Genomic DNA, 40,732 nt, shown 5'->3' with positions numbered 1-40,732 from the left:
TGTAGCCTGGCTCGTTTCAGTACGTCATAAATCGTTGGGCGGCTGACGTGGAAGTGTTCTGCCAGCTGAACTACCTTCCACAACCGGGTTTGATAAAGCCGCCAAATTTCCTGACGATCCAATAATGTTAAGCAAGTGCGTTTGTGTATCTTCATCTACAGTATTCTCCTGAATACTGTAAACAACGCTAGGAATTCTTACAAATAATGCCAGAAAACGATTGGCAAAAACTTGATAGAGCGGAATTTCACTGAGTGGTGAACCTAGATAACCGATGCCGACCAATAGTGTGCAGATGACTGCAATGATGAGGGTGAAGCGTTTCTCGGGAGATCTTAAAGAAATCAGTACAACAATCACATACAGAATACCGTTGGCAATACCGAGCGGAGTAGCAAGATCGATCAATAAAATGAATAGGGCAACCACTCCGCATTCCAGATAAACATTCAATTCAGTTGAATGAATGTTGTCCGATTGTTTTTCATCGCAGCGATTAAGATCAGGCATTTAAGTATCTCAACCCAAGAATGTAATCATATTCTTGGGTTGCATAGTAAGCTAGAAATTAACCCTTATCAATACCAGTATTAATTCTTCGATTCATCCATCAATTTAGCCGCCTCTTTCAATAAAAATTCTCTGAAAGCATTGGCAACACTCGATAAGCGCTTATTTTTCCTATTGACGACATGCCAGTAGCGGATAATCGGAAAGCCTTGCACTTCAAGGATTTTTAAGCGGCCGGTCTCCAGCTCCAATTCTGCGGTATGCTGCGACATGATACCCAAGCCCATACCCGCCTGAACCGCTTGTTTGATCGCTTCCGTGGTATCCGTTTCCATCCCTTTATTAATGTTGATTTTATGCGCGGCAAAAAAACGCTCCATCGCACTGCGTGTTCCCGAACCCGATTCACGCACGAGAAAAGTCTCATTCGCTAAGCGCTTAACCGGAATATTGTGCTCCTGGCATAAGGGATGATTAGGCGGAGCTACAACTACCAGTGGATTCTCCATGAAAGATTCGCTATCGATATCGAGATTCTCGGGCGGTTGCCCCATGATCGCAAGGTCGATCAAATTATCGGTCAATTGCTTTAGCACGGTTTCCCGGTTGGAAACGTTCAAACTCACAGTTACACCGCGAAAGCGCTGACAGAACTTGGCCAATAAATGCGGCGCGAAATAATTGGCGGTAGTTACCACCGAGATATTCAACTTGCCGCGCTCCATGCCTTTTAATTCGTCCAGCGCCACTTCCATGTCAGCCAATTGCTGCGAAATTGCTCGGCTGTATTGATACAGCTCGCGCCCTGCCTCGGTCAGATAAATCCGTTTACCCAAATGCTCAAAAAGTGGCAAACTAATGTTGTCTTCCAGTTGCTTAATTTGCATGGAAACAGCAGGTTGAGTCAAATGCAATTCCTCGGCAGCACGCGAATAACTCAAATGCCGGGCTACCGATTCAAATACCTTTAGTTGTCGCAAAGTGAGATGCAGCATATATATGTCAGCTCAGTAAGTTTATTATAAGTATAACCTTATTATAAACATCAAAATTACTGATTTGTTCTTATGGATAAATAGCGCTATAGTGCGTTCCATAGATTTGAGTAGTCATGTTTGTTGTTTGTAACGCAATCTCCTCTCGTTTCTGTCTGTACTGTTGGCCGGAGTTGAGTGGAATTTAACTGGAGAAAAATTATGGCCGTAAAAATATATAACGCTGGTGTAAAAGAATACCGACAAACTTACTGGACCCCTGATTACACGCCATCGGATACCGATCTTTTGGCTTGTTTCAAAATTACACCACAACCTGGCGTGCCACGTGAAGAAGTCGCTGCGGCAGTAGCAGCAGAATCTTCCACAGGTACCTGGACCACAGTATGGACCGATCTGTTGACCGATCTGGATTACTACAAAGGACGTGCTTATAAAATTGAAGACGTACCTGGCGATGACACCTGCTTCTATGCTTTCGTAGCTTACCCAATCGATCTTTTCGAAGAAGGCTCTGTAGTCAACGTATTGACCTCGCTGGTTGGTAACGTGTTTGGCTTTAAAGCGTTACGCGCACTGCGCCTGGAAGATGTCCGTTTCCCGATTGCTTACGTTAAAACATGCGGCGGACCTCCAGCAGGTATTCAAGTGGAACGCGATCGTTTGAACAAATATGGCCGTGCGCTATTAGGTTGCACCATTAAACCTAAGCTGGGTCTGTCTGCTAAAAATTATGGCCGTGCCGTATACGAATGTCTGCGTGGCGGTCTGGATCTGACCAAGGACGATGAAAACGTTAACAGCCAACCGTTCATGCGCTGGCGCGATCGTTTCGAATTCGTGGTAGAAGCTTGCCAAAAAGCCGAACGCGAAACCGGAGAACGTAAAGGTCACTACCTGAACGTGACAGCACCAACCCCAGAAGAAATGTACAAACGTGCAGAGTTCGCTAAAGAATTGGGCGCGCCGATCATTATGCATGACTACTTGACCGGTGGTTTAACAGCCAATACGGGGCTGGCCAACTGGTGCCGCAACAACGGTATGTTGTTGCACATCCATCGTGCAATGCACGCTGTGCTCGACCGCAACCCGCACCATGGTATTCATTTCCGCGTTTTAACCAAAGTACTGCGTTTATCGGGTGGCGATCACCTGCACTCCGGTACCGTGGTTGGTAAATTGGAAGGCGATCGTGCAGCAACATTGGGCTGGATCGATACCATGCGCGATGAATTCATCAAAGAAGACCGCAGCCGCGGCTTGTTCTTCGACCAAGACTGGGGCTCCATGCCAGGCGTATTCCCAGTAGCTTCCGGCGGTATTCACGTTTGGCACATGCCAGCACTGGTTTCAATCTTCGGTGATGATGCCTGCTTGCAATTCGGTGGTGGTACCTTAGGTCACCCATGGGGTAATGCTGCTGGCGCTGCTGCTAACCGTGTGGCATTGGAAGCTTGCGTTGAAGCGCGTAACCAAGGTATTGAAATCGAGAAAGAAGGCAAAGCGATCTTGACCAAGGCAGCGAAAAGCAGTCCAGAACTGAAAATCGCCATGGAAACATGGAAAGAGATCAAGTTCGAGTTTGATACCGTTGATAAACTGGACATCGCACACAAGTAAGCAATACATGGCCAAAGGAGAAAGGCTGATAATTAAGCACTGCTTTTCTCCTTCATCTCACTAAAGTTAAGGAAAAATAATGAGCGAAGTAATCGATTACAAATCACGTGTTAGTGACCCAGCAAGCCGTAAATTTGAAACATTTTCCTATCTGCCTGCAATGGCTGACAAGGATATCAAGAAACAAGTGGAATATTTAATCAGCAAAGGCTGGAACCCAGCGATCGAACATACCGAACCTGAGTATGTTATGGATTCCTACTGGTATATGTGGAAACTGCCTATGTTTGGTGAAACTGATGTAGAACGCGTACTGGCAGAAGCTGCTGCGTGTCATAAAGCGAATCCAAACAATCATGTCCGTTTGATTGGTTACAACAATTTTAACCAGTCTCAAGGCACTGCCATGGTGATATACCGCGGCAAGACTGTTTAAGTAATAACGGGGTTCGAACCCGCAAGACCCCCTTCACCCTTAATTAGGGCAGGGGGTTTTTTTTCACCGGAATTTGGATTGCAATTACTCGAGGGCATCTCGATAAAGACTGTTTCTATAGGAGTCTGTCATGAGCACTATCATTGATCAATATCGCATCAAAAAAGAACCTTATTACCATTCCGTCGCGGATGAAGTGAAACTCTATGAAGCCGCCTATTCGGTACGCATGCCGATGATGCTAAAAGGCCCGACCGGCTGCGGCAAAACGCGCTTTGTCGAATACATGGCATGGAAACTGAAAAAGCCGCTGATCACCGTTGCTTGTAACGAAGACATGACCGCATCCGATCTGGTCGGCCGTTTTCTGCTGGATGCCAATGGTACGCGCTGGCAAGACGGTCCGCTCGCCGTTGCGGCACGATATGGCGCCATCTGCTATCTTGACGAAGTTGTGGAAGCTCGCCAAGACACCACCGTCGTGATTCACCCCCTGACCGATAATCGTCGCGTATTACCGCTTGAGAAAAAAGGCGAATTGATTCAAGCGCACGAGGATTTTCAGATCGTGATTTCATACAACCCCGGCTACCAAAGTTTGATGAAAGATTTGAAGCAATCGACCAAACAACGGTTTGGCGCGCTTGATTTCAACTACCCAAGTCATGACATCGAAAGCGAAATCGTTGCGCACGAATCCGGTGTAACCGTCGACATCGCCGAAAAACTGGTATCCATCGCGGAACGTGCGCGTAACCTCAAAGGACACGGACTGGATGAAGGGATTTCAACACGGATGCTGATTTATGCCGGTAGCCTGATCGCTAAAAAAGTCGACGCGCATGCAGCTTGCCGCGTAGCTCTGGTGCGTCCGATCACTGACGATCCGGATATGCGCGATGCGCTGGATGCGGCTGTCAGCACGTTTTTTAATTAAAAGCGGCTGTTCGCAAATAAGTTGATTGTTCTGAAACGTAAATAGGTGCTGCCATGAGTATCAATCTGGACGATTACAAAGAATTGCTCGAGGATCTGGAGCCAGAATCGATTGAGTTGCTCAATCATGCTTGGCCTGAAGCGGCTAAAACTTTTTCAGCGCGTGGATTGGATAACTATCTGAAAGGTGCATCCGCAATTCGCGGATTAGGGCGCGGGCGCAGTTTAGTGGATTGCTGGATCGACGAAACACCATTAGTCGCTAAAGAAATCGGTGAAGATATTATCGGTGATCTGGCGACTACTGTCCTTTCCCTTGCCTCAAGAACTTCTGCCTCTGTTATCGAGCTGGTGTTAGCCACTGCCCCGACTGCCGCCAAACGTTTGGGCGATACACAGTTGTTCCAGAATTACTTGCAATTCCTGAATACTTTGATCGCCCAGGCACCGCGTGGTATGCGTCCCATGCTCAGCAAACTGGACATTCTATTCGGCCAGCTGACCCTCGGCGGCCTGCGCCGCTGGGCCATGTGGGGCGCGCACGCGCATCGCACCGATTACGAAGAGCAAATTCGTTATTTCGGATTGGAATCGAAGGAATCGCTCGCGGTATTGCAAAAAGAACGTAAAGGCACGCTGTTCGTTGATGTGCAACGGCGTATCAATATGTATCTACGCGCCTTGTGGGCACGTGATTTCTTTATGAAGCCGACTTCCGGCGACTTTGAAACCCGTGAAGGCTACAAACCGTTCATCGAGCACTATTTCATCCATCTGCCCGATGCTTACGATGCGTTCGGCGATGTTTCGGCGACCGAAGTCTACCGCGCCGCTGCCGCGCATGCCGCCGCGCATTTGGTCGAAACCAAACAACCGATTTCCGCGGAAAGTTTGAACCCGCTGCAAATGGCGGTGATTTCCGTCATTGAAGACGCACGCATCGAAGAATTATCGATTCGCCGTTTTCCCGGATTACGTCACACCTGGTCGGTGCTGCACAGCGCCACGCCGGATATGAATGCGTCAATGGGTGATTACCTCAACCGTCTGGCACGCGCCCTGCTCGATCCGGATTATAAGGACAAGGACCCGTGGATCGTGGAAGGACGCAAGCTGTTTAAAGCCGCGAAAGACCAGCTTGATAGCCACAAGACGTCTTGGGATATCGGTGTACAGCTCGCGCACAGTTTCATGGACAAAAAAATTCCGTACAACCCGCGCACCGACGTGCTCACCGCGCCATACCGCGACGACAACCGCTATTTCTGGGAATTCGAGGAATTCGACTTCAACAAATCGTTGTCCGCCGGATACGATGCGCCGAAACAAGTGCGGAAATACGTCAACGTGATGGAATTCGCCAACGAACTCGACGTGGAAACCGCCGGTGATGACGCAGAGGAAATCTGGGTCATGGGCACTGAATTCTTTCCGTATGAAGACATGGGCGTCTCGTACAACGATATGGAAGGCAAGGAACCGGTGTCGGCGCCCTATCACTATTCCGAATGGGATTATCAGATTCAATTGGAACGTCCGGATTGGGCGACGGTGCAGGAAAAACGCGCAAAACTGGGTGATATGCAATGCATCGACGATATTGCCAACCAATACAAGCGCGAAATCGCTCGCATGAAATTCCTGCTCGATGCGATGCAACCGCAAGGCACGCGCCGCATTCGTAAGCTCGAAGATGGTGATGAAATCGACATCAACGCGGCGATCCGCTCAATGATCGACATTCGTATGGGCATGCAACCCGATCCGCGCATCATGATGCGTTCGGTGCGCAAAGTGCGCGATATCTCAGTGCTGGTATTGCTCGATTTATCCGAATCGACCAACGACAAAGTCGCTGGTCATGACTACTCCGTGCTCGACCTGACGCGCCAAGCGACGGTATTGCTCGCCAACGCCATCAATAAAATCGGCGACCCGTTTGCCATCCACGGCTTCTGTTCCGACGGACGGCACGACGTCGAGTATTTCCGCTTCAAGGATTTCGACCAGCCCTACGACGAAACTCCCAAAGCGCGGCTCGCAGGCATGACAGGACAACTTTCAACCCGTATGGGTGCTGCGATGCGCCATGCGACGCATTACCTGAAACTGCAAAAATCGGCGAAAAAACTGCTGCTGGTCATCACCGACGGCGAACCGGCGGATGTCGACGTACGCGACCCGCAATACCTTCGTCACGACACCAAGAAAGCGGTGGAAGAAGCCGGCCGCTCCGGCATCCTCACCTACTGCATGAGCCTCGATCCGCGTGCGGATCAATACGTGTCGCGCATTTTCGGCGAACGCAATTATCTGGTGGTGGATCATGTGGAGCGGTTGCCGGAGAAACTGCCAGTGTTATATGCGGGGCTGACGCGTTAAGGAATTTAAAGGTTTTAAACAATTATGCAGTGCATTGATGGTACGATTAGAAATATTTAAATCGCCCGTATTGGCATTTTAAATTAAAAATAATAACGTACATAAAAAGTGAGATAACAATGAAAAATAATAAAATTTATCCATCCGTCCTATTTGCATTAATACTCTCCACAGGTATATCAGAAACCATTGCAGCACCTGAAGAGATACCCGGATCAAACTTAACGGTCGATTTCGCAGAATCAGTGCTTTCCGGCGCCGGCCGCTTGATTCGTGCGACTAATATTCCGGTGCAATCCGCGGGAACCACCGTTTACTACGATGTGGAGATGGATTTCAGCACGTTAGCTGACGGCTCGTTCGGGGCAAAACTAATTTCTGCAACACCATCAACCGGCCCTGTCGCTCCGACTTCCGTCAGCACAATGAATTTCTTGCCAGGTACATATGCTGGTATTGTGTCAGGCGCACCAGCCGCAGCACTTCCATGCTTTTTCTCGCTAGAAGCCCCATCGATCGGAGCAGATGGCCGCCGCACTTACATATTGACCATTACGTCCAGCGGAACCGGCTGTCCGGCGGGTGTCACTTCATACAGCTGGCAAACTGGCCCTGCAGCTAACAACAGTATCATCAGTTCAGGTTTTTCAAAAGAAGGTAGCGGTTTTGAAACACGCACCTCCCTGACCTATGCATACGGTACGGAAATAAGCTCAGCAGGAGCGACTGTCAGAGCACAGCAAATAGGCAGCACGCTGACAATTGAACAAGTGAATACCTCCGCATCAACTTTTTCCGGAGCCAAAAAACTTACCCTGATCAAGCAATAATAATCAACTATAAACCTACGGTAGAGTGCGCCGACGCCAGAAGGCGCACCAATCCGCTCTAATGATTTTTTTACATGCGGCATCAACAATCAACGCCATCGAAACAGCACCCGGATTCGGTGTGTCGATACTTTTCCGCATGCGCGCACTATTTTTGGGGTGAGATTTTTGGTGGCTTCAGCCGATCATAAAATTACAAAAATTGGCGAAAAACTGCTGCTGGTGATTACCGCAGGTAAACCGGCAGATGTCGACGTGCGCGATCCGCAATACCTTCGTCACGACACCAAGAAAGCGGTGGAAGAAGCTGGTCGCTCCGGCATCCTGACTTACTGCATGAGCCTCGATCCGCGCGCCGATCAATACGTGTCAAGGATATTCGGCGAACGCAACTATCTGGTCGTGGATCATGTGGAACGGCCGCCGGAGAAATTGCCGGTGTTGTATGCGGGATTGACGAGGTAGGGAGATTATGGAGGATTGCAGTCGTTTTATCGGGAACGGCAAATGTCAGGCTTCCTTTGTTAGTCCAATTTATAAACTGCGGGCGAGTGATCAAGCAATTGAAAGGATAAATGAAAACGTCAATTGTAAAGCCTGATCCTCCTGGTTCGATCGGTCCATTTGTATTATGTCAAGATGTGACCCCAGGATTCTTTGTATGGCACCTCAGGCCGTTATCTTTGCAACGGAACCCACAGCCCGGATTCTTGATCATTTTTCCAACAGCCATATCTTGTAAGCCAAGAAGATATTTGATCAAAATCCGAAAGAGTGAGTTTCCATCGATATTTGTCTTCTATTTCTCTAGCACCCGAAGTAAAGAAAGTAGTTGTTGCAATCATCGCTCTCGATGCTCTATCGTTGTTTTCAGCAACCCAAAGCAGCCGCTGCACTAAATCTGGGCCAATTTTTCGTGAAGAAGAATATCTTTTGCAATCTACAACTGTAAGAATTTCGCCAACCGGTAGCTTAAAGACTGCCAGTATATCTCGGCCTCCATCTCTTGTTCGTGGCGTAACATGGACGGAGTAGCCCATATCTTCAAGGATTGAAGCTACTATTTCTTCAAATTTATAAGGGTCAATTTCATATAAGAGCTTAGGGTGTCTTGAGAGAAACGCAATCAGTTCCGCATTGATGTCGCTTGTTGCAATTGCGAGTTGCTTCTTTCTAAATACTGGCGACCTTTAGTGTTAATTGTATATTCGTGAACCCATAAACCCTCGCCTGGGTCCCAGGAATCGCGATCAACATAGCCTTTCTCAACTAAAGAATCTGGGGCTTGACTTCCTTCTTCACACCAGCACTCGGAGTTCGCTACTTCTACCAGAAGTTCTTCCTCCCAATTGCTGAGAGCATCATCACCAGGCATTACCTTGTACTCGCTTATTTGTTATTGGCCGTTGTATTGTACTTGAATTCTTTATTTAAAAAAACACAACAGAAGCAAGAGGTGGCATCTTGACATCACTCCTTGCAAAGAGAAAAAGCAAGATTGTGAGATGAGCACGGTAGGATGTGCCGCCGCCAGAAGGCGCATCAATCTTGTCCAATGGTGTCCATCCGAGATTCAATCAGCACGGTAAGATGCGCCGACAACAGAAGGCGCATCAATTACCAGGAACTCCAATATCCCCATCAGGCCGCCTGCAATAAAAACTCCACCTTAATCGCTTCATACGGAAATTCAATCGCGCCGCTTTCGGTACGATTAAGCAATCCCGCTTCCAGCAATGCCGTCACGTCACCGTGCACGCCTTTAACGTCGCGCGCCACCCGCCGCGCGGCTTCGCGAATGGATATGGGGCCCGCGCCGCAAAGCGCTTTCAGGAGTTCCCAGCGTTTCGCGGTCAACACTTTCCACAATAATTCGGGCGACGCGAAGCTGATATGATCTGTTTCCTGTGCTTGATCCAAATGCCAGGCACGCGAGAAACCGGTCATTGCTTCCTTCGGATTGCGTACATCAAGAACAACTGTTTTCATGATTCCACCTCTCAATATCTTGTTGAAAATCGGCCAGCAATTGCTCCGGAGTTGTAAATTCGTATTTGATTTCCTGATTGTCCCGATGACAGTGATCGCCTTTTCCAGCTTCATTGTCATAGCGCAGCACGCACCTCCCATTTACCACGTAGGCAAGCCGATACTTGAACGAATGTTTGGATTCCATTACCGGTTGTGCAAGCCGCCAAAGTACAAGCTCGGCAAATTGATTCTCGGAAAACACAATGCGCTGTCGCAATAGCTCGATAGGCTTCATGTTGGGAATTATGACAACACACACAGATGTTGTCAATCAATCCAACACAGAAGCAAGAATTTGGTATAACAAATTATAGGCAATGCTTTCTAACGATTTTATCCGCCGCACGAATAATCAACGCCATCGAAACAGCACCCGGATCCGGCGTGCCGATACTTTTTTCCGCATGCGGGCGGGCGCGGCCGATTCGCGGCATTAGATTCCGGGTGGCTTGCGCGGCTTCATCGGCAATATGAGCGGCCATTGTCCAGGCAGCTGCAACCGTTAGATTCTGGGCTGCACCGGCAGCCAATGCTTGTGCGAATGGATGCAGCACGTCGACCAGCGTCTTGTCGCCGGGTTGCGCCTTGCCTAGGTTGCTTACCGCATCGAGTGCTGCGGCCACGCCGATTGCAACTGTTGCAGCATCCGGTTTTGCTTCGTCCCTCAGTGCATTGCCTAAATTGCGTAGAATCACACCCCACAACGCTCCCGATGTGCCCCCTGCCCGGTCGGACCAAGCATCTCCGGCTGCTGTCAGCACGGTGCCTGCACCGGCTTGGGCATCCAATGCCGCTCTGGCTGCTTCAACAGCCGCGGTAAGTCCGCGCTGCATGCCGATGCCGTGATCGCCGTCTCCCGCAATAGCATCCAAACGGCCGAGCACTTCCTGTTGCAGTTCAATCGCATCCCGGGCCGCTTCAAGTGCGGCTAACACTACTTTTGCAGCAGCTTGTGAATCAGCCGATCCGATTTTCAACGGTTGCTTATCATGGGAAGGCTGAACGGCTACTGCGATATTTTCTTCGGATTGAACGGCCGGTGCGATATTGCCACGGTGAAACGCGGGTGTATCCGCTGCCGCAATCCAGGTCTGTTCGAGTTCATCGTTAAGCCAGTACAACGTCAGTGAAACGCCTGCCATGTCGAAGCTGGTAATCAATTCATCCACCACGGGTTCGACAATGATCAGTCCGTCCTGGGTTAGCAACTGGTCAATTTTGCGGTAAATAACAAATAGTTCTTCGTACTTCACTGCACCTAGACCGTTCAGGATCACGCCCACACGTGTACCGGAAAGACTACCAATCGACAACGGAATTTCGGCGAGCAATTTCTCCACCAGCATTTCCGCCAATCCATCAGCAGAAGGCGCATCGACGCGATACAAACCGGGCTCGCCGTGAATGCCCATGCCGACCTCAATTTTCCCATCGGCAACTTCAAACAGAGGTTTATTAGCACCTGGCAAAGTACAACCGGAAAAGGCGACACCCAGCGAACGCACACGATCTTTGGCTTCTGTAGCAATACGAACCACTTCATCAAGCGGCTTGCCCACATCGGCGGCAACAGCGGCGGCTTTGAATACCGGCAAAGTACCGGCAATACCTCGGCGCTTATGCTGCTCAACAACTGCAGCCGATGCGATGTCATCAGTCACCACCACCGAGCGCACATCGATACCTTGCGCGCGGAGCTGTGCTTGCGCTTGCTCGAAGTTGAGTACGTCACCGGCGTAATTGGCATAGCAAAACAAAATTCCACCGCCCACATCTACCGCTTGTGCAATTTGACAGATTTGCTGTGCCGATGGTGCGGCAAAAACATTACCCAACGCGGCACCGTGTGCTAATCCTTGACCGACAAACCCGCCAAAAGCGGGATAATGACCCGATCCGCCGCCAATAACCACAACCGCTTGGCCAGGTTTGGCTTTGTAGCGGCGAATTACGCCGCCATTGACACGTTGTATTGTATTCCGGTGTGCGGCGGCAAATCCTTCGACCAGTTCGTCGGCAAACTGCGTGGGATTATTGAATAAATAAGTCATTTATGTCGTGCCATTTTCATTAGAAATGATCCTGGCAAATCATAAAACGCAAAACAATTACTCAGGAATAAAAATGGAAGATGCAGTGATAATAGCTTCTATTATTGACGAGAAAGACTACTGATTGAGCGTAGTGACAAAATCCAGAACTTCTTGAACGTGACCGGGCACTTTCACACCGCGCCACTCTTTTCTTAATATGCCTTGCACATCGATCACAAACGTACTGCGTTCGATGCCGAGAACTTGCTTGCCGTACATATTTTTCATTTTCATGACGCCAAACAGGTTGCAGACTATTTCGTTTTCGTCACTCAGTAGTTCAAAGGGAAACTGCATTTTTGCCTTGAAACACTGGTGTGATTTGAGATTGTCACGTGAAACACCTACAACGATGCAATTTTCCTTCGTAAACTCAGGTAGGTGATCACGAAAATCCTGGCCTTCCAGGGTACATCCGGGCGTATCATCTTTGGGATAGAAATAAATAATCAGATGCTTACCCACATTAGCTGATAATGAGAATGTCGCATTATCAGTCGAGGGTAAGGAAAAATCTTCAACCGGATGATTGATTGCGAGCATTTTTTATGGCACCTGTTTATTGATCACGATCGCTATATTATTGTGACCGAGCTTGACCGGTTCGCTAAATCCTTGCAAATCCCCGCTGGCAGTGAAAGCCTGGCCGGATTTCGAGACTCTAGCTTCGATCACGACTTCCGGAAAGCTCGACATTTTCATGGTTGGTGTCATCGCCATATCATCCGTCAGCGTGAACGTGGCCGGAAGATCGCTTGCTTTCAACCGCAAAATGGCCAGTGGCATTTTCGGCCCTGATTTGGCTCGAGCATAAATAAACAAAGTGTCATTTGCCGAGACTTTCGCTGCCATATCACTACTAATCGTTACCTGACCGGACACTGAAAGCGATGTTGCCGCAGGGGAATCCGAACTCGCAGTTTTTTCCACAGATTGTGGATTGGCTTCTTGTTTCGATTCTACAACTTTAACTGGTTGTTCCGGCGCAGCGGGTTTGCCACCTGAAGCGAGTAATTTAGCTTCAGCGATACTTTCCTTCACTGATTGGGCTAATGGAGAATCCGCAGGAATTCCTTCTAGTAATTTTTCCCAGTACTCCGCGGCTTGCGCATATCTTTCTTGTTCAAATTCAGCTGTACCCGCTAAAGCCAGTGCTTTAGGATATTTCGGATCAATGCGTAATGCTTCATGAATCAACTCGGCCGGTTTTCCCGATAAATTGCCTTGATTTTTCATGGCCAAAACATCAGCGTAGTCACTCAGTATCTGTGGACTGTCGGGTATCAGCTCCACCAACTTAGCATAGGTATTGCCAGCTTCTGCATACCGCCCCATGATCGCATAGGTGCGACCGAGCATAATCCAACCTTCGATGTCTTCCGGATTGTTATTCAATCGCGTAATCAAATTCTCCAATACAGATGAGAAATTATCATGACCTGCCGGAGCGCCTCCGCCATCCCGATTCATTTGCTGGGTTGCATTGGCAAGTTGCGCTTGCGGCAACAAACCACGCGTATCACCGATCACAAGATACAAACTGATAGCCGCCAATGGCAGCGTCAATGCAATAAAAGTCGACAGCACGATATTGCGGATTTTCTTATTTTTCCCTATTACCAATTTATTGCGCTCAGTCACATCCTGCAGCATCCGCTGCTGTAGTTCCTGTTTACTTCTGTCGTACTGTTCCCGGCTGAGAATATCGTTTTCCAAGTCACGATCAAGTTCTGCAATTTGATCGCGGTACACGGTAATGTTAACAGCATCGTGCTCCAAATTTTTAAGCTGATTGTCCCTGCTCCGCAATAATGTTGGAATAATGAACAACAGAGCGGCAACAATAAAAATCCCAGAAATAATCCAAAAAGCCGTCATACGTTTTTACCTTTTTTATCTTCATTCAGTAATGCTTCCGCTTCTTCAAGCTGGGCTTGTGAAAGCGACACATCTTCTATCTGTAAACGCCGGCGTCTTAAATACACAATCAGTGAACCCAATCCAAGCACAAATAAAATGACCGGACCAAACCATAGCAAGAATGTGGTGGGTTTGATGGGGGGATCATAAAGAACAAAATCTCCGTACCGATCTACCAGAAACTGGATAATTTCCGGATCGGTTTTATTTGCTTTTATCTGCTCACGAATTTCACGTCTGATATCGTTAGAAAAATCCGCGCGGGAATCCGCAATGGTCTCATTTTGACAAACCAAGCAACGCAAATTTTCCGTCAGCAGCAGCATCCTTTTTTCGACTTCGGGATTTTCCGCGACAGGCACTGCTTCTTTCGACCACCCGGTTAATGGAATAAGCAGAAATAGAACTAAAACAAACGCTGCAGCTTTCATTACACCATTAAATTGACGTACCATGACAAAACCAACCTTTATTTATGTGATTCGTACAGTCTGCTTATGCTTGTTGCTGCAGTTCTTTGATGAGTGGAATAATGGTTTTTTCAAGTGAATCCACCGTGACTGGTCCGATCTGTTTATGTCGTATGATACCTTTTTTATCAATCACATAAGTCTCAGGAACACCATAAACACCATAATCGATCCCAACCTTGCCGTCAGAATCGACGATACTAATAGCGTAAGGATCACCATAGCGTTTTAACCATTGCAAGGCAGTATTACGTTCATCTTTGTAATTGAGGCCATAGATAGGAACAATCCCTGTTCTTGCCAGCTGTACTAACAGAGGATGTTCATCACGACACGCAACACACCAAGATGCCCATACATTCAACATCCAAACCTTACCCAGATTTTCATCCGACGACATTATCTGATCAGGTTGATGCAAATGATTTAACTGAAACTTCGGTGCTGGCTTGTCTATCAACGGCGAAGGCACTTGCCGTGGATTCAATGTCAAACCGACCAGCAAGAATGCTGCCAGCACCATGAAAGCAAATAGTGGAAGTAAATAGCGCATCATACTTTGGTTGTTTCCGTTGCTAATTCAACTTTATTCACGGATGGGGCAACAGCCACTGGAGATTCCACCACTGCACTTTCAGGCTCTTTTTCTTCATCAACTTTGGCAGCGCCTTTTTTGGTGATTTTCAGGCGATAACGACGATCAGTGATTGAGGTAATACCACCGATAGCCATTAATAGACACCCTAACCAAATCCAATCGACAAAAGGCTTATGATAAACCCGAACCACCCAGGCGCCATTAGTTAACGGCTCACCTAAAGCCACATAAAGATCGCGCAAAAAGCCGGTATCGATCGCTGCTTCGGTCATTGCCATACCGGATGCGTTATAAGTACGCTTTTCCGGATACATATTACGAACAAATTGCTCATCCTTAATGACAGCAATATCACCGATCACTGCTTTATAGTTAGGCCCTACATCATTACGGGTGCCGTTAAACTGAAAAGTATAGCCGCCGACCGTAACTTTACTGCCAATCTCCATACGCACATCTTTCTCGGTTTCGTAACCATTCACCAAAGTAACACCAATAATGAATACAGCCACACCAATATGTGCACAGTGCATACCGTAATAACTTCTTGATTGTCTGGCTAACTTGGTGAATAAATTGCCTTCACCGCTATTACTAACGCGGTGTTTCAAATTCACAAATGCACATACTATGATCCAGAAGGCCAGTAATAAACCGAAGCTAATCATCGGTTTCCATTCACCCATATAATATGGCGCGATCAAAGCAGAAACCACACTTACGGCAAACGCCCAGCGCAAACGGATTGCCAATGTCGGCAAGCTCATTTGTTTCCAGCGCGAAATAGGGCCAACACCGATCAGAAAAATTGCCGGGGTCATCACAGGCACAAAAATCGCCTCAAAATAAGGAGGACCTACCGATAATTTACCCAGCCCTAATGCATCGATAATCAATGGATAAAGTGTTCCCAGCAAAACACTTGCCGCTGCGACCAGTAACAGGATGTTGTTAGCCAGCAGCATGGATTCACGCGAGAGTAAATCGAACTTTCCACCTAAGCCAACTTTCGGTGCCCGCCATGCAAACAATACCAGCGAGCTGCTGATGACGATAAACAAGAAAGCCAGAATAAATACCCCGCGTGAAGGATCTGTCGCGAAGGCATGAACCGAAGTTAAAACTCCTGATCGTACCAGGAATGTTCCTAATAAACTTAAAGCAAATGCGGAAATCGCCAGTAAAACAGTCCAGCTTTTGAAACTACCGCGTTTCTCGGTAACCGCCAGTGAGTGAACCAGAGCTGTACCAACCAGCCACGGCATAAATGACGCATTTTCGACCGGATCCCAGAACCACCAGCCGCCCCAACCCAATTCATAATAAGCCCACCAGCTACCAAGCATGATTCCACATGTCAGAAACACCCATGCGACAATCGTCCAAGGTCGCGACCAACGCGCCCAAGTTGCATCCAACCTTCCGCTTAACAATGCCGCGATAGCAAAAGCAAAAGCGACAGAAAATCCTACATATCCCATATACAGCATCGGTGGATGTATCACCATACCGGCGTCCTGCAGCAGCGGATTTAAATCGCTCCCTTCAAAGGCGGCAGGTAACAAGCGATCAAATGGGTTAGAGGTAAACAACATAAACACCAGAAAACCGATGCTTACTAACCCTAAAACCCCGAGAACCCGGGCAACGATATCATCCGGTAATTGCTTACTAAAGACGCTGACCGCAACTGACCAGCCCGCCAGCATCAAAACCCATAATAATAAAGAACCTTCATGCGAACCCCAAGTCGCTGCCAAGCGGAAATGAAAAGGCAGTTCCGTATTTGAGTTCTTCGCCACATTCATGACTGAGAAATCACTGCTGATGAAGGAGTAAGCCAAGCATACGAATGCAATCAGCACAAATACGAATTGCCCTTGTACCACCGGCCTAGCAAGTGCAATCCACGAGGGAATACCGCGTGCCGCGCCGATAATCGGCAACGTTCCTTGGATAGAGGCTAATAATAAGGCAAGAATTAAAGAAAAATTACCAATTTCTGGGATCATGATTTTTTCTTACAAATGAATGGTTATTAAGAATTTGGAAATGATGCGCTCAGGCTAAATGAGAAAAAAACGGGAAAAATTCTATTGTATCAAGGATGCCTTTTGTGCTTTGGCAGCTTGCTCCAGAGCCTCGGCTGCTTCAGGCGGCATATAGTTTTCATCGTGCTTTGCCAGCACTTCATCCGCCACAAAAATGCCATCCGAGGATATTTTCCCTTGCGCTACGACACCCTTACCTTCTTTGAATAAATCAGGCAGTATGCCGGTATACACAACCGGTATTGCTTGGGCGGTATCCGTTACTGAAAAACGAACCGTTGTCGTGCTGTCATCACGTTTAACACTACCTTCTTCAACCAATCCGCCTATCCGGAAACTTTTTCCAATCGGCGCTTCTTTTGCAACAACTTGAGATGGACTGAAGAAGAAAACCAGATTACTTTGAAATGCATTTAATACGAGTACGGCGGCCACCCCTAATGCTGCAACGCCGGATACTATAACTACAAGTTTTTTATGACGTGGTTTCATTTTTTATCTCTTCTTTATTGATGCCGTAAATGAGACTGTATTGTTTTTCCAAAGTTCGGTGGCGTCTCGAAATTAATAAAATCTCACCCACGATACAAATAAGTGTCACAGCATATGAACCCCACACATAGAGTCCATAGCCTCCCATTGAGAAAAACTCCGACCAGCTTGACCAAATCATCGTATAGCTCCGTTCTTGTGTAACTCAGCCACCCATGCGGTATGACTCTCGCGTTCCAGAATAATCACACGCGTACGCTTCAATATCACTGCAATGGAATACATCCAGCTTGCAAACACCATGATGAGCATGCCTGTCAGCATGGTACTCGCCATCGCGGGCGCTTGATTGACACTGACGGATGCGCCTTGATGCAAAGTATTCCACCATTGCACTGAGAAATAAATAATCGGGACATTAACCACGCCAACCAAGGCAATGATTGCACCCGCTTTATCTGCGCGGCGCGGGTCGTCAATGGCTGCTTGCAGTGACATAAAACCGATATAGAGAAAAAACAGAATTAATTCGGAAGTTAACCGGGCATCCCATACCCACCAGGTTCCCCACATCGGTTTACCCCACAATGCACCTGTCCAAAGTGCTATAAAGGTAAACATCGCACCAGTTGGAGCTATGGCTGTTGCAAACATGGAGGAAAGCCGGGTATTAAACGCTAAACCAATGCCCGCCCAGAACGCCATTACGACATAGAGAAACATCGACATCCATGCTGCGGGAACATGAATGAAAATAATCCGATAAGCTTCACCTTGCTGGAAATCCGTAGGAGCCACAAAAAAACCGACATAAAGTCCCGCGCCTAATAGTGCTACTGCAGCAAAAACGAATATCGGAATCATTTTCCCCGCCAGTGAATAAAAACTGGCTGGAGAAGAATATTTGAACCAATTAATAGCCATATTTAAATTTTATAATTCTTCATGTTAAATTTCAGTTCTGATTCAGCCCTAAATTTTTAGCCGCCAATTCTATACCAAATCGATACTAAAATGACAAAATCCAGAATTGACTTTCCAGAAGTGATTCCGACAGATTGAGTAGCTTCACAAAAAGATTTATGCAGGTAATGCAAAAACTTACTGAAATTATCTTCTGAAAGTTAAATCAACTTCAATATTGCCAGCGCTTGTCTACTCCAGTGAAACGCGTAAAGCCGAAGCAGCTGCCCAAGGTGCGAAAACACCAGATACTAAAAGAAATGCACCGATCAAGGACAAGTGTGCATCAAATTCCATTCCGGACATATTCGCTTCCACTGCGCCCGCGCCAAAAATCAGCACCGGAATATATAGTGGCAGTACCAGTAAAGAAACCAATACACCACCACCGCGCAGCCCTAAAGTCAGTGCCGCACCAATAGCGCCTATTAAACTCAACACTGGGGTACCCAGTAATAAAGCTGCTGTTAAAACCAGTAACGCTTCCCCCGACAAATCATATTGAATACCCAGAACTGGCGCCATCAATACCAACGGCACACCGGTTACCAGCCAATGCGCTGAAGCCTTTCCCAGCACTAAAAGTGATAACGACTGCGGCGACAGCAGCATTTGCTCCAACGTGCCATCCAAATAATCATTAGAAAACATCCGGCCTAGCGACAACATGGAAGCCAATAATGCCGCAACCCATACCACACCCGGTGCCATGGTACGGAGCATATTCATTTCCGGTCCGACGCTGAGTGGAAACAAGCTCACCACGATAATGAAAAAAAACAGCGTAGTCAGCACATCGGCTTGACGCCGCACCGCCAGCAAAAGATCACGTTTAATTATCCACATAAACATATCAGGCCAGATGCAACTGCGTAGTTGATATTGCTGTAATATCAATTTCTTGGTGTGTCGTCATCACCACCATGCCACCTTCCCGCAAATGTTGCTCGAGCAACTCCTGAATCAATTTAACTGCTGCCACATCCAATGCAACTAAGGGTTCATCCAGAATCCACAAAGAGGTTTTACATACTAGCAAACGAGCCAGCGCAACACGGCGCCGTTGGCCTTGTGATAACACCTTGACCGGCAATCCTTCCCTGCCCTGTAAACCAATATAACCAAGTGCTTCTTTCGCTTGATCAATACCGATGTCAAAACCCGCTAATGCACTTGAAATGCGCAAATTCTCAATCACCGTTAAATCATCTTTCGTGCCACTCAAATGCCCGATATAAGTCATCGCGCCATAATACTCACCATCCAGCGCGCGAATCGAGGCGCCATTCCAGCGAATCTCACCGGCGGCGGGATTGGACAACCCGCACAGCATGCGTAATAAACTGGTCTTGCCACTGCCATTTGGGCCGCGCACTTGCATTAAGCCACCCGCTTCAAGTGAAAAATTGACATCTCTAAAAAGCTCGCGATCACCGCGAACACATGCGAGATTGATACCTTGTAGCATTATTTTATCGATCGATGGAATAGACCGCTGATTATAACGCATTGAGGATGCCTATGGCACCGTAGATCATTCAGTGCGGTATTCTGCGAATCTTAATAACTTTATCAAATACATCAAACCTGACTGGTAAAATTTCAATCAGAATTCTTCATTTCTAATATACTTTATTGAATCAGAGATCCGGGAATTACAACTAAGGAGAGTGATTTGTTTTTTACGCGCGATGATCGCAAAATCAGCATCATAGGTGGCTTATTATTACTGGGGCTCACGCTGACGACGGGCATTACCGTGTACACCGCCATGCGGCAGGAGATCGAGTCGGTACTGGGTAGAGGATTGGCTGTTGCCTTGCAAGGGAAGTCATTTTTGCTGGAATCTCAAATTGAAAAAGCTTTGGCGGATGCTCGCGCGCTGTCGCTGCGCCCTTTTATTGTTCAATCGATGCAACAACTCGCCGTCGAACCTGGCAATCTCAATGCATTACATGATCTCATGCGAAATGTTAACTCGCTACCCGAAGCGGGTTTCTCCGCGGCCATCGTTCGTGATATACGAGGTAAAACGCTGTCACAAGTGGGTGAGCTCTCCAAAAATAAAGAAGCGCTCCGGTTAAACAAAGACACACTCCTCATGTGGGACAAGCAATTTTTTCTTCACACCACGAATGATGTACTCGATCAAGACAAACAACGCATTGGCAGTATTACTACGCAAGTCAAATTACCGCAACTCACGAGCCGATTTATTGGGCTAAGATCTATCGGAGAAACCGGTGAGTTCGTTTTGTGCGCAAAACCGGAAGAAGGAAAGTATGAAATGGCTTGTCTGATTAGCCAGATTAACGGCGTCCAATTCAAGCATCTACTTCCGAATGAAAGTGCACCATCCAAATTTCTGACGATTTACAGGAAAAGTGGGGTTGCCGCCACCAAGGATTATCGTCAAGTACCCGTCATAGAAACCTTTGCTTCTTTGGATTCCATTGGTCTTAACATGATTCTCAAGTTGGATGAGGAAGAATTATTTAAACCGGTTACTGAAAAGCTGCAAGATATCAGTATTTATCTTGCAGCACTAATTATTGCTGAAATATTGTTACTAAATTGGTTTGTACGAAAACTCATCAAATCGGAAAAAGAAGCACGAAAAGCTAAAGAAACAGCCGAGCAATTTTCCATTGAATTAAGCCGCAAAGAAAGTGAATTGCGGGAACGCTTAAAGGAAATTACTTGCCTTTATGAAATTCGCCGCAGTATCGGACTGGAGTTATCAGTAGAAGCAGTTTGCCAGAATATTATTAAGTTTTTAATTCCCGCAATGCAACATCCGGAACATACATCGATTACGATTGAATTGGATGGAAAACGTATTTCTTCCTCGCTTCAGGCTGAGGATTCCACACATGAATTAGCATCGGATATTTGTATTAATGGTGAGAATCATGGTCAATTAAGTGTTTATTATCCTGAAAACAGACCTTTCTTAGTCATAGAAGAACAACGACTTATTAATGCAATTACGAGTGATTTAGCGCTATGGCTTGAACGAAAGCAAGTTGACGAGCTATTGCACGCACGCCTTAAAGAAATCACATGCTTGTATGAAATCCGCCGCAGCATGGGAACGGAACTTTCGTTGGAAGATGTTTGCTTCAGTATATTCAAATACCTAATACCCGCTTTACAGTATCCGGAAATTGCTACTGCGATTATCGATGTCAATGGCAAAAATTTTACTTCTCTCAATGAGGATTCCAATCAAATTGACCAGCTTCACTCCATTAAAAAAATAGATACTAACGATTCTAACTTTGAACCTCATCATCAAATAGACGGGAATAAATCTGCTTTGCAATCAAAAATCTGTGTTAATGGAAAAGAATGCGGGCATTTAATTATCTTTTACTCTGAAAACAAGCCATTTCGTTTACCGGAAGAACAGAAGCTTGTTAATGCGATTGCCAATGATTTAGGAAGCTGGCTTGAACTCAGACGGTTAGAGCAAGCATTGGTATCCGTAGCTGAAGAGCAGGCTCATACAATCGGGCAGGAATTACACGATAATGTGGGGCAACAAATCGCTGCGATTGGTTATCAGGCCAGAGTACTCGAAAAGAAAATTTCCGCTTCGACGATCGGAAATGAAAATTTGACTACATTGGCAGCCTCGATCGCTTCCCAAACACAAACTGCTGTAATTCATATCAAGCAGCTTGCGCAGGGATTACTCCCATTCGAATTGGAAGCCAATGGCTTGATTCAAGCGTTACAAACTTTAGCCACCAGAATCTCAACAACGTATAATATCGACTGTAATTTCTCGTGGAATAACATTAGTATAATCAATGACAATAGCGTAGCACTCAATTTGTACCGGATTACGCAGGAAGCTGTGAATAATGCCATCCGGCATGGTAAAGCGCAGCATATAACCATTACCTTAACATCCGATGAAAAAACGCTCCGCTTATCAATCTGTGATGATGGATGTGGTTTTACTGGAATTGATATAAATCATCCGTCAACACCAGGAATGGGCATTAAAATTATGCAATACCGTGCAAAGCAATTAGGCGCGAAGATGGAAATTCTGGCCCGCAAAGAAGGCGGTACAGAAGTTCGTTTAAAAACACAATTAACTAAAAATATCGACAATGAAAGCAAAAGTAATGCTCGTTGATGATCACGCCATGTTACGGCATGGCCTTGCGATGCTCATCAATATGGAACCGGATATGGAAGTATTTGCTGAAGCGGGTGATGGCGCTGAAGCAATGGAAATACTCAAGAAAAATAATTCGATTGATATTATTTTACTGGATGTAACGCTCAAAACAGTATCGGGGCTTGAAGTCATCAAAAGCATCCATGCGGCGGTTCCGGATTTACCGGTGCTTTTTATCTCCATGCATGATGAATCGGTTTATGCTGAACGCGCACTTCGCTCCGGCGCACTGGGTTATGTCATGAAACACGAACCTGGTGAAGTACTGCTTGAAGCAATCCGTGAGGTTCTAAAAGGCAATGTTTATCTCAGCAAGCAGATGCACAAAAAGCTTTTGAAACGAATGGTCATGAAAAGCTCCGAGCCTGAACATCTGATTAATACATTGACGTCCAGCGAACTTGAAGTTTTGCACTTAATCGGGCAAGGGCATAATAGTCACGAAATTTCCCAGATGCTGTGCCGCAGCATTAAAACCATTGACACGCACCGCTTTAATATCCGGTCAAAATTAAACCTGAAAGATGGTGCCGATTTGATTCGCTACGCTACACGCTGGATCTCTCAGCAACAATAACAATTCGAATGCGATAAGGCATTTCCGAGAAGAAGTTTGATCGGTATAAAATACCAATCATCCTCAAAAAAACTCCGGTTAAAAATAAATCATGCGATGAGAACTCTGTTTGATCTTTCTGTTACAAACTTCACTGAAAAAATTCATAAATAAAACCAATACAATCAGTGATTTAATTCCAATATTAATCGTATGGTTCAAAAAATACCCCGCTGATTACAGCGGGGTTTTCAATTTTCTCAAAGCTGAAGCTTGATGTTTCTTGAAGGGTGACAATTCATTTTTTGAGAATTTCTAGTGCATATCTCAAAATAGAATAATGAAAAACAACTGCAGTAATTTAAATATAGAACCCAATTCAACACGCCCATGACCTCCAGGATCATTGTGACATTCTTGAGACAAATTTTTCTTAAGAATGCTTGGGTTAAGCGGTCTATTTACAATAAATAGGGATTGTAAATATTTAAAGATGAGGCAGATATATTGTTTAAATCAAAATAATTAATAAAGTAAGAAACTTAATTTCTGTTCAAAGACGTTTCATATCCATTGACGTATTTCTTTTTGCTTGCTGATTTACCAAATTTTAAAGCGATCAGGATATAAGCGACAAAAAACGCCAATCCCAATTGACCATCGGTGATAATCCAGTTAAAGACATACTGGGTTAGTTCAAACATCGATAACAAACTAGCACCTATAGCGATAATTGCAATAGTAAATATCTGTTTTGTTGACATGATAATTTCCTTGATATTAAAAATAATTGTTTATAAAAATTTTGCGCTTATATTATCGACTCTCGTTAGACACGCTACTGATTACTCTTAAATAAACAGATTTAATTTCCTGTTTTATTTTGAGCGCACCAATAATATTGAAGAGTCAACTTTAGCGACCAATTGCTCGGCAACGGAACCCACATAGAAACGTTCCAGTCCGCGGCGGTTGGATGTTCCCACTACGATCAAATCCGCTTTCCAGTCATAAACAGCGGCAGCAATAGCATCAGCGATACCATTTAATCCATATTCAGCCTCGGCATTGAGGAGCCGAGTTTCGACACTCAAAACATTCGTATCGGATTTAGCCTTCTCAAGAATTTCATTACCCCGGTTTTTATCAACTTCATTTTCACTACCGATGCAATGAACAATGCATAAAGCTGCGTTGTAAGTGTTAGCAATGTTTATTGCTTCCGCTAACGCTTGCTGAGCTATCTCGCTACCGTCGACTGCCACCATTATTCTTTTGTACATACACTATTCTCTTAATGAATTCCTGCTGGTTTTTTAAAAAGTAGTAATACTTTCAGTCCTTAAACACCATCGGATTACGACAAATTATGCGACGGCAATTTGTCTTGCAGATTATTGCTGTGCATTTTTTTCAAATAAACAAAATATTGTTTAATTACAGATACTAATAATTTTTTGAACATGACAAATTCTCCTCAATGTATTTCAATACGTTTTTACGGTAATGCTTTGATTCTTCTACTTGTAAATCACTAACAGTTTACGAATAGCCATACCATTTAACATGCTTACTGCAAATTGCTATTATCTTTTCTCAGGTTATCGAAATAACGTTTTACAACTGATTTTCCTGCCATATTCTCGTGTTTGGTATAAACCAAATAGTGCACTACACCATGGATCACCATTGCAACCAGCAGGCCTTCAAAAATACCTACTTTATAAACTAAGCCAGCTGTCAAGAACGCCAATATCAGCGCATAAGGACCATAATGAGTAACGTGTACCAAGCCTGCAATCATCTTATAACCGGTAAACAACATAATGGCCGCCAAGGCAAATTTTGGCAAATAATCAAGATAATGTGTGTTAAACGTAAAGAAGCAAACCACGGAACCAATAACCAAGACCGAGAATTTGGTCATCGCGCCAGCAAGCTTATTGGTCGTACTTTTAGCCAAGCCATCCAAATTCGTCATACCACCGAAGAAACTCGAACCTAAATTAGAAATCCAGATTGCAAGCAAGCTATTGTTACTATTGGTTTTACGTTTTAACGGGTCAATTTTCTCAATTGCCGCATTACTCATCACCTGTTCAATCACATCCACGATTGCCAGCATGGCGCAGAAAAATATCATGTAAGCCAACATCAAGACTGTCGTATCTTCACTCGGTAATGGCAATTTCAATTGCAATTCAATATCTTCTACAGAAATCATAGGGACAGTCATAAACTGCGCCAGGATCACGCCACCGATAATGATCGCGAAATAAGGAACAGCTGGTTGTGTATCTTTAAACTTAGCAAATAGGAGTAAAAACAGACCAAGACCGCCAGCTGAAATAGCTGCCATCTGAATACGCGCTTCATTCCAGAAATCTTCCGTTACCAATTCCGCAGGTATTTCGTAGGTAAATTCCGAGAATTTCAGCAAAATCTTCAACCCAACACCAGCCAGCAATCCTTCAACCAGATATACCGGAACCGCAACAAGCAAATAGCGTTGCCAATTAAATTTCCAAATAATGGCTTGCATAATGGCGGTCATACAGATACAAAATGCCATATTCTGAATACCAAAAGCTGCCACACCCATCGCTAACACTGGAGCCAACCCGGCCGCAATACCTGGTGATCCAATAAAATTGCCCGGTTTGAACCAGGCATTTATCCATCCAATCAAGGAAGCAAAAGCTACTGTAGCCAAGCCTACTTTGATAGGATAATTAGACATAATCGCAATACCAATCGTTAATGGAATTGCCATCGCTCCAGTTATTAAACCCGCAGCCGTATCACGAAAAAAATACTGCGACTGAAAAGCAGCTGATCCTTCTTTCTTAACAGTCTCTGCTGTCTTTTGCTGCGAGACTATCGATTCGTCATCTGACCGTGTTGCCATAAAAATACCTCTCTCTCGTAAACTGTTAGTGATAAACTTTATAAAACCTTTTTGTTCAACTGAATATAAATTTAATCTTTATAGTCAAATAGCTTGTTGAAGAATTTTTCGTCGTTGAAATAAACCGGTATTCTGCAATCCGTCATTTTTCTGCAACGTATACTTCCAAGATCACAAAATTTCCTTATCTCAGCTTTCGAGATGGTGATTCTTCAAAAAATAAGCTTAGATAAATCGTATCGCGCCGGGATTGCGTTGTATATTAGTAAAACCATTATTATTTAATGGGCAAAAATGCTAATCACACCCGATAAAATCATTACTATTAACAGGCAAATGGATTGCACATTTGAAGACAAAAGACTTACTTAGATTAGGTAAATTACTTACATAAAAATAAGTAAAAACTTTAGATTATTTCTAATTTAATTCCTGAAAAATTCACTCGAAATAGTTTTATTCTTGAATTTATATCAATAAATTCATATAACTACATAACACTAAAAAATAAAATTAATTAAAATCCAATACAGCTTATTTTTAAAGAAGAGAGTGAGCGTAAAAAGAAGAGATCGGTTGCTGAACCGCTTATGGGTAGTTACAAAAAACTAAGATAGGAATAGTGATAAGAAATCGAGATGAGCAAAATAGAGGTAAGTGTCACCACATTTTACTTATATTGTTCTAAGTATCCGCTTGATACGCGGATTAGACTGCAAGCTATTGAAAAACTATAACAATAAAATAATAGTCCCAGATTGCAGCTGGTTTTTTATACCGGAGTAAAGCTGCAAAATAATGGCAAAAACTGCATTACGTTACATTAATATCACATCATACTGTTCTTGCGTATACGATTCCTCAACCTGTAAGCTGATTGGTTTCGCAATGAAATCACCCAGTTGGGCTAAACTCTGCGACTCTTCATCCAAGAACAAGTCGATTACTTGCTGCGATGCCAGAATACGGAATTCATTGGCTTCAAACTGCCTGGCTTCGCGCAGTAATTCGCGCAATATTTCGTAACAAATGGTTTGTGCGGTTCTGATTTCCCCTCGCCCCTGACAAGTTGGACAGGTTTCGCATAGCACATGCGCAAGACTTTCCCGGGTTCGCTTGCGTGTCATTTCAACCAATCCCAGCGCACTGAATCCATTGACGGTTATGCGCGTACGATCCTTGGACAGTGCTTTGTTGAATTCCGCCAAAACTGCCTGTTTATGTTCCTCAGAATCCATATCGATGAAATCGATAATGATAATGCCGCCGAGATTACGCAGACGCAATTGCCTGGCAATGACCTGAGCTGCCTCCAGATTGGTTTTGAAAATAGTGTCATCGAAATTACGAACACCGATGAATCCACCGGTATTGACGTCCATCGTAGTTAGCGCTTCGGTTTGATCGATGATCAGATACCCGCCAGACTTTAAATTGACACGTTTGGCCAATGACTTTTCGATTTCTTCTTCCACACCGTACAGATCGAATAATGGACGATCCCCCGTGTACAACACTATGCGTTCGGCGATATAGGTCATATAGTTATGCGCGAAGCGGACCAATCGCTGAAAATTCTCTCGCGAATCGACGAGAATTCGGGTGGAATCTTCATCCACAAAATCGCGCAATACCCGATGACTGAGATCCAGATCTTGATAAAGCAAAACAGGCGCCGCAATCGTCACCGATTTCTGCTGAATGTCGCGCCATAACCGGTGCAGATATTCAAGATCGGCACGCAAATCGGCTTCATCAGCGGTTTCTGCCATGGTGCGGATAATATACCCGCCCTTTTCTTCCGCCGGTAAAATCTGCTGTAGCTTTTCCCGCAATAACTCGCGCTCGCTATCGTCCTCAATACGCTGAGAAATACCGATATGAGATTCTTGTGGCAGGTATACCAGTAAACGGCCGGCCAGGCTTATTTGCGTAGACAGCCGCGCACCTTTGGTGCCGATCGCGTCTTTAATCACCTGCACCAGGATGCTGTTCCCTTCGTATAACAGTTTTTCAATGGGCTTGGCCTCATCACCCTCCGGATTGGAATCACGGATATCCGCCACATGCAGGAAGGCAGCACGGTCCAAACCAATATCGACAAAAGCCGATTGCATTCCCGGCAAAACGCGGCTGACACGGCCGTTATAGATATTTCCGACAATGCCTCGGCCGCTCGTCCGTTCAATATGAAGTTCTTGCGTTACACCCTGCTCTAATATTGCTACCCGGGTTTCTTGCGGCGTGATATTAACAAGAATCTCATTGCTCATATTCAATACAATTAGTTCTCAAAAAAATCAGAAATTGGATGAAGCGATTAATCAAACTTAAGATTGTGCTGCAACAACTTTATTGAAAAATTTCTATACCGGTTTCTGCCAGTAACTGCGCTGTCTCATAGAGCGGCAGCCCCATAATGCCGCTATAGCTGCCGGATATCTCGACAATGAAAGCGGCCGCCATGCCTTGAATGGCATATGCACCTGCTTTATCCAGCGAATTATTATTCACTAAATAACTCCGAATCTCCCGCTCGCTGATTTCACGGAATCGTACCGTTGAGGCTGACAATCGCATCTGCACATCATCCTTCACGCCGACACCGATCGCTGTCAGAACCTGGTGCGTGCGGCCCGACAAGATTTTCAGCATTTCTTCGGCATGTGCATTGTCTCTCGGTTTCCCGAGAATGCATCCATCAATCGTCACAATAGTATCAGCCACTAATACCGGTAAGACCGGCAAGTGGCGCTGCATAATCCGCTTCCAGCCCGCGTTCGCTTTGGTCCGGGCCACCCGATAGATATAATCTGATGGCGCTTCGTCCACCAGCGGTTGCTCATCGATATCGATGGCACGCCCTAGCGTTTCACGCATCATCAGCAAGTTGAATTTCACACCAATCTGCCTTAATAATTCACGTCTTCTGGGGCTTCTTGATGCAAGATATATTTGGTTCTCAGAGAGCATTACAATCAACCATTGCTTTCAATCGGAATTTCATCATTTCATTCATTGTATTTCAGAACCTAACCACCATGCAGCGCGCAATCACATTTGGGTAAACCTGTTCAAGCGCGATGGTAAGGGTGGTTTTTATTAATCGATACAGCGCGATAGATCTGTTCCGCCAGTAACACACGAACCAGACCATGCGGTAACGTAAGCTTCGATAATGCCATCAGCTCATGCGCGATTCGCTTGATATCGCCATGCAATCCATCAGCACCGCCAATTACGAATGCAATAGCTTCACCCGTCGTCATCCATGTATTGATTACATCTGCGAATTGCACCGTTGTCCATTGCTGGCCCCGTTCATCGAGCACTACAATGTGGCAATTCGGCGGCAAAACGGATCGAATCCGTTGAGCTTCGGCTTGCAGAAGTTGTTCAACCGGTTTTCCGCCAACCCGCTTTTCCGGTTTAATCTCAATTAAGTTGACGTTAATTTCATGGGACAAGCGTTTGGTATATTCGGCATAACCTGCTTCTACCCAATCCGGCATTTTGTTTCCAACCGCGAGTATAAAAAATTTCATGACTCGAAGAAATCAATTGATCGTTCTTTAGTGCGCTAATTCCGCTCCGACCATAGCGCTTTCAGATTGTAATACTCGCGTACAGCTGGCAACATGATGTGCACAATCACATCGCCCAAATCAACAAGTACCCATTCCCCTGTCTGCTCCCCTTCCATGCTGTAAACCTTTCCCCCGGCAGCTTTAACTTGTTCTTGCACATTATTGGCCAGCGCTTTGGTCTGACGGGTCGAATCGGCACTGGCGATAATGATATATCCAAACATCGCAGTAATTTTGGATACATTGATCACGTCAATATCGTGCGCTTTGATTTCCTCCAAAGCATCGACAATGACAGGTACCAGTTTTTCTGAATTCATAGATTCCCAGTGTATAAGCGATTAAATTTCATATACTCAGCGACATTTTCGGGCAGCAGATAGCGTATGCTTTTCCCAGCGCTGATCAGTGACCGTATTTGTGAAGCCGATATTTCCAGCAACGATGTTTGCGCCGTATAAATAAAACCACAGGATTGCGATTCCAAGTCGCTGACATTGGTGACGCAGCGAGAAGACAAGATCTTCCGCACCTCATCGGGCAAATTTTGATCCGCCTTGATGGAAACAAAGCCTGGCCGGGTAACCACGATGAAATGACACAAATCGAATAACTCATGCCATTCAGACCATTGATTGATCTTAGCAAACGCATCGATTCCCAATACGAAGCAAAGCGCGGTGTTATCTCCCAGCTCGCGCCGGTACTCCCGCAACGATTGCACCGTTGTGCTGATTCCAGGCCGGTTGATTTCCCGTTCATCCAGCGAAAACCGGTTGTTATCCTGTATGGCCAGCCGCACCATAGCTGCACGATGCCCTCTCGATGCCGTGGGCGTAGCCCGTAACCTCGGAGCGCCCGAGGGAACAAAGATCATGCGCCTTAATCCGGCGATATCGAGCAGCTCTTCAGCGACCCGCAAATGCCCATAATGGATAGGATCAAATGTCCCGCCATAAATGCCAATCAGTGGAAACTTATCGGTAACAGCCATGGTTGTGTATAAAGAAATTAACGATACGGATCATAGCAGCGCCAAGCGCATATCCGTCAATACTTCCGACAGGTGTGTCGTGAAACGAGCTGCCGTTGCGCCATCGATGACACGATGGTCATAGGAGAGCGACAAAGGCAGCATTAAGCGAGGCACAAATTGATGATCGCGATAAACCGGTTTAATACTGGCCTTGGAAATACCTAGAATGGCGACTTCCGGTGCGTTGATAATGGGTGTAAAAGCTGTCCCGCCAATGCCGCCCAGACTGGAAATGGTAAAGCTCGCGCCTTGCATGTCAGTGGGTTTTAACTTGCCCTCACGCGCCAGTGCAGACAATCTTGCCAATTCTTCGGCAATGGTGATGATCCCCTTCTGGTCGACATCCTTGATTACCGGCACCACCAATCCGTTGGCAGTATCCACGGCAAAGCCAAGATGGTAATAATGCTTAATGATTAAATTGGCTTCACCATTGCTATCGTTATCCAACGATGCATTGAATTCAGGAAATTTCTTCAAAGGCGCGATTAATGCTTTCATCAAGAAAGCCAATAAGGTCAGTTTGACTCTATTCTCTTTACCGCTATCTTTGGATTCTTTCCGCAATGCCTCTAAATCGGTGATATCCGCTTCGTCGAACTGTGTGACGTGTGGAATCATCACCCAGTTGCGGTGTAAATTGGCGCCAGAAATTTGTTTAATGCGCATTAATGGTTTTAATTCAACCGGGCCAAACTTAGCAAAATTCACCTGCGGCCAGGGCAACAGATTCAATGCCGCACCCGTCCCGGTGCTACGGGATTTCGACAATTCGGCTTTCACATACGCCTGCACATCTTCTTTGAGAATGCGATGTTTAGGGCCGCTGCCGGTAATCAAATCGAGATTGACGCCGAGTTCCCGCGCAAAGCGACGGATCGACGGACTGGCATGCGCTTTGGATAGAGCATTGCTCACTGTGGATACAGTTTGTGGCAGGTTCTGCGGCTGGTGGTTAGCAACCAGCTTAGCGTCGTGTTGCGGTTGCGGTTGCGGTGCGATTTCTTTTTGAACTGCGACCGCCCCGGAAACTTCAGGAAGTGTTTCCGTGCGGTTGTCATCGGAAACTTCCAGGGTCAGCACGGAGCTGCCTTGCGATACCTTGTCACCCGGTTTGACTAATATTTCCTTTACCAAACCAGGATAAGGCGCTGGAATTTCAATCGTCGCCTTGTCGGACTCAAGTGTAATCAGGGAGTCTTCGGCCTTTACCCTATCGCCAGCTTTGACCAGCACTTCGATGACCGGCACCTCTTTAAAGTCGCCGATATCCGGAATGAGCACTTTTTTTAATTCAGCCACACGCTTTCCTCACACACCTTCGAATGGGAGAATGCAATGACGCACATTCATTGTTGTTAACTCATCACCGGTCTAACTGGTCGCCGGATTGGATTTTTCCGGATCAATACCGTACTTCTCAATCGCTTGAGTGACTTGCTGCTGGGTGATTTTTCCTTCTTCCGATAATGCTTTGAGTGCCGCCACGGTAATATAGAACCGATCGACCTCAAAGAAATGGCGCAGTTTCTGGCGCGTATCGGAGCGGCCGAAACCGTCGGTTCCTAACACGCGATACCTGCCTGGCACAAATTCACGAATCTGATCCGCATAGATTTTCATATAATCCGTTGCGGCCACTACGGGGCCTTTTCTGCCCTTAAGACAATTTTCTACATGCGATTCTTTTGCCGGTTGTTCCGGATGTAGCATATTCCAGCGGGTGACAGCCAAAGCCTCGCGTCTTAACTCATTGAAGCTGGTTACACTCCAAACATCAGCGTGCACAGCATAGTCTTGTTTCAGTATCTCTGCGGCCGCAATCACTTCGCGCAAAATGGTTCCGGCACCGAGCAATTGCACGCATGGCACTTTAGTATTTGCGCCTGCTTCACTGAATAAATACATGCCTTTTAAAATATTTTTCTCAGCATCAACCGGCATTTCAGGGTGACTGTAGTTTTCATTCATCACCGTGATGTAATAATAGACATCTTCCTGTTCTTGATACATCCGGCGTAGTCCATCTTGGATAATCACAGCCAGCTCATACGCAAATGCCGGATCGTACGCTACGCAGTTGGGAATCGTAGATGCAACGACATGACTGTGCCCGTCTTCATGCTGCAACCCTTCGCCATTCAGTGTCGTACGCCCTGCTGTTCCACCCAGCAAGAAACCGCGGCAGCGCATATCACCAGCGGCCCATGCCAAATCACCGATGCGCTGAAAACCGAACATCGAATAAAAAATAAAAAACGGAATCATCTGGATGCCGTGCGTGCTATAGGCCGTCGCAGCCGCTATCCAGGATGACATGGCGCCCGCTTCGCAGATTCCTTCCTGCAAAATTTGCCCATGCTTATCTTCCTTATAATACATGAGCTGATCCGCATCCTGCGGCGTATACAATTGACCGCTCGACGACCAGATGCCCAATTGCCGGAACATTCCCTCCATGCCAAACGTACGCGATTCGTCCGCGACAATCGGCACGATATGCCGTCCGATTTGCTTGTCTTTTACCAGAATGTTCAGAATCCGCACAAACGCCATGGTGGTCGACGATTCGTGTCCTTCGCTGCTGGCCTTCAGCAAGGTTTGAAATGCAGACAAAGCTGGTACTTGCAACGCTTGCGCGCGTGTCTTACGCCGGTGAAAAGTGCCGCCTAATGCTTTGCGCCGCTCGCGCATATAGATAAATTCCGGCGAATCTTCAGCGAAAGTCAGATAGGGAATATCATCGATATTGTCGTCGGGAATATCCAAACCGAAGCGATTGCGAAACGCTTTTAACGAAGTCGTTCCCATTTTCTTCTGCTGGTGAGTAATATTTTGCGCTTCACCCGCTTCACCCATGCCATACCCTTTGATCGTTTTCGCCAGAATCACGGTCGGCTGTCCGGTATGTTTTGCCGCCGCTGCATACGCCGCATAGACTTTATGAGGATCATGACCGCCGCGGTTTAATCGCCAGATATCGTCATCGGACATCGTAGCGACCATTTCCAGCAATTCAGGGTATTTGCCAAAAAAATGCTCGCGCACGTAAGCGCCATCTCTCGACTTGAAATTCTGATATTCACCATCCACGCACTCCATCATGCGCTTCTGCAACAATCCTTTGGTATCCTTCGCCAATAGCGGATCCCAATAAGACCCCCAGATCACCTTGACGACATTCCAGCCCGCGCCGCGAAAAGCGCCCTCCAGTTCCTGGATAATTTTGCCGTTGCCGCGCACCGGGCCATCCAGACGCTGCAAATTGCAATTGACCACAAAAATCAGATTATCCAGTTTCTCGCGCGACGCCAATGAAATAGCGCCGAGCGATTCGGGCTCGTCCATTTCACCGTCACCCATGAAAGCCCAGATTTTACGGCCATCGGTATTGACCAATCCGCGGCTGCCCAGATATTTCATGAAACGCGCCTGATAAATCGCCATCAACGGCCCCAGCCCCATGGAAACCGTGGGAAATTGCCAAAAATTAGGCATCAGCCATGGATGCGGGTACGATGACAAACCATTCCCGCCGGCTTCCTGACGAAAATTATCCAGTTGCTCCTGACTTAATTCGCCGGATAAAAATGCGTAAGCATAAGCCCCTGGGGAAGAATGTCCTTGTACATAGACTAAATCGCCGCCGTGCGCTTCACACGGTGCATGCCAGAAATGATTGTAACCGACGTCGTAAAGCGTTGCGGCTGAAGCGAAGCTGGCAATGTGCCCGCCGACATTGGTATTTTTGTTGGCGCGCAATACCATCGCCATTGCATTCCAGCGCACATACGAGCGAATCCTGTGCTCGATGGCATTGTCACCTGGCGAGCGCGCTTCCTTACCTGTGGGAATGGTATTGATATATGCGGTCGTGGCGCTATAAGGCAGATAAGCCCCGGAGCGGCGCGCTTTTTCGATCAGTTTTTCCAATAAAAAATGAGCGCGTTCGCCACCTGCACTGGCGATGACCGAATCCAGCGCATCGAGCCACTCTTGTGTTTCCTGCGGATCAATATCCGGTTGCTGTTCCATGTGCACGCACGCTCATTTAAGTTTATTTATTTGCTTACCTAATTTTAAGACCGGTCTGGGCTCGTTCCGCCGCCAGAATGGTATTGCATAGCAGCATGGTGATGGTCATCGGTCCAACCCCTCCCGGAACGGGTGTAATAAAACCCGCAACTTCCTTGACAGCGTCATAATCGACATCACCACAGAGTTTCCCGTCCGGCAATCGGTTAATACCGACATCAATGACAACAGCACCGGGTTTTACCATCCCGGCAGTAACCATGCGCGGTTTTCCGGTCGCCACAACTAGAATATCCGCATTTTTTGTAAATTGCTGCAAATTGCGTGTTTTTGAAGTGCAAATAGTCACAGTTGCGCCCTGTTCCAGCAACATGAATGCCATTGGCTTACCCACAATGTTGCTGCGTCCGATCACCACCGCATGCTGTCCTTCAATCGGAATCCGGTTTCTTTCCAGCATCACCATCACGCCATACGGCGTGCAAGGAGAAAAAATGGTATTGCCGGTAACCAATGCGCCGACGTTATAGTGATGAAAACCATCGACATCTTTTTCAACAGCGATGGATGCGATGACGCGGTTATTCTCAAAATGCGCAGGCAACGGCAACTGGACTAGGATACCGTGGATGTGCGGATTCTGATTGAGCGCCTGAATACACTGTAATACTTCATCTTGATCAGCGTGCTGCGGAAAGTTATGCACTTCGGAATAAATACCGATTTCGCTGCACGCTCTGACTTTATTCCTGACATAGATACTGGATGCCGCATTATCGCCAACGATAATGACTGCCAACCCTGGCTTGATACCCAGTTGAATCAGTTTTTCCGCACGTGCGCTCCATTCAGTCCGCACCAATTCGGCCAATTTCTTGCCATCGATAATCTGAGCACTCATTTTTACACCAGCAGCCGGTTGATCAATCCACGTGAATTTTTGCTATATACCGAACAGTTAGAACATCTTGCTTCCGTGAGCAGCGCTAACTCGCTTGTTTTGCTTTTTTGATTTTTGTACGATAGATGAAAATGCCGATTAAAAACACCGGAATGACAAAAATCGCCGCAGCAATAAGCCCGCTCGCAAGTATCGCAATCGTCGTATTTCCCGGCATGAATAAGGTAACAAACCAAATCACTAAAAAGGCAATTCCCAAACCGCCGTACAACATGATCTTTCTGCCGCGATCATACAATCGCCAGAACGCTCCGGATACTTGCGTATCATCCACGTAGTGATCAAACACTTCCGCCAGACTGTTATCGCCGGGTTCAGATTCGTAACCGATAGCGACCGCTAGTGCATTGTGATCTTCTTCAATTTTGGACATTTTTCTAAGAAACTCAATGCGCTTGGCCACTTTCTGCTGGGGCATGCGCTCTTGCACGAAAAATTCCGCCAAAGCCGCGAATGCCAGCTCGCGCGCATCATCAGCGCTTCCCAAGTTTTCCGCGAACTTCCACATGACACCAAACAAATAAAGCTGAATAGTCATGTCCCTGAATTCAGGTGCAAAATCATAACCCTTGCTCTTAATAAGCTCAAGTTGCGTAGCCTTGACTTCTTTGGCATGCGCAATACAGGCATCCATGATTGAAACATCCGGACCTGTCTTATCTGCACCCTCTAATTCTGCAGTAGTCTTATCAGAAGCAGCTTTCTTCTTTGTCATTTTGAAACCCCATGCTTTTTTATTTTAATCAGAATATTGATGCGCATTATATACTGGCTGAGGGAATCAGGAAAAAGTTCATTCCGGTTTCGTGGCTTTTATGCCATGAATCCGCATCGGGCAATTTCGTAGATATGATGTTTTACTAGCACAGAATAGCTGATAAAACAATGTACTGCTGCGAGTTGGTTGTTAGCGCGCGTGAAGATTAAGACGCTGCCAAATAGCGGATGTCAAGTTGGCGGAGTTCAGCGTATAAAAATGCAATCCGGGCGCACCGGCTTGTAATAACTGCTCACATAAACCAGTAACAACATCCAATCCAAAAGCTTGAATCGATTCACTGTCGTCACCATAACCTTCGAGTTTCTTACGAATCCAGCGTGGAATCTCCGCGCCGCAAGTATCCGAGAACCTGACCAGTTGTGAGAATTTATTGATCGGCATGATGCCGGGAACAACCGGAATATTCAAACCGGCCGCCTCGCACAACTCGACAAAATGAAAATAAGCGTCGGCATTATAAAAATATTGCGTAATCGCCGAACTGGCGCCCATTTCAATTTTACGCTTGAAATTATCAAAATCCGCTTGCGCAGACCGCGCCTGCGGATGGTACTCAGGGTAAGCCGCCACTTCGATATGGAAAGAAGATCCGTATTCCTGCCGGATAAAAGCTACCAGTTCGCTGGCATAACGAAATTCACCGGCTTGCGCCATCCCTGAAGGCAAATCGCCGCGCAGTGCGACAATATGACGGATTCCCGCTTCATAATACTTTTCCAGAATGGCACGAATGTTCTGTTGCGTTGAGCCGATGCAAGATAGGTGCGGCGCAACGACATGACCTTCCGTTTGAATTTCCAGCACGGTCTCGAGTGTCCGCTCGCGCGTCGAGCCTCCCGCACCGAAGGTTACCGAAAAGAACTTGGGATTGAATCGTGCCAACTGCTGGCGCGTCAACCGGAGTTTCTCAACGCCCTCGGGGGTTTGCGGTGGAAAAAGTTCAAAACTGAAGGCAGGAGGAAATTTTTTTTGTGATTCCATTTGTGCAAGCTCTATGGATACAGAATTAGTACGGCTGCTGCCGTAGCTACGCAGATATTAATCATTATTTTCTTACTGGAAGAACCAGCAGAGCAGATGCAAACTCATACACCCGTTCTTCCAGTAAAAAGATAGACGATTAGTACCGGTACATTTCGGGTTTGAATGGACCGTTCTTGCTCAATCCCAGGTAATTGGCCTGTTCATCCGTTAGTTCGGTGAGTTTCACACCCAATTTACCGATGTGCAAACGCGCCACTTTTTCATCCAAGTGTTTAGGCAATACATAAACATTTTTCTGATAATTTGCGCCGTTCTGCCATAGCTCCATTTGCGCCAATACTTGATTGGTAAACGAGCTGGACATCACGAAAGAAGGATGGCCAGTCGCACAACCCAAATTCACCAACCTGCCTTGCGCCAGAACGATGATGCGGCGCCCGGTCGGAAATATGACGTGATCCACTTGCGGCTTGATATTTTCCCATTGGTATTTTTGAATGGATGCGATATCAATTTCCGAATCAAAGTGGCCAATATTGCAAATAATGGCCTGATCCTTCATTTTCAGCATGTGATCATGGGTGATGACACGCAGATTACCGGTTGCGGTAACAAAGATATCCGCTTGACTGCACGCATCGTCCATCGTTACTACGCGATATCCTTCCATCGCAGCTTGCAGCGCGCAAATCGGATCAATTTCAGTGATCCAGACAGTCGCTCCCAAACCTCGCAATGATTGCGCACAACCTTTGCCAACATCACCATATCCGCAAACCACAGCGATTTTGCCGGCAATCATGACGTCCGTGGCGCGTTTGATACCGTCAACCAGGGATTCCCTGCAACCGTACAAATTATCAAATTTTGATTTAGTGACGGAGTCATTCACATTGAAAGCAGGAAACGGCAATTCGCCACTTTTTTGCATTTCGTATAAACGATGCACTCCGGTCGTGGTTTCTTCTGTTACACCACGTATCCTGGCCAGATTGGTTGAATACCAATTGGGTTCGGTTGCTAATTTCTTTTTGATCGATGCAAATAATGCGGTTTCTTCCTCATTGCCCGGATTCGCAATAATCGCAGGATTTTTCTCGGCTTTTGTACCCAGAATCAACAATAACGTCGCATCTCCGCCATCATCCAGAATCATATTGGCACCGACCGATTGACCGGCAGCCGTCCATTCAAAAATCTTGTGCGCGTATTCCCAGTAATCTTCGAGCGACTCGCCTTTATAGGCGAATACCGGAATATTTCTGGCAGCAATCGCAGCAGCTGCGTGGTCCTGAGTGGAAAATATATTGCAGGAAGCCCAGCGTACTTCGGCACCGAGCACTACCAGTGTTTCGATCAACACTGCTGTTTGAATCGTCATATGCAAAGAACCAGCAACCCTGGCACCTGCCAGTGGCTTTTGGTTCGCATATTCTTTACGTAATGCCATTAAACCCGGCATCTCCGTTTCAGCGATCGCGATTTCTTTACGTCCCCATTCCGCCAATGCAATATCGGCAACCTTATAGTCAGTAAAGAAACTACCATCGGAATTAAGCACAGCGTTCATAATAATCATCTCCTCAATTTATGAACGAGCGCCGTTGTGACAAATACCCGCCTATGCTGAGCCTCGCGGAACCAGCCGCTGCAGCGCTCCTCACCATAGGGGAAAACCAATTAAAGGTTATTGATGTCGGCAAAGATTACAGAAAATTTAGAGACCGGCATCAGCACGTAATTGTGCGGCCTTATCCGTAGCTTCCCAGGTAAATTCAGGAAGTTCACGTCCAAAATGCCCATAAGCAGCTGTTTTGGCATAGATTGGACGTAACAAGTTAAGCGCATGAATGATACCGCGTGGACGTAAATCAAAATGCTTTTCGATGAGTTGAACAATCTTTTCGTCGGCAATTTTACCTGTACCGAATGTATTGATCATCAATGAAACTGGACGTGCAACACCAATGGCATAAGCCACCTGCACTTCGCATTTACTCGCAATTCCTGCTGCTACGATATTTTTAGCCACATAACGTCCGGCATAAGTCGCCGATCGATCGACCTTGGATGGGTCTTTGCCGGAAAAAGCGCCGCCGCCATGATGCGCTGCACCACCGTAGCTATCGACGATGATTTTACGACCGGTCAAACCGCAATCGCCCATCGGTCCGCCCACCACAAAACGTCCGGTGGGGTTCACCAAATATTGGATACGATTACTGATCATCGAAGCAGGCAGTACCGGTTTAATGACTTCTTCAATAACCGCTTCGCTCAAAGCGGAATGTGAAATATCCGGATCATGCTGAGTGGAAATCACCACTGTTTCGATTTGCTGCGGCTTACCGTTTTGATAACGCACCGAAACTTGCGATTTAGCATCAGGGCGCAGCCAAGGCAATTGGCCTTTTTTTCTCAATTCAGCTTGCCGTTCAACCAAACGATGCGCATAAAAAATGGGCATGGGCATTAATTGCGGTGTTTCGTCGCAAGCGTAGCCAAACATCAGGCCCTGATCGCCCGCTCCTTGTTCCATTTCTTCTTCTTTGGAACGATTAACGCCTTGGGCGATATCCGGCGATTGTTTGTTGAATGCAGTCAATACAGCACATGTGGTCGAATCGAAGCCGATATTTGAACTGGTATAACCGATATTTTTAACCGTTTCACGCGCAATGATATTGTAATCAACCGATGCATGGGTCGTTATCTCGCCTGATAATACAATCAACCCGGTACTGCACAACGTTTCGCACGCAACCCGCGCGTTAGGATCTTGACTCAGAATTGCATCCAATACAGCATCAGAAATCTGATCGGCAACCTTATCAGGATGCCCTTCAGAAACAGACTCAGAAGTAAAAAGATATTCACTCATAATTTAACCAAAAAAGTAATGATAAGTTTTAAGTATAGCGGATTGTGTCTTTGAAAATAGAACTCTGTCAATTTCGACAATACTATTGTGACGGAAGAATTGAGCTATGTATCACGGAAATAGACAGTGATTTGCTGATCTATTTCATTGTACTGCCAATGACAACGTGCTTTATGCTTGCATTTATTTGCTGAGCAAATCGATAATTCAATTGCTTCCCGTCCTTGAATTCTCTATTCAATCCAGCATATAACATAAGCATAATCAGCTTTGAAGCGTGTATTACCCATTCGCACCGGTTAGCTGTAAGAAATTCTAACCCAATTTGTTAAAAATATCGAATAAGGGACGGTAGAGAAGCGAAGAAGTGTTTTTTCTTATCGAAAAAGTGTTGTTAGAAATAATTTTATGAGAACATGATATGGGAAGGTTAGGTTCTGTCAAACGCATTGATTTTTGTCCACTGGAAACTCTAAGA

The 40,732-nt window shown here is 46.1% G+C and carries 38 protein-coding genes, 1 pseudogene and 1 riboswitch; of the genes and pseudogenes, 8 read left to right on the top strand and 31 right to left on the bottom strand.

Going from position 1 to position 40,732, the window contains the following annotated elements; all coding sequences use genetic code 11:
• Positions 1–155 (bottom strand): helix-turn-helix domain-containing protein (locus BLU57_RS16910; RefSeq protein WP_176776445.1); only part of this gene is annotated, 155 nt, incomplete at its 3' end.
• A 435-nt stretch (positions 156–590) separates the two neighbouring features.
• A complete protein-coding gene (locus BLU57_RS12430; RefSeq protein ID WP_090321395.1) occupies positions 591–1,505 on the bottom strand; it encodes a LysR family transcriptional regulator in 915 nt (304 codons plus the stop codon).
• A gap of 201 nt (positions 1,506–1,706) precedes the next feature.
• On the opposite strand from BLU57_RS12430, the gene BLU57_RS12425 reads away from it, so the two are divergent.
• From BLU57_RS12425 to BLU57_RS12400, 6 genes and pseudogenes are all read left to right on the top strand, one after another.
• On the top strand, positions 1,707–3,128 hold the full coding sequence (locus tag BLU57_RS12425) for a form I ribulose bisphosphate carboxylase large subunit (protein WP_090321392.1): 1,422 nt from the start codon (positions 1,707–1,709) through the stop codon (positions 3,126–3,128).
• Between the two features lie 79 nt (positions 3,129–3,207).
• On the top strand, positions 3,208–3,564 hold the full coding sequence (locus tag BLU57_RS12420; protein WP_090321390.1) for a ribulose bisphosphate carboxylase small subunit: 357 nt from the start codon (positions 3,208–3,210) through the stop codon (positions 3,562–3,564).
• A 130-nt stretch (positions 3,565–3,694) separates the two neighbouring features.
• Complete coding sequence (locus BLU57_RS12415) at positions 3,695–4,501, top strand: CbbQ/NirQ/NorQ/GpvN family protein (RefSeq protein ID WP_090321387.1); 807 nt, start codon at positions 3,695–3,697, stop codon at positions 4,499–4,501.
• Between the two features lie 53 nt (positions 4,502–4,554).
• Positions 4,555–6,882, top strand: a complete 2,328-nt coding sequence (locus tag BLU57_RS12410; RefSeq protein WP_090321385.1) for a nitric oxide reductase activation protein NorD — start codon at positions 4,555–4,557, stop codon at positions 6,880–6,882.
• A 119-nt stretch (positions 6,883–7,001) separates the two neighbouring features.
• The gene (locus tag BLU57_RS12405; protein ID WP_090321382.1) at positions 7,002–7,712 is read left to right on the top strand and encodes a hypothetical protein; all 711 of its coding nucleotides are present in this window, start codon (positions 7,002–7,004) and stop codon (positions 7,710–7,712) included.
• 204 nt (positions 7,713–7,916) lie between these two features.
• Positions 7,917–8,177: pseudogene (locus tag BLU57_RS12400) on the top strand (VWA domain-containing protein); the annotation flags it as partial.
• 212 nt (positions 8,178–8,389) lie between these two features.
• Here the strand turns inward: BLU57_RS12400 and BLU57_RS12395 are convergent.
• From BLU57_RS12395 to ccmA, 14 genes are all read right to left on the bottom strand, one after another.
• Positions 8,390–8,800 carry a restriction endonuclease gene (locus BLU57_RS12395; RefSeq protein WP_256206282.1) on the bottom strand — a complete coding sequence of 137 codons (411 nt, stop codon included), beginning with the start codon at positions 8,798–8,800 and terminating at the stop codon, positions 8,390–8,392.
• A gap of 553 nt (positions 8,801–9,353) precedes the next feature.
• On the bottom strand, positions 9,354–9,701 hold the full coding sequence (locus tag BLU57_RS12385) for an HVO_A0114 family putative DNA-binding protein (RefSeq protein ID WP_090321369.1): 348 nt from the start codon (positions 9,699–9,701) through the stop codon (positions 9,354–9,356).
• Positions 9,682–9,978, bottom strand: coding sequence for a toxin-antitoxin system TumE family protein (locus tag BLU57_RS12380; RefSeq protein ID WP_090321367.1), 297 nt, complete (start codon positions 9,976–9,978; stop codon positions 9,682–9,684). The genes BLU57_RS12385 and BLU57_RS12380 overlap by 20 nt, the downstream gene beginning before the upstream one ends.
• Positions 9,979–10,051: 73 nt before the next feature.
• The gene (locus tag BLU57_RS12375) at positions 10,052–11,794 is read right to left on the bottom strand and encodes a dihydroxyacetone kinase family protein (RefSeq protein ID WP_090321364.1); all 1,743 of its coding nucleotides are present in this window, start codon (positions 11,792–11,794) and stop codon (positions 10,052–10,054) included.
• Between the two features lie 117 nt (positions 11,795–11,911).
• Positions 11,912–12,379 (bottom strand): peroxiredoxin, encoded by a 468-nt coding sequence (locus BLU57_RS12370; RefSeq protein ID WP_090321362.1) that lies wholly within the window; start codon positions 12,377–12,379, stop codon positions 11,912–11,914.
• A gap of 3 nt (positions 12,380–12,382) precedes the next feature.
• Complete coding sequence (gene ccmI, locus BLU57_RS12365) at positions 12,383–13,714, bottom strand: c-type cytochrome biogenesis protein CcmI (protein WP_090321359.1); 1,332 nt, start codon at positions 13,712–13,714, stop codon at positions 12,383–12,385.
• Positions 13,711–14,211 (bottom strand): cytochrome c-type biogenesis protein, encoded by a 501-nt coding sequence (locus BLU57_RS12360; protein ID WP_090321357.1) that lies wholly within the window; start codon positions 14,209–14,211, stop codon positions 13,711–13,713. The genes ccmI and BLU57_RS12360 overlap by 4 nt, the downstream gene beginning before the upstream one ends.
• 40 nt (positions 14,212–14,251) lie before the next feature.
• Positions 14,252–14,782 carry a DsbE family thiol:disulfide interchange protein gene (locus BLU57_RS12355; RefSeq protein WP_090321354.1) on the bottom strand — a complete coding sequence of 177 codons (531 nt, stop codon included), beginning with the start codon at positions 14,780–14,782 and terminating at the stop codon, positions 14,252–14,254.
• Positions 14,779–16,836, bottom strand: coding sequence for a heme lyase CcmF/NrfE family subunit (locus BLU57_RS12350; protein WP_090321351.1), 2,058 nt, complete (start codon positions 16,834–16,836; stop codon positions 14,779–14,781). Before BLU57_RS12350 ends, BLU57_RS12355 begins: the two co-directional genes overlap by 4 nt.
• A gap of 81 nt (positions 16,837–16,917) precedes the next feature.
• Positions 16,918–17,367, bottom strand: a complete 450-nt coding sequence (gene ccmE, locus BLU57_RS12345; RefSeq protein WP_090321348.1) for a cytochrome c maturation protein CcmE — start codon at positions 17,365–17,367, stop codon at positions 16,918–16,920.
• Positions 17,351–17,515, bottom strand: coding sequence for a heme exporter protein CcmD (gene ccmD / locus BLU57_RS12340; RefSeq protein ID WP_256206281.1), 165 nt, complete (start codon positions 17,513–17,515; stop codon positions 17,351–17,353). Before ccmD ends, ccmE begins: the two co-directional genes overlap by 17 nt.
• A gap of 29 nt (positions 17,516–17,544) precedes the next feature.
• Positions 17,545–18,291 (bottom strand): heme ABC transporter permease, encoded by a 747-nt coding sequence (locus BLU57_RS12335; RefSeq protein ID WP_090321342.1) that lies wholly within the window; start codon positions 18,289–18,291, stop codon positions 17,545–17,547.
• A 231-nt stretch (positions 18,292–18,522) separates the two neighbouring features.
• Positions 18,523–19,182: a heme exporter protein CcmB gene (ccmB, locus tag BLU57_RS12330; protein WP_090321338.1), complete on the bottom strand. Its 660-nt coding sequence runs from the start codon at positions 19,180–19,182 to the stop codon at positions 18,523–18,525.
• A 1-nt stretch (position 19,183) separates the two neighbouring features.
• A complete protein-coding gene (gene ccmA / locus BLU57_RS12325; RefSeq protein WP_090321401.1) occupies positions 19,184–19,798 on the bottom strand; it encodes a cytochrome c biogenesis heme-transporting ATPase CcmA in 615 nt (204 codons plus the stop codon).
• Positions 19,799–20,005: 207 nt separating this feature from the next.
• Between ccmA and BLU57_RS12320 the strand changes: the two genes are divergently transcribed.
• Both BLU57_RS12320 and BLU57_RS12315 read left to right on the top strand, forming a co-directional pair.
• Positions 20,006–22,480, top strand: coding sequence for a sensor histidine kinase (locus tag BLU57_RS12320; RefSeq protein ID WP_256206280.1), 2,475 nt, complete (start codon positions 20,006–20,008; stop codon positions 22,478–22,480).
• A complete protein-coding gene (locus BLU57_RS12315; protein ID WP_256206279.1) occupies positions 22,470–23,102 on the top strand; it encodes a response regulator transcription factor in 633 nt (210 codons plus the stop codon). Before BLU57_RS12320 ends, BLU57_RS12315 begins: the two co-directional genes overlap by 11 nt.
• A 521-nt stretch (positions 23,103–23,623) precedes the next feature.
• Here the strand turns inward: BLU57_RS12315 and BLU57_RS12310 are convergent.
• The 15 genes from BLU57_RS12310 to metK form a co-directional block, all read right to left on the bottom strand.
• A complete protein-coding gene (locus BLU57_RS12310) occupies positions 23,624–23,845 on the bottom strand; it encodes a hypothetical protein (protein ID WP_090321332.1) in 222 nt (73 codons plus the stop codon).
• Positions 23,846–23,959: 114 nt separating this feature from the next.
• Positions 23,960–24,364, bottom strand: a complete 405-nt coding sequence (locus BLU57_RS12305) for a universal stress protein (RefSeq protein ID WP_090321329.1) — start codon at positions 24,362–24,364, stop codon at positions 23,960–23,962.
• Positions 24,365–24,651: 287 nt separating this feature from the next.
• Positions 24,652–25,989 (bottom strand): SulP family inorganic anion transporter, encoded by a 1,338-nt coding sequence (locus BLU57_RS12300; RefSeq protein ID WP_090321326.1) that lies wholly within the window; start codon positions 25,987–25,989, stop codon positions 24,652–24,654.
• A gap of 818 nt (positions 25,990–26,807) precedes the next feature.
• Positions 26,808–28,262: a ribonuclease G gene (gene rng, locus BLU57_RS12295; protein ID WP_090321323.1), complete on the bottom strand. Its 1,455-nt coding sequence runs from the start codon at positions 28,260–28,262 to the stop codon at positions 26,808–26,810.
• Positions 28,263–28,341: 79 nt separating this feature from the next.
• On the bottom strand, positions 28,342–28,962 hold the full coding sequence (locus BLU57_RS12290) for a Maf family protein (RefSeq protein WP_090321322.1): 621 nt from the start codon (positions 28,960–28,962) through the stop codon (positions 28,342–28,344).
• A 101-nt stretch (positions 28,963–29,063) separates the two neighbouring features.
• Positions 29,064–29,534 (bottom strand): 23S rRNA (pseudouridine(1915)-N(3))-methyltransferase RlmH, encoded by a 471-nt coding sequence (rlmH, locus tag BLU57_RS12285; protein WP_090321319.1) that lies wholly within the window; start codon positions 29,532–29,534, stop codon positions 29,064–29,066.
• A 35-nt stretch (positions 29,535–29,569) separates the two neighbouring features.
• A complete protein-coding gene (gene rsfS / locus BLU57_RS12280; RefSeq protein WP_090321316.1) occupies positions 29,570–29,896 on the bottom strand; it encodes a ribosome silencing factor in 327 nt (108 codons plus the stop codon).
• Positions 29,893–30,570 carry a nicotinate-nucleotide adenylyltransferase gene (gene nadD / locus BLU57_RS12275; RefSeq protein WP_090321313.1) on the bottom strand — a complete coding sequence of 226 codons (678 nt, stop codon included), beginning with the start codon at positions 30,568–30,570 and terminating at the stop codon, positions 29,893–29,895. The genes rsfS and nadD overlap by 4 nt, the downstream gene beginning before the upstream one ends.
• 30 nt (positions 30,571–30,600) lie before the next feature.
• Positions 30,601–31,914, bottom strand: coding sequence for a dihydrolipoyllysine-residue acetyltransferase (aceF, locus tag BLU57_RS12270; protein ID WP_090321310.1), 1,314 nt, complete (start codon positions 31,912–31,914; stop codon positions 30,601–30,603).
• A gap of 72 nt (positions 31,915–31,986) precedes the next feature.
• Positions 31,987–34,647, bottom strand: a complete 2,661-nt coding sequence (gene aceE / locus BLU57_RS12265; RefSeq protein ID WP_090321307.1) for a pyruvate dehydrogenase (acetyl-transferring), homodimeric type — start codon at positions 34,645–34,647, stop codon at positions 31,987–31,989.
• Between the two features lie 34 nt (positions 34,648–34,681).
• On the bottom strand, positions 34,682–35,548 hold the full coding sequence (gene folD, locus BLU57_RS12260) for a bifunctional methylenetetrahydrofolate dehydrogenase/methenyltetrahydrofolate cyclohydrolase FolD (protein ID WP_090321304.1): 867 nt from the start codon (positions 35,546–35,548) through the stop codon (positions 34,682–34,684).
• Between the two features lie 85 nt (positions 35,549–35,633).
• Positions 35,634–36,323 carry a hypothetical protein gene (locus BLU57_RS12255; RefSeq protein ID WP_256206278.1) on the bottom strand — a complete coding sequence of 230 codons (690 nt, stop codon included), beginning with the start codon at positions 36,321–36,323 and terminating at the stop codon, positions 35,634–35,636.
• 192 nt (positions 36,324–36,515) lie between these two features.
• A complete protein-coding gene (metF, locus tag BLU57_RS12250; protein ID WP_090321299.1) occupies positions 36,516–37,370 on the bottom strand; it encodes a methylenetetrahydrofolate reductase [NAD(P)H] in 855 nt (284 codons plus the stop codon).
• Between the two features lie 139 nt (positions 37,371–37,509).
• The gene (gene ahcY, locus BLU57_RS12245) at positions 37,510–38,943 is read right to left on the bottom strand and encodes an adenosylhomocysteinase (RefSeq protein ID WP_090321297.1); all 1,434 of its coding nucleotides are present in this window, start codon (positions 38,941–38,943) and stop codon (positions 37,510–37,512) included.
• A 19-nt stretch (positions 38,944–38,962) separates the two neighbouring features.
• A riboswitch (S-adenosyl-L-homocysteine riboswitch) is annotated at positions 38,963–39,041 on the bottom strand.
• A gap of 49 nt (positions 39,042–39,090) precedes the next feature.
• Positions 39,091–40,254: a methionine adenosyltransferase gene (gene metK, locus BLU57_RS12240; protein WP_090321294.1), complete on the bottom strand. Its 1,164-nt coding sequence runs from the start codon at positions 40,252–40,254 to the stop codon at positions 39,091–39,093.
• Positions 40,255–40,732: the final 478 nt, after the last annotated feature.

The organism is Nitrosomonas oligotropha, from assembly GCF_900106555.1.
Lineage (GTDB): Bacteria > Pseudomonadota > Gammaproteobacteria > Burkholderiales > Nitrosomonadaceae > Nitrosomonas > Nitrosomonas oligotropha_A.
Note: the sequence above shows the minus strand (reverse complement) of the source record. Positions and strands in the feature narration are given on the sequence as shown.

Excerpts from the sequence above, each read along its gene's own strand:
- BLU57_RS12370 (WP_090321362.1), bottom strand. The coding sequence starts at position 12,379 with ATGCTCGCAATCAATCATCCGGTTGAAGATTTTTCCTTACCCTCGACT.
- rlmH (WP_090321319.1), bottom strand. The coding sequence starts at position 29,534 with ATGAAATTTTTTATACTCGCGGTTGGAAACAAAATGCCGGATTGGGTA.
- BLU57_RS12410 (WP_090321385.1), top strand. The coding sequence starts at position 4,555 with ATGAGTATCAATCTGGACGATTACAAAGAATTGCTCGAGGATCTGGAG.
- BLU57_RS12355 (WP_090321354.1), bottom strand. The coding sequence starts at position 14,782 with ATGATGCGCTATTTACTTCCACTATTTGCTTTCATGGTGCTGGCAGCA.
- ahcY (WP_090321297.1), bottom strand. The coding sequence starts at position 38,943 with ATGAACGCTGTGCTTAATTCCGATGGTAGTTTCTTTACTGACTATAAG.
- BLU57_RS12425 (WP_090321392.1), top strand. The coding sequence starts at position 1,707 with ATGGCCGTAAAAATATATAACGCTGGTGTAAAAGAATACCGACAAACT.
- rng (WP_090321323.1), bottom strand. The coding sequence starts at position 28,262 with ATGAGCAATGAGATTCTTGTTAATATCACGCCGCAAGAAACCCGGGTA.
- BLU57_RS12385 (WP_090321369.1), bottom strand. The coding sequence starts at position 9,701 with ATGAAAACAGTTGTTCTTGATGTACGCAATCCGAAGGAAGCAATGACC.
- BLU57_RS12315 (WP_256206279.1), top strand. The coding sequence starts at position 22,470 with ATGCTCGTTGATGATCACGCCATGTTACGGCATGGCCTTGCGATGCTC.
- ccmD (WP_256206281.1), bottom strand. The coding sequence starts at position 17,515 with ATGGGAGGCTATGGACTCTATGTGTGGGGTTCATATGCTGTGACACTT.
- BLU57_RS12405 (WP_090321382.1), top strand. The coding sequence starts at position 7,002 with ATGAAAAATAATAAAATTTATCCATCCGTCCTATTTGCATTAATACTC.
- BLU57_RS12360 (WP_090321357.1), bottom strand. The coding sequence starts at position 14,211 with ATGGTACGTCAATTTAATGGTGTAATGAAAGCTGCAGCGTTTGTTTTA.
- nadD (WP_090321313.1), bottom strand. The coding sequence starts at position 30,570 with ATGGCTGTTACCGATAAGTTTCCACTGATTGGCATTTATGGCGGGACA.
- BLU57_RS12420 (WP_090321390.1), top strand. The coding sequence starts at position 3,208 with ATGAGCGAAGTAATCGATTACAAATCACGTGTTAGTGACCCAGCAAGC.
- BLU57_RS12415 (WP_090321387.1), top strand. The coding sequence starts at position 3,695 with ATGAGCACTATCATTGATCAATATCGCATCAAAAAAGAACCTTATTAC.
- BLU57_RS12430 (WP_090321395.1), bottom strand. The coding sequence starts at position 1,505 with ATGCTGCATCTCACTTTGCGACAACTAAAGGTATTTGAATCGGTAGCC.
- rsfS (WP_090321316.1), bottom strand. The coding sequence starts at position 29,896 with ATGAATTCAGAAAAACTGGTACCTGTCATTGTCGATGCTTTGGAGGAA.
- metF (WP_090321299.1), bottom strand. The coding sequence starts at position 37,370 with ATGGAATCACAAAAAAAATTTCCTCCTGCCTTCAGTTTTGAACTTTTT.
- BLU57_RS12350 (WP_090321351.1), bottom strand. The coding sequence starts at position 16,836 with ATGATCCCAGAAATTGGTAATTTTTCTTTAATTCTTGCCTTATTATTA.
- BLU57_RS12310 (WP_090321332.1), bottom strand. The coding sequence starts at position 23,845 with ATGTCAACAAAACAGATATTTACTATTGCAATTATCGCTATAGGTGCT.
- ccmI (WP_090321359.1), bottom strand. The coding sequence starts at position 13,714 with ATGACGGCTTTTTGGATTATTTCTGGGATTTTTATTGTTGCCGCTCTG.
- BLU57_RS12335 (WP_090321342.1), bottom strand. The coding sequence starts at position 18,291 with ATGGCTATTAATTGGTTCAAATATTCTTCTCCAGCCAGTTTTTATTCA.
- BLU57_RS12305 (WP_090321329.1), bottom strand. The coding sequence starts at position 24,364 with ATGTACAAAAGAATAATGGTGGCAGTCGACGGTAGCGAGATAGCTCAG.
- ccmE (WP_090321348.1), bottom strand. The coding sequence starts at position 17,367 with ATGAAACCACGTCATAAAAAACTTGTAGTTATAGTATCCGGCGTTGCA.
- BLU57_RS12300 (WP_090321326.1), bottom strand. The coding sequence starts at position 25,989 with ATGGCAACACGGTCAGATGACGAATCGATAGTCTCGCAGCAAAAGACA.
- folD (WP_090321304.1), bottom strand. The coding sequence starts at position 35,548 with ATGAGTGCTCAGATTATCGATGGCAAGAAATTGGCCGAATTGGTGCGG.
- BLU57_RS12375 (WP_090321364.1), bottom strand. The coding sequence starts at position 11,794 with ATGACTTATTTATTCAATAATCCCACGCAGTTTGCCGACGAACTGGTC.
- BLU57_RS12290 (WP_090321322.1), bottom strand. The coding sequence starts at position 28,962 with ATGCTCTCTGAGAACCAAATATATCTTGCATCAAGAAGCCCCAGAAGA.
- BLU57_RS12380 (WP_090321367.1), bottom strand. The coding sequence starts at position 9,978 with ATGAAGCCTATCGAGCTATTGCGACAGCGCATTGTGTTTTCCGAGAAT.
- ccmA (WP_090321401.1), bottom strand. The coding sequence starts at position 19,798 with ATGCTACAAGGTATCAATCTCGCATGTGTTCGCGGTGATCGCGAGCTT.
- ccmB (WP_090321338.1), bottom strand. The coding sequence starts at position 19,182 with ATGTTTATGTGGATAATTAAACGTGATCTTTTGCTGGCGGTGCGGCGT.
- BLU57_RS12255 (WP_256206278.1), bottom strand. The coding sequence starts at position 36,323 with ATGACAAAGAAGAAAGCTGCTTCTGATAAGACTACTGCAGAATTAGAG.
- metK (WP_090321294.1), bottom strand. The coding sequence starts at position 40,254 with ATGAGTGAATATCTTTTTACTTCTGAGTCTGTTTCTGAAGGGCATCCT.
- aceE (WP_090321307.1), bottom strand. The coding sequence starts at position 34,647 with ATGGAACAGCAACCGGATATTGATCCGCAGGAAACACAAGAGTGGCTC.